Origin of the sequence: Sphingomonas sp. NBWT7 (assembly GCF_014217605.1) — a bacterium.
Taxonomy (GTDB): Bacteria; Pseudomonadota; Alphaproteobacteria; order Sphingomonadales; family Sphingomonadaceae; genus Sphingomonas.
Window position 1 is genome coordinate 1576670 of the sequence record NZ_CP043639.1, and the last position, 57671, is coordinate 1634340.

Consider the following 57671-nt stretch of genomic DNA (forward strand, 5'->3'; position numbering starts at 1 on the left):
TCGCGGCGAGCATGCGGTCGAACAACCGCCCCGCCGCGCCGCCGAGCAGCGAATCGCCCGCGTCGCGCTCGGGGCAATCGATCAGCACCATCAGGTCGGCGGTGACCGGGCCGGACGCGGCGACCAGCGCCCCGCCCCACCCCGCCTCGGGCGCCGCCTCGCCGATGCGCCAGCGCAGGAATTCCTCCGCCGTCGCGGGCAGGGCGGCGGCTGGCAGCGCGCTCGCCGACACCGCAGGCGCGCGCGCCGCCGGTGACGCTACGGCTTCCTCATGCGCCGCCTCGTCGCTCAGCCATTGGAACGGCGCGTCGCCCACCAGCGTGTCGACGCCGGCGTCGCGCCACCACTCGAGCGCGCTGTCGGCAAGTGCCTGCCAGTTGTGGTTTTGATCGGCCCCCATCCCATATCCATTAGCGCAATGGTTGACGAAGCGGTCAATTCGCTCGACAGCCGATGGGGACGGGACGTTGCCGGCGTGCGCTCGATCGCGCGCGTTTCCAGATCGACGCCGGCGGATGGAGTAGAATGATGAGCGAACGCGAGTCGATGCCGTATGACGTGGTGATCGTTGGCGCGGGCCCTGCCGGCCTGTCGGCGGCGATCAGGCTGAAACAGCTCGCGGCGGAGAAAGAGGTCGAGATCTCGGTCTGCGTGCTCGAGAAGGGCAGCGAGGTCGGCGCGCACATCCTGTCGGGCGCGGTGGTCGATCCGCGCTCGCTCGACGAGCTGCTGCCGAACTGGCGCGAGGACGGCTGCCCGATGGCCGAAGTTCCGGTGACGGAGAACCTCCACTGGGTGCTGACCAAGACCGGCAAGTTCACCCTGCCTCACCTGTGGACGCCGCCGTTCCTGCACAACAAGAACACCTATACCGGCAGCCTCGGCAACATGTGCCGCTGGCTCGCCGGCAAGGCGGAGGAGCTCGGCGTCGAGATCTTCCCCGGCTTCGCCGCGGCCGAAATCCTCTACAACGACGACGGCAGCGTGAAGGGCGTCGCGACCGGCGACATGGGCGTCGCGCGCGACGGCACGCACAAGCCCGATTATCAGCCGGGGCTCGAGCTCCACGCCAAATACACCTTCTTTTCCGAGGGGTGCCGCGGGCATCTGTCGAAGCAGATCATCCGCCAGTTCGATCTGGCGCGCGACAGCGATCCGCAGGTCTACGGCATCGGCATCAAGGAGCTGTGGGATATCGATCCCGAGCAGCACCACCCCGGCCGCGTCATTCACACGCAGGGCTGGCCGACCAGCGAAACGGAGGGCACCAACGGCGGCAGCTGGCTCTATCACCAGGCGAACGGCCAGGTCAGCCTCGGCTACGTCGTGTGGCTCAACTATTCCAACCCGCACCTCTCGCCGTTCCACGAGATGCAGCGCTGGAAGACGCACCCGGAAATCTCCAAGATCCTCAAGGGCGGCAAGCGCGTCAGCTACGGCGCGCGCGCGATCAGCGACGGCGGGCTCCAGTCGATCCCCAAGCTCGTCTTCCCGGGCGGCGCGCTGATCGGCGACAGCGCCGGCTTCCTCAACGTGCCGCGTATCAAGGGTACGCACACCGCGATGAAAAGCGGCATTATGGCGGCGGAAGCCGCGGTCGAAGCGGTCATCTCGCAGCGTCAGCACGACGAGCTTACCGCCTATCCGGCGGCGTTCGAGACGAGCTGGGTAAAGAAGGAGCTGTCGATCGTCCGCAACGTCGTGCCGCTCGTCAAGAAGTTCGGCGACTTTCTCGGCTCGGGGCTCGCCGGCATCACGATGTGGGCGGAATATCTCGGCCTCAAGATGCCCTTCACGATGAAGCACCATCCCGATCACGAGACGCTGTGGCGCAAGGATCTGGTGTCGAAGATCGACTATCCCAAGCCCGATGGCGTGCTGACGTTCGATCGCCTCTCGTCGGTGTTCCTGTCGAACACCAACCACGAGGAGGACCAGCCGGTCCACCTGACGCTCAAGGATCCGTCGATCCCGGTCGAATACGATCTGCCGATGTACGACGAGCCGGCGCAGCGCTACTGCCCGGCCGGCGTGTACGAGATCGTCGGCGAGGACACCGGCGATCCCAAGTTCGTGATCAACGCGCAGAACTGCGTCCACTGCAAGACGTGCGACATCAAGGATCCGACGCAGAACATCAACTGGGTGGTGCCGGAGGGCGGCGGCGGCCCGAACTATCCCAATATGTGATTGCTGGCCCGCTGGGTTGCCCGTCGCCGCTGCCGGTCGTTATGCGGCAGCGACGGGGCGACGGGGCGACGGGGCGGCGGGCACGCGGCGTTCATCGACGATCGGCGCGTCCTTCGCGCTGCCGCCTCCAGGTCCGATCGCAGCGCGACGCGGAACAACCGATGCCATTACCGATGAGCACGTCGATCACCCTGCCGTCCCGAGCAGCTTTACGCTCGCCCGTATTTCAGACGGCGGAAACGATCCTACAGGCGTCACGTCTGCCGTCCGCCACGAGGAGCCTTCCGCACGCCGTACCGCGCCAATCTTCGAACGCTGCGTGATAGGATGACTACGCCGCCCTCCGCCCCCGGGACGCCGATCGTCGAGCCCGCCCCGGCGAAGCTCAACCTCGCGCTTCACGTGCGCCGCCGTCGCGTGGACGGCTACCACGATCTCGAGACGCTGTTCGTCTTCTGCCGCGACGGCGACACGATCACGCTCGCCAACGCCCCCGCCGACTGCCTCACCGTCACCGGCCCCTTCGCCGCCGCGCTCGGCGCGTCGGGCGCAGCCGCCTGGCCCGCCGACAATCTCGTCACCCGCGCCGCCGACGCCTTCCGCGCGGCGTTCGGCGTCTCCGCGCGCCACGCCATCAGGCTTGAAAAGAACCTGCCGGTCGCCTCGGGCATCGGCGGCGGCTCCGCCGATGCCGCCGCGACGCTGCGCGCGCTCGCCCGCCGCCACGGCGTAGCGCTCGACGATCCGCGCCTCCTTGCGATCGCCGCCGCGCTCGGCGCGGACGTGCCCGCCTGCCTCCTCGGCCGAACGGCCTTCGGCACCGGCAAGGGCGACGCGCTGGTCGCGCTCGATGCGTTCGCCGGCACGCCCGTGCTACTCGTCAATCCCGGCGTCGCCGTCTCGACCGCGGCGGTGTTCGCCGGCTGGGACGGCGAGGATCGCGGGCCGCTCGACCCGGCCGATCCGCTCGCCGGCCGCAACGATCTCGAGCCGCCCGCCCGCGCGCTCGCCCCCGTCATCGACACGGTGATCGCCCGCCTTGCCGCACAGCCGGGTGCGACGCTCGCGCGCATGTCCGGCTCAGGCGCAACGTGCTTCGCGCTGTTCGGGACGCCCGCACAGGCGAGCGCCGCCGCCGCCACGATCGCCGTCGCGCATCCCGATTGGTGGCAGCTCGCCACCACGCTCGCATGATCCGCCTCGTGCAGGACGGTGCGATCGCGCGCCTCACGCTCGACCGCCCCGATCGCCGCAACGCGCTCGCCACCCCCGACTGGCAGGCGCTCGCCGATACGATCGCCGGCATTTCGCGCGACGCCGCGGTCGTCGTCCTAGCCTCCTCCACCCCCGGCATCTTCTGCGCCGGCGCCGATCTCGGCGATCTCGCCCGCCTCGCCGACGCGCCCGAGCGACGCGCGCCCTTCCGGCTCGCGATGCGCGCCGCGATCGACGCGCTCGCCGCGCTACCGATGCCGGTCGTCGCGCTGATCGACGGCGGGTGCTTCGGCGCTGGCGTCGCGCTCGCGCTCGCCGCGGACCTGCGCGTCGCCACCCCCGCGGCCGCGTTCGGCGTGCCCCCCGCAGCGCTCGGCATCGCCTATCCCGCGGAGGACGTCGCCCGCCTCGCGCAGCGCACCGGATCGGCGCAGGCCGCGCGCCTCCTGTTCACAGGTACGCGCATCGACGCCGCCGAGGCGCAGCGCATCAACCTCGTCGACATGCTCGCCGACGATGCTATCGCGGCCACGCAGACCGTCGACCAGATCGCCGCCAACGACGCCGCCGCGCTGCGCACGCTCAAGGCGATGCTCGCCCACCCCGCCGATCCCGCGCACGCGCAGGCGTTTGAGGACAGTTTCGCCAGCCCCCGCTTCGCCGCCGCAACGCAGCGCTATCGTACGCGTCCCAATCCGTCGGCCGGTTGAACCGCGCCGCCTGCCGCGCGATAGCGACGCGATGCCGATCGATCAGACCCGCCACTTTATTCCCGTCCGCATCGCGGTGCTCACCGTGTCCGACACGCGCAGCCTGGCCGAGGACCGCTCGGGTGACACGCTAGTGCAGCGACTGACCGACGCCGGCCACACGCTCGCCGATCGCGGCATCCTGCGCGACGATGCCGACGCGATCGTCGCCCAGCTCCACGCCTGGATCGACGACGAGGGTATCGACTGCATCGTCACCACCGGCGGCACCGGGGTCACCGGCCGCGACGTCACGCCCGAGGCGATCGAGCGCGTTGCCGACAAGATGATCCCCGGCTTCGGGGAGCTGTTCCGCTGGCTGTCCTTCCAGTCGATCGGCACGTCCACCGTCCAGTCGCGCGCCTGCGCCTGCGTCGCGCGCGGCACCTATCTGTTCGCGCTCCCCGGCTCGACCGGCGCGGTGAAGGACGGGTGGGACGGCATCCTCGCGACGCAGCTCGACAGCCGCCACACCCCCTGCAACTTCGTCGAGCTGATGCCCCGCCTGCACGAGCGCTAAGCCGCCCCCGGACCGGCTATCGCGGAACTCGTTGCGCCGCCGGATCATTTAGGACGACCGATCTCAACGACGGATACAGGGAGAATGACTATGCGTATCGCACTCAAGGCCGCCGGCATGGCGACGCTGCTCGCGCTCGGTGCGTGCGGCGGCAACGCCGACGATCGCGCTGCCGACAACATCGAATCGATGGCCGAGAACAAGGCCGACGCGCTCGAGGATCAGGCCGATCGCACCGGCAACGAGGCGGTCGAGGACGCGCTCGAGGACCGCGCCGACAACGTTCGCGAAGTGGGCGACGATGCCGCCGACAAGGCCGACGACAATGACGACCCGCGCGTCGAGAATCAGGCCGGCGCCGTCATCAACCAGATGTGATGCTATGGTGGGCCGGCGGCGTCGCCCGGCGCCCCGGCCCGCCGATCAACCTTCTCTATCGCAAACCATTGGGGGCCTTTCGCGCGTGCGTCGTTCGACGCTGCGACCAAAGCGCGCCACGATCGTTCACCGGCCTCCAGTAAGGAGTAACCGATGACCACCGACCACGACGTTTCCGTGCTGAACGGCCTGATCAAGACCACGCTCGACAGCATGAAGGGCTATGAGGACGCGGCCGAAGACGCCGAGAAGACGCAGTTCGCGACGATGTTCGCCGATTTCGCACGCGATCGCAGCAAGGTCGCCGGCGATCTCCAGGCGCAGGTCCGCAGCCTCGGCGGCGATCCCGAGACCGACTCGAGCATTCTCGCTGCCGCGCACCGCACCTTCATGGATCTGAAGCAGGCGTTCACCGGCAAGGACGACAAGGCGATCATCCAGGAGGTCGAGCGCGGCGAGGACTTCATCAAGGACAAGTTCGAGACCGCGATGAGGGACACCGATCTCTCCCCCGCCACCACCACCGCGATCGGCGACGCCTATCGCTCGGTGAAGGAAGGTCACGACAAAATGAGCGCGCTCAAGCACTCGATCGCCTGATCGCCGAACGCGCCCGGCCCGCCACGCGCGGCGCCGGGCGTCGTTGCCCGCCGTCGCGCTCGTTGATCGCCGGCCGGACCGCCGCGATACCGCCCCGACGCGAACCGCGCCTACCGCCCCGTTACAGCAGCCGCGCCTGCGCCTCCGTCGTCTCGCACGCCGCGCGCCGGAACGCTGCGGTCGGATCGACACAGGGGATGTCCGGCCGCTTGCCGTCGAACAGCTCTGCCAGCGTCACGATCTGCAACCGGGGATAGCTCTTGCCCGTCGCCTCGGCGCGAAACACCCCCACCGCCGCCGCCTCGCGCTCCATCACCTTCGTCGGCAGCGCCTTGGTAATGGACACCCCGATCGGCGCCTTCTCGCGCTCCATCGCCGAGTGCAGGTCGCGGATCATCTGCACGGCGACGTTTTGGCTGCCCTTGACCGAGATGAGCGCTGAGCGCGATGAATTGGTTCCTCGGTCGAAAACGACCAAAACAGCGTGCAAGTATCCGAATTGATCCAGATTTCCACACGCTGCGTTCGGCGAATTACTCAGCTTTGTGAGGCGTCGCCAAGTGCTTAAGGCTTCTGGTTCTGTGACATCACCGATGCGCCGAGTGATTTCCGCTCGGCTACCGTCAGCGATTTCCCGCGCATCGCCTTGCTGGCGATCGATGTGACAGTTTTGCCGCTGTCACGCGGCGTCGGCGGTTTCCCGCGACCTTTCCTTGCCATTGACATTCAATCGCAAAATTGACGGTTTCGCCACGATTGAATATGTATGGCCCCGGCGTGTCGGCCGGGGCCTGCCGGTCTTACCGGCTAGTTACCTAACAATGCCGTCACGCTGAACCACCTCCCTCCGTACTAGACTGGGAGTTAAGTTGCGGGTGCGAGGGGGTTGCCGCCCCCTCGTCCCGGTCGGTTGGTTTGGCCGGAGCCTCCCCAATCTCGTCAAGGGGCAGTTCATCCCCCATAAGTGCGTCAAAATCGGCCTCGTTCAGCTTCCACACTCGCCCTTCAAGCCGAATACGCTCGGCCTCCTTTAGGCGGGAGAGTTGAGGGCTCAGGCTAGTGCGCGCGATGTCGAGTCGCCCCCACTCCTGCCGGAAATGAACAAGCAATTCGTTTGCCGTAGCGCCGTTCGCGAAGCGTTCTGCAAGCGCACGAACGATCATCTGCTTCATCGTCATGTGTTGCGCATCTGGATGTGCAAGACGCGCGTGATATGCCGCTGATCGCTCGCTGGCATCATTGCCCGATGCCGCGATGGGATCGCTCGTCATCGCAGCGATACCAGCTTCAATCTGGCGAAGTTCCTTCTCTATACCACGCATGGTCGTGCGCACCGCCTCGAGTCGACCACTCAGGTCGGCACGGCGCTGACGCAGCATACGAAGCGAATCGGTTTCCATCGCAAGCCCAGATACGCAAAGATCCGAAAGAGTTGCAACCCATCGTTGCACACAACTTTCAGATAATTTTTTTCTGGACTCCTTTTGTTCTCGGCGGCTCGAGGGTCGCCAGCAAATCTAATTCTAAACGGCGGGCTTTTGTCGCGCAGTTCGCACAATCTTATCGTGTTTGCCCAGCCGTTGCCCGGTCGTTCCAGTGCCACGTGTCCTCGAACGGCTCCATCTGCGCGTCCGATTGCGTGCCGGTCGGTGATCGGAACAGGATGTTGTAACTGGTATTCGAATTGAACGGCGGGTCGAGATAGACGAGGTCGACGCTCTCGTCGCGCACGTGCGCGCGTAGCACGTCCAGATTGTCGCCCCCGTTTGTCGGCGCGCTAGAGCCGGTTGGTCATCGCCGCACTGTAGCGCCGCTGCGCCGCGCGGCAATCGACCCACTCGCAACCCCGCGCCCCTCTTCCTACATTGCCGGCCTATCCTCCCGACCGGAACGGAAGTAGAACCCGCCTTTATGCTGACCCATATTTCCGTCCGCGGCGCGCGCGAGCACAATCTGAAGGACGTGAGCGTCGATATCCCGCGCGATACGCTGACGGTGATCACCGGCCTGTCGGGCTCGGGCAAGTCCAGCCTCGCCTTCGACACCATCTATGCCGAGGGCCAGCGCCGCTACGTCGAATCGCTGTCGGCCTATGCGCGCCAGTTCCTCGAGTTGATGCAGAAGCCCGATGTCGATCATATCGAGGGCCTCTCGCCGGCGATCTCGATCGAGCAGAAGACCACCAGCCGCAACCCGCGCTCCACCGTTGCGACGGTGACCGAGATCTACGATTACATGCGCCTCCTCTGGGCGCGCGTCGGTATCCCCTATTCGCCCGTCACCGGCCTGCCGATCGCGGCGCAGACCGTCAGCCAGATGGTCGACCGCGTCATGGCGCTGCCCGAGGGCACGCGGCTCTACCTGCTCGCCCCCGTCGTGCGCGGCCGCAAGGGCGAGTATCGCAAGGAGCTCGCCGAGTGGCAGAAGGCGGGCTTCACCCGCGTCCGTATCGACGGTGAGATTCACGAGATCGACGAGGCCCCCGCGCTCGACAAGAAGTACAAGCATGACATCGAAGTCGTCGTCGATCGCCTCGCGGTGAACGCCGACATTTCGACGCGCCTCGCCGACAGTTTCGAGACCGCGCTGAAACTCGCCGAGGGCCTCGCCTATGTCGATCTCGCCGACGGCGTCGTGCCGGGGCGTGAGGATGAGGCGGCGTCGGGCGGCCAGATGAAGAACGCCGGCATCCCCGCCAACCGCATCGTTTTCTCCGAGAAGTTCGCCTGCCCCGTCTCCGGCTTCACCATCGCCGAGATCGAGCCGCGCTTGTTCTCCTTCAACGCGCCGCAGGGCGCCTGCCCGGCGTGCGACGGCCTCGGCGAAAAGCTGATCTTCGACGAGGATCTCGTCGTTCCCAACCACGCGCTCACTATCAAGAAGGGCGCCGTCGTCCCCTGGGCGAAATCGAACCCGCCCTCGCCCTATTACATGCAGGTGCTGGGCAGCCTCGCGCGCGAGTTCGGCTTCAGCCTCGACACCCCCTGGTCCGACCTGCCCGAGGAAGTCCACCAGACGATCCTCCACGGCACCCGCGGCAAGCCCGTCACCCTCACCTTCATCGACGGCAAGAAGAGCTACGACGTCAAGAAGCCGTTCGAAGGCGTCATCGGCAACTTGAACCGCCGCATGCTCCAAACGGAAAGCGCGTGGATGAAGGAGGAGCTCGGCAAGTACCAGTCGTCGCAGCCCTGCGAGGTGTGCCACGGCGCCCGTCTCAAGCCCGAGGCGCTGGCGGTCAAGGTCGCGATGCAGGACATCAGCCACGCCACCCACCTCTCGGTGGTCGACGCGCTCGCCTTCTTCACCGACCTGCCGAGCCACCTCAACGATCAGCAGCGCGCCATCGCCGAGCGTATCCTGAAGGAGATCGTCGAGCGCCTCGGCTTCCTCAACAACGTCGGCCTCGACTACCTCAACCTCAACCGCACGTCGGGCACGCTGTCGGGCGGCGAGAGCCAGCGCATCCGCCTCGCCAGCCAGATCGGCAGCGGCCTCTCGGGCGTCCTCTACGTCCTCGACGAACCCTCGATCGGCCTGCATCAGCGCGACAACGACATGCTGCTCGCCACGCTCCGCCGTCTGCGCGATCTCGGCAACACCGTGCTTGTCGTCGAGCATGACGAGGATGCGATCCGCACCGCCGATTACGTCATCGACATGGGGCCCGGCGCCGGCGTCCACGGCGGCAGCATCGTCGCGCAGGGCACGCTCAACCAGCTCCTCAAGTCCAAGGGCTCCGTCACCGCCGATTACCTGAACGGCACCCGCGAAGTCCCCGTGCCCGCGAAGCGCCGCAAGGGTTCGGGCAAGAAGCTGACGGTGCACAACGCCACCGCCAACAACCTGACGGGCGTCACCGCGTCGATCCCGCTCGGCACCTTCACCTGCATCACCGGCGTCTCGGGCTCGGGCAAGTCGAGCTTCACCATCGACACGCTCTACGCCGCCGCCGCCCGCGCGCTGAACGGCGCGCGCATCCTCGCCGGCAAGCACGACAAGGTCACCGGGCTCCAGCATCTCGACAAGGTGATCGACATCGATCAGTCGCCGATCGGCCGCACCCCGCGCTCGAACCCGGCGACCTACACCGGCGCCTTCACCCAGATCCGCGACTGGTTCGCCGGCCTGCCGGAGGCGCAGGCGCGCGGCTACAAGCCCGGCCGCTTCTCGTTCAACGTCAAGGGCGGCCGCTGCGAGGCGTGCCAGGGCGACGGCCTGCTCAAGATCGAGATGCACTTCCTCCCCGACGTCTACGTCACGTGCGACGTGTGCCACGGCGCGCGCTACAATCGCGAGACGCTCGAGGTGAAGTTCAAGGGGCTCAGCATCGCCGACGTGCTCGACATGACGGTCGAGGACGCCGCGGAGTTCTTCAAGGCCGTCCCCCCGATCCGCGACAAGATGGCGATGCTGGTCGAGGTCGGCCTCGGCTACGTCAAGGTCGGCCAGCAGGCGACCACCCTCTCGGGCGGCGAGGCGCAGCGCGTCAAGCTTGCCAAGGAACTCGCCCGCAGGGCCACCGGCAACACGCTCTACATCCTCGACGAGCCGACCACCGGCCTACACTTCGAGGACGTGCGCAAATTGCTCGAAGTGCTCCACGCGCTTGTCGAGCAGGGCAACACCGTGGTGGTGATCGAGCACAACCTTGACGTCATCAAGACCGCCGACTGGGTGCTCGATCTCGGGCCGGAAGGCGGCGTCAAGGGCGGCGAGATCGTCGCCGAAGGCACGCCGGAAGTTGTGGCGGCGGAACCGCGGAGCTTTACGGGGAAGTATTTAGCACCGTTGTTGGGGAAGCGGGAGGCGGTGGCGGCGGAGTAGGCTAGCGGCGGAATAGAAAGCCTACTACCGTTCACTATGCCTCTGCAACTTTACCCGAAAGCAAAGTCTGCCATGATCGAGGCACTGCGGAATGGAATTCCGCATGTCAGGGTAAAGGATGGCAAATTCCTCGAGACGATTACGGCATTCCTTGCCGCTTGGCAGGCTAATGCGGTGCTCCCATCGACAGGCAAGCTACATGAAAAATAACCAGTTACATTGGCGAACGCCCCTTCGTTGAGTTTATCGTAGAGACGTTAAGCAGAGAACTTAGTGACGGCTTTGATTACAATCCGGAGTCCGGCACGAAGCCTCTAATTGAAATGGCAGGCTACACAGATGTGCCTGCGTGTGCTGACAGGCTTGTGAGCCTTTTTGAGACTCTTCCTTGGCACTACAGTATTGCGACGCGACTGCCTGAGGGGCTCATTCCGGACGAGATATGCCAAAGTCGGACGCTATCTTTGGGAGACGGCACGTTCCTCACTGAGCCTGACATGCTATTTAAACAACAATCTCGACTATCTCATGACAACCCCCGGGTGGAGAGCAGAGCAAAAGGTTCGGGTATTCTGACGAAGCTAGCGGTGGGTTCGACAGCATGGCAAGACGGTAGCAGCTATTTCGTCAAACAAGATGACGGAATAGTCGGAATATACGGCGGCGGTACCCTGATGGAGAATACTGAGCGCAGCCTTGAAAGCTTCATTGGCTTAGGTCTCGCAACCAAGTTATTCAGATATGAATATCGTTATGAGAATCCTCAATTAACGTCTAGCTGGTTTATCCACCAGCAAGAAGTAGAGAGATGGCGTTTCTTTACTCGCATTGAAGTCAGCGAGGGTATTCGAGAGATCCTACGCCACACTTCTTCCTTTAAATTTGCAGATAGTTATCCTGAGGAGCACAGGATACCATGGCTGGAAGGCGCTTTGGAGCGGGCCAACTTGATCATATCCTCTCCCAACAGTAAAACTTTACAACTTGCAACAAAATGGTTCTTTGATAGCTTCAAAGGCACTGATGATACTTTAAAATACATAAGGTTGATGGTTACAATAGAAATTCTTCTTGGAGAACACGCGGATACATCAAAAGCAAGCCTGGGTGAACTTTTGGGCAATAGATTGGCGTATCTAATTGGCAAGAACCATCAAGACAGAGCTGAAGTACTAAACGAGTTTAAGAAAATATATGGAGTTCGCTCTAGCATACTCCATCATGGTAAGCACAAATTAAGCTCCTTAGAACATAGTTATATTTCTCGACTAAGAACATATTGTGAGCGCGCAATCACAGAGGAATCTCGTTTGATAATTGCTTGATTCGGGGCATTTGCGCAAAGCCATTTCTACTTAGCAGTTATCGAGTTGTGGCGGTTCACGCCAAGCCCGCCGCCTCCCATAGCGCCTCGTTCATCCGCACCTGCCAGTCCGGCCCGCCCTCGCGAAACTTCTCGATCACATCGGGATCGAGCCGCAGCGTCACTTGCCGCTTCGCCGTGCCGCGCAGCGGCGGACGGCCGCGCGCCACGCCGTTCGGGCCGAAATAGCTCGTCGCCGACTGCACGGCCTTCTGTATCAATCCGTATCGCTGGGCCCGCCGCGGCAAAGCCGCGTCGTCAGCCGGCGCTTGGGCGCCGCTGGCCGGGCGCGCGCGGGTTCGCTCGTGCGTAGCTGCGCTACGCCCTTGCCGCGCGCGCTGTCCTACATCCCCTGTTTCGGTATAACTCCCCCGTCCAGCAACCATCTGCGAGGACGAAACCGATGTCGCATCCGCTCCCCCTCCCCATCGCCACCGATGGCCCGATCACCGATCCGCACGTCGATGCCGTCCGCCACTGGCAGTCGCTGGTCGATCTCGGCCTGATCGGCACGCGCACCGAAACCCCGCCCGATGTCGCCGCGAACCGCGACGCGACCGAGCGGCTGTTTCGTGAGATCGCGCGCGACCGGCGGCGGCTCGAGCGCGGCTGGTAGCGCGCCGGCCGCTCGCCGCCCGCCCCCGCGCCCCTCACCCCATTTCGCGCACCGTCTCCATCACCACATAGGTCGATGTGCTCGACACGTGCGGCAGCGTCGAGATCCGCTCGCCCAGCACCGCGCGATACGCGCGCATGTCCGCCGTGCGCACCTTCAGCAGATAGTCGAAATGGCTCGCGATCATGTGGCATTCCTCCACCTCGGGGATCGCCAGCACGCCGCGGCGGAACGCGTCCAGCGCCGCCTCGCGCGTGTCGGACAGTTTCACCTCGGTGAACGCGACATGCCCCTGCCCCAGCCGCGCGGGATCGACGATCGCGCGAAACCCGCGGATCACCCCGCGCTCGGTCAGCCGCTTCAGCCGAACCTGGCACGGCGTCTTGGATAGCCCCACGCGCTGTGCCAGTTCGGTGACGGACAGCCGCCCCTCGCCCTGCAGCACCGCGATGATCCGCCGGTCGAACGCGTCGAGCTCTTGCGATGCGGCAGGAAATTCGTCCATCGATCTGCTTTCACAAAGGCGAAACGGCCGCGCCGACGCTTCGAGATAAGTCGGAAAGCCCGCGCGCCATTGCCTATATATCTGCGGTCCCTCCTTGCCGGAACCGCTCATGGCCTCGCTCCCCTCGCTGTTCGCCGATTTCGCCCCGCCGATCCGCCCCGCCACCCCGCTGCGTGCCGCGATCACCGCCGCCGCGCGCCGCCCGGAGCCCGAGGCGCTCGCCCCGCTGCTCGACGAGGCGACGCTCCCCGATGATGTGAAGGCGCAGGCGCTGTCGGTCGCCACCAGCCTCATCACCGCGCTGCGCGCCAAGCATAAGGGCACCGGGGTCGAAGGGCTGGTGCAGGAATATGCGCTGTCCAGCCAGGAGGGCGTCGCGCTGATGTGCCTCGCCGAGGCGCTGCTGCGAATCCCCGACGATGCGACGCGCGACGCGCTGATCCGCGACAAGATCGCCGGCGGCGACTGGCGCAGCCACATGGGCGACGGCCGCTCCCTATTCGTCAACGCCGCCACCTGGGGCCTGGTGGTGACGGGCAAGCTCACCAACAGCGTCAACGACCGTGGCCTCGCCGCCGCGCTCACCCGCCTCATCGCCCGCGCCGGCGAGCCGGTGATCCGCCGCGGGGTCGACATGGCGATGCGCATGATGGGCGAACAGTTCGTCACCGGCGAGACGATCGGCGAGGCGCTGAAGCGCGCCCGTCCGCTCGAAGCTCGCGGCTTCGGCTACAGCTACGACATGCTGGGTGAGGCCGCGACCACCGCCGCCGATGCCGACCGCTATTATCGCGATTACGAGACCGCGGTACACGCGATCGGCAAGGCGTCCGCCGGCCGCGGCGTCTATGCCGGCCCCGGCATCTCGATCAAACTCTCCGCCCTCCACCCGCGCTACGCCCGCGCGCAGGCGAGCCGCGTGATGGACGAGCTGCTGCCCCGCGTCCGCGCGCTCGCCCTGATCGCCAAGGGCTACGACATCGGTTTCAACATCGACGCGGAAGAAGCCGACCGCCTCGAACTGTCGCTCGACCTGCTAGAAAGCCTCGCCACCGATCCCGATCTCGCCGGCTGGAACGGCCTCGGCTTCGTCATCCAGGCCTATGGCAAGCGCTGCCCGTTCGTGATCGACTGGATCGTCGATCTCGCCCGCCGCGCCGACCGCCGCATCATGGTCCGCCTCGTCAAGGGCGCCTATTGGGATGCCGAGATCAAGCGCGCGCAGGTCGATGGCCAGGCCGATTTCCCGGTCTATACCCGCAAGATCCACACCGACGTCTCGTATCTCGCCTGCGCCCGCCGCCTGCTGGCGAACCGCGACGCGGTGTTCCCACAATTCGCCACGCACAATGCCCAGACGCTCGCAACGATCTACGCGCTCGCCGGCTCCGATTTCACGCTCGGCGATTACGAGTTCCAATGCCTCCACGGCATGGGCGAGCCGCTCTACGACGAGGTCGTCGGCGCCGACAAGCTGAACCGCCCGTGCCGCATCTACGCCCCCGTCGGCACGCACGAGACGCTGCTCGCCTATCTCGTCCGCCGCCTGCTCGAAAACGGCGCCAACAGCTCGTTCGTCAACCGCATCGCCGATCCCGAAGTGTCGGTCGCCGATCTCGTCGCCGATCCCGTCGCGATCGTCCGCGCCGCCGATACGCCGGGGCACAAGCACGCCGCGATCGCGCTCCCGGCCGATCTCTATCCCGATCGCCGCAACTCCGCCGGCCTCGATCTCGCCGACGAGTGCACGCTGGCGGCGCTGGCCGAGACGATGCAGGCCGGCGCGCACGCGAAATGGCACGCCGCCCCCGCCGATGGGCAAGGCACGCCGCGCCCAGTCCGCAACCCCGCCGACCACCGCGACACCGTCGGCACCGTGGTCGAGGCATCGCCCGCACAGGCCGCCGCCGCGGCGCGCACTGCCGCTCGTTTTGCCCCCATTTGGTCCCAAAAAGCCCCCTCTGATCGCGCACAAATGCTCGATTTGGCCGCCGATTCCATGCAGGCGCGCATGCCCGAACTGATCGGTTTGATCGTGCGCGAGGCCGGAAAATCGGTTCCCAACGCCATCGGCGAGGTGCGCGAAGCGATTGATTTCCTGCGCTATTATGCCGATCAGGCGCGCCGCACCCTCGGCCCGTCGCACCGCCCGTTAGGCGCGGTCACCTGCATCAGCCCCTGGAACTTCCCCCTCGCGATCTTCACTGGCCAGATCGCCGCCGCCCTCGTCGCCGGCAACACCGTGCTGGCGAAGCCTGCCGAGGAAACCCCGCTGATCGCCGCGCAAGCCGTTGCGATCCTTCACGAATCCGGCATTCCCGCCGACGCGCTCCAGCTGCTCCCCGGCGACGGCGCGATCGGCGCCGCGCTCGTCGCCGCACCGGAGACCGCTGCGGTGATGTTCACCGGCTCCACAGAAGTCGCCCGCCTCATCCAGCGCGAGCTCGCCACCCGCCTCTCCCCCCAAGGCACGCCGATCCCGCTGATCGCCGAGACCGGCGGCCAGAACGCGATGATCGTCGATAGCTCCGCGCTGGCCGAACAGGTGGTGGCCGACGTGATCGCGTCGGCCTTCGACAGCGCCGGCCAGCGCTGCTCGGCGCTGCGCATCCTCTGTCTGCAGGAGGAAGTCGCCGACCGCATCCTGACGATGCTGCGCGGCGCGCTCCACGAACTGCGCGTCGGTCGCACCGATCGACTGGCGGTCGACATCGGCCCGGTCATCACCGCCGAGGCGCAGGCCGGGATCGAGCATCACGTCGCCGCCTTGCGCAGTCGCGGTGCGAAGGTCGAATCACTCCCGCTCGGGGAGGAAACGTCGCACGGTACCTTCGTCGCCCCCACCATCATCGAGCTGAAGGATCTCGCCGACCTCGAGCGCGAGGTGTTCGGCCCCGTCCTCCACGTCATCCGCTTCAAGCGTAGCAACCTCGACGCACTGATCGATCGTATCAACGCCACCGGCTACGGCCTCACCTTCGGCCTCCACACCCGGCTCGACGAGACAATCGCGCACGTCACCGCGCGGGTGAAGGCAGGCAACCTCTACATCAACCGCAACGTCATCGGCGCGGTGGTCGGCGTCCAGCCGTTCGGCGGTCGCGGCCTGTCGGGCACCGGCCCCAAGGCGGGTGGGCCGCTCTACCTCGGCCGGCTGATGCACGATCCGGTGACGGCGCCCGCGATCAGCTCCACCGTCGCCGACCCCGCCGCACGCGAACTCGCGGTGTGGATCGACGCGCAGGGCGACGCCGCCGGCGCAGCACTGGTGCGTGACGTGGCGGCGACCGCGCTGCTCGGCGCCGAGGCGGAGCTCGACGGCCCGGTCGGCGAGCGCAACCTCTACGCGCTCCACCCGCGGGGCCGCATCCTGCTGCTGCCCGAAACGCCGCAGGGCTTGGTGGCGCAGCTCGCGGCGGGCCTCGCGACGGGCAACGACCTCGTCGTCGACGCTGCGGCGCGCACTGACCTCCCCGCCGCAATCGCCGCGCGCGTGCAGTGGAGCGCCGATTGGACCCGCGAGGGCCCCTATGCCGGCGCGCTGATTGAGGGCGACGCATCGCGCGTGCGCACCGCACAGCAGCAGGTGGCGGCGCTCGACGGCCCGATCGTCCTCACCCAGGCGAACGACTACCGGACCGAATGGCTCGTCGAAGAAGTCTCCACCTCGATCAACACGACCGCAGCGGGCGGCAACGCCAGTCTTATGGCGATGACCTGACCCAGTATCGGCCGTGTGCGAACGCACTAGCTTTTCGGCCGCCCTTCCGCTAAGCGCGCCGGCTTCCAGACAACTGGAACGCTTGCGGGAGGGCGCTGCCACGCGTCCGCACGAACCGCTAAACTTAAAGAGAGTGACATGGCGAAGAAGATTACAGGCTATATCAAGTTGCAGGTGCCCGCCGGCGCCGCCAACCCGTCGCCGCCGATCGGCCCGGCGCTTGGTCAGCGCGGCGTCAACATCATGGAATTCTGCAAGGCGTTCAACGCCAAGACGGCCGACATGGAGAAGGGCTCGCCCCTCCCCACCGTCATCACCGTCTATGCGGACCGTTCGTTCAGCTTCGAGACCAAGACGCCCCCGGCGACCTTCCTCATTAAGAAGGCGCTGAACCTCAAGTCGGGTTCGAAGGAGCCGGGCAAGACCTCGGCGGGCACGATCAAGCGCTCGCAGCTGTCGGAAATCGCGCAGGTCAAGATGGCGGATCTGAACGCCAACGACATCGACGCAGCAACGAAGATCATCGAAGGCTCCGCTCGCGCGATGGGCCTCCAGGTTGTGGAGGGCTAAGACCATGGCGAAGCTCACGAAGAAGCAGAAGGCGATCACGATCGACCGTGAGAAGCTGCACGGCGTCGACGAGGCGATCAGCCTCGCGCGTGCCGGCGCCACCTCGAAGTTCGACGAGACGATCGAAGTCGCGCTGAACCTCGGCGTCGATCCGCGTCACGCCGACCAGATGGTCCGCGGCGTCGTCACGCTGCCCAAGGGCACCGGCAAGACGGTGCGCGTTGGCGTGTTCGCCAAGGGCGCGAAGGCTGACGAGGCCCGCGAGGCCGGCGCCGACGTGGTCGGTGCGGAAGACCTGATGGAGACCATCCAGGGCGGCACGATTGATTTCGATCGCTGCATCGCGACCCCGGACATGATGGGCATCGTCGGCCGCCTCGGTAAGGTGCTGGGTCCGAAGGGCCTGATGCCGAACCCGAAGCTCGGCACCGTGACGATGAACGTCGCCGAAGCGGTGAAGGCCGCCAAGGGCGGTCAGGTCGAGTATCGCGTCGAGAAGGCCGGCATCATCCACTCCGGCATCGGCAAGGCGAGCTTCCCGGCCGAGGACCTGCGCGCGAACTTCGACGCGCTGGTTGACGCGGTGGTCAAGGCCAAGCCGTCGGGCGCCAAGGGCAAGTACGTCCGCAAGGTCGCGATCTCGAGCACCATGGGTGCCGGGATCAAGGTCGACGTGGCGGAAGTTGCCTCGGCCTGATCGCGCGACGATCGCCGTACAAAGGAGGCCGGGGGCAACCCCGGCCTTTTTTGTTGGTTGCGCAGGCCGGTGGGGCTAGCCGGCGCGTGAACCCAATCGTTGCCGCCGCGTTACGACGCGCATGAGCGAGGGTTCCCTCGCCGCGCCCTGGTGGCAGCGCGGCGTTATCTATCAAATCTACCCGCGCTCGTTCGCCGATTCGAACGGCGACGGTATCGGCGATCTCGCCGGCATCGAGGCGCATCTCGACCATGTCGCGAACCTCGGCGTCGATGCGATCTGGCTGTCGCCGATCTTCCCCTCGCCGATGGCCGACTTCGGCTATGACGTCGCCGACTATACCGGTGTCGAGGCGATGTTTGGCGACCTTGCCGCATTCGACCGCTTGCTCGCCGCAGTCCACGTCCGCGGGCTAAGGCTGCTGCTCGATTTCGTCCCCAACCACTCGTCGACGCAGCACCCGTGGTTCGTCGAGAGCCGCTCGTCACGCGACAGCCCGAAGCGCGACTGGTACATCTGGCGCGATCCCGCCCCCGATGGCGGCCCGCCCAACAACTGGATCAGCGATATGGGCGGCCCCGCTTGGGAGCTCGATCCCGCGACTGGCCAATATTATCTCCATACCTTCCTCAAGGAACAGGCCGACCTCAACTGGCGCAACCCTGACGTCGCGCAGGCGATGACCGATGTGATGCGTTTCTGGCTCGACCGCGGCGTCGACGGCTTCCGCATCGACGTGCTTTGGCACATCGTGAAGGCGCAAGGCCTGCCCGATAACCCTGCGAACCCCGACTGGCGCGAGGGGATGGCCGAGAAGCTTCGCGTCCTTCAGCACCATTCAACCGATCAGCCCGAGGCGCACGCCTTCACCCGCGGCATGCGGCAGCTCGCCGACAGCTACGGCGAGACGCTGCTCGTCGGCGAGATCTTTCTGCCGCGCGATCGCCTGATGCGCTGGTACGGCAGTGAGGCGGAACCCGGCGTCCACTTGCCCTTCAACTTCGAGCTGATCGAAAATTCGTGGAATCGCGACACGCTCGCGCGGCTCATCGCGGATTACGATGCGGCCATCCCCGACCACGGCTGGCCCAACTGGGTGATCGGCAGCCACGACGCCCCGCGAATCGCCGCGCGAGTCGGTGAGGCCCAAGCCCGCGTTGCCGCGATGCTGCTCCTCACCCTGCGCGGCACGCCGACGCTCTACCAGGGCGACGAGCTCGGCATCGGCACCGTCGACATCCCGCCCGACCGCATTCGCGACCCGCAGGACCTGCGCCAGCCCGGCATGGGGCTCGGCCGCGACCGCTCGCGCACCCCGATGGCATGGGACGCCTCGCCCAACGCCGGCTTCTCCACCGCGGTGCCGTGGCTGCCGCTCCATCCCGACTGGCCGATGCGCAACGTGGCCGTGCAGGAGCAGGACCCGCACTCGATGCTCGCGCTCTACCGCCGCCTGCTCGCCGCGCGCCGCGCGCACCCCGCGCTGTCGCTCGGCCGCATGACGCTGCACGACACGCCCGGTGACGTCCTCGCCTATGAGCGCGTTCACGCCGGACAACGCCTGTTCGTCGCGCTCAACTTCGGCCCGGACGCGCAGGACATCACACCCCCCGCCCGCCCCGGCCGGATCATCGCCGCCACCGGCACCCGCACCGCCTTCGACGGGCGGATCGACGGCGACGAGGGCTTTATCGTGGAACTGGAACCCTGATGCGCATTGCCATGCTCTCGTCGATCTCCTGGCCGACGCCGCCTACCGGTTACGGCCCGTGGGAGCTGGTGACCAGCCTCCTCACCGAAGCGCTGGTCGCACGCGGCGTCGACGTCACGCTCTTCGCCACGCAGAACTCGCTGACCGCCGGGAAGCTCGATGGCGTCGTGCCGCGCGGCTATTCGGAACCGCCGCACCTCGACGCCAAGGTGTGGGAAGCGATGCACATCGCGCATTGCATCGAGCGCGCCGGTGAGTTCGACCTCATCCACAATCAGGCCGATTTCATGCCGCTCGCCTGGTCGCGGCTGATCGACACGCCGATGCTGACGACGATCCATGGCTTCTCGTCCGAGCGGATCGTGCCCGTCTACCAGCGCTACGACGACAACACCCACTACGTCTCGATCAGCGACGCCGATCGTCACCCGTCGCTTAGTTACGCCGCGACGATCCACCACGGCATCCCGCTCGATGAATTCCCGTTCGATGCTGAGGGCAGCGACGACCTCCTGTTCTTCGGCCGCATCCACCCCGACAAGGGCCCGCACGACGCCATCGCCGCCGCGAAGCAAGCCGGCAAGCGCCTCGTCATGGCCGGCCTCGTCCAGGACGAAGGCTATCACGAACGCCAGGTCGCGCCGCATATCGACAACGACCGCGTGGTTTTCCGCGGCGTCGTCGGCGGCGAAGCCCGCACGCAAGCGCTCGGCCGGGCGGGCGCGCTGCTCCACCTGATCGGCTTCGACGAACCCTTTGGCCTGTCGGTGGTCGAAGCAATGGCGTGCGGCACCCCGGTAATCGCGTTCAACCGCGGTTCGATGCCCGAACTGATCGAACACGGCGTCACCGGCTTCCTCGTCGATACGGTGGACGAAGCCGTCGCGGCTATCGCGCGTGTTGGGGAGATCGACCGCGCGACCTGCCGCAGCCGCGTCGCCGAGCGGTTCAGCGTCGAACGCATGGCGGACGATTACATCAAGCTGTACGAGCGCCTGATCGGATAAGCACCCCTTTTAGCCGAGCCCTTCCCCTTTCCCCTTCCCCTCTCCCGTTCGTGCTGAGGAGGTGCTGAGCCGGAGGCGAAGTGCCGTCTCGAAGCACGCCCCGAGCGACGCCGCAGGCGGCATGCGCTTCGAGACGAGGCTTCGACTTCGCTCTGTCTCTCCTCAGCACGAACGGCGGGAGGACACGGTCGGATCGCTGGACAACGCTCACCCACCCCGCGACACTGCGCTCGAAAAGCAGGAGAGCGAACCCCATGCCGCATTACGGCGATCTGCAGACCCGCATCTACGGCGCCGGCCTCTCCGGCGTCATACCGACCTACCCCGTAGATTTCGCCACGCTCGAGAAGCGCGCGCAGGCCGCGCTTCCCCCGCACGTCCTCACCTACGTTCAGGGCGGCTGCGGTGACGAATACACCCAGGATGAGAATGCGCGCGCCTTCCGCCACTGGGGCATGGTGCCGCGAATGATGGTCGATGCGACGCATCGCGATCTGTCGACGACGATCTTCGGCCTCGATCTGCCGAGCCCCGTTTTCATGGCGCCGATCGGCGTCACGGGCATGATGACGCAGGACCAGCACGGCGACGTCGCCGCGGCGCAGGCATCCGCCACCACCGGCGTCCCGCTCACCGCCTCCACGCTCTCCAACGATCCGCTCGAGGACGTCCACGCCGCGTGTGGCGACACGCCGGCCTTCTTCCAGCTCTACACCCCGCGCGACAAGGATCTCGCCGAAAGCCTCGTCCGCCGCGCCGAGACCGCGGGCTACAAGGCGATCGTCGTCACGCTCGACACCTGGGTCACCGGCTGGCGCCCGCGCGACCTCAATGTGTCGAACTTCCCGCAGCTGCGCGGCCACGTGCTCCAGAATTATTTCAGCGATCCGCGCTTCCGCGCGATGCTGGGCGGCAAGGCGCCCGAGGACGACCTGCGCACCGCGATCGGCACCTGGGGTGCGACCTTCGGCAAGGTGCTGACGTGGGACGATCTCCCCTGGCTGAAATCGATCACCAAGCTGCCGATCGTCCTGAAGGGCATCTGCCACCCCGACGACGCACGCCGTGCGATCGACGGCGGCGCGGACGGCATCTACGTTTCCAACCACGGTGGCCGGCAGGCGAACGGCGGCATCGCCGCGATCGACATGCTGCCCGCCGTCGCACAGGCGGTGAGCGGCCGCGTGCCGGTGCTGTTCGACAGCGGCATCCGCTTGGGCACCGACGTGGTCAAGGCGATCGCGCTCGGCGCCGATCTGGTCGGCGTGGGCCGACCCTACAGCTACGGCCTCGCGCTCGGCGGCGCGCAGGGCTGCGCGCACGTGCTCAACTGCATCCTCGCGGAGGCGGACCTGCTGATGGCGGTCAACGGCTGGCCGACGCTGGCGACGGTGCGTGAGGCAGGGGCGATCCGGACGGATCGCTAAGCCGACGCCCCCCCGACACGCATCATCCGCGCGCAGGCGGGGGGCCATATGCTTCGACCCGGCCGGTGGAACCGGACGTCCGTCAGTATGGATCCCGCCGGCGCGGGGATGACGGTTGTTCACGATCGATGCCCTGTCCCCCTTCTCCACCGGAGGAAGGGGGACACGGTCAACCGTCAGATTCCGACCAGCCCGCCGTCCTCGCGCGTTATCACGATCGTCGCCGAGCGCGGGCGGCTCGACGTCGCGGGCGTGCCGCTCTGCGAGGCGGGCCAGCTCGACGTGATGTTGGTCGGCCCGCCGCCTTCACCCGGGTGCTGGATGTTGACGAACAGCGAACGGCCGTCGGGCGTCGAGGTGATGCCGGTGATCTCGCACTCCTTCGGCCCCACCAGGAAGCGCTTCAGCGTCGCGCCGGGCGCCTTGCCGACGCGGGTCGTCGCCGTGCCGCTGCCCGCCGGCGTCGTGTTAGTAATTGTCTTCGTCGCGCCGTCGCCGACGCGGCCCGGGATCGCGGCCAGCATCTGGTTGTTCGTTACGTCGGTATAGGCGCCATCGTCGGTCTGCAGCCACATCACCGGATTGATCTGCCCCGCGACGTTCGACGGCAGGCTGAACCACAGCCCGTCGGGCGACGAGAAGTCGTTGCTGTCGTCGAGCCCAGAAAGGTTGATGTTGTCCTTGTTGAGGTCGCTGCCCGAACCGAAGGCGTAGATGTCCCAGGTGAAGCCCGCCGCCTCGGTCGTGTCTCCGTTCTCGCGCAGGCGGATGACGTGCCCGTTGGCATTGCCCACCGTCTGCCCGCCCGTCGTCTTGGGATCGACATAGGCGCGCGGGTTCGCCGCATCGGCCCGTGCCGGGGTGCGCGACGAATTGTTGGTCAGCGTGCAGTACATCTCGCCGGTCGCCGGATTGACCGCGGTCCACTCCGGGCGGTCCATCGGCGTCGCGCCGACGATATCGGCGGCGAGGCGCGCGTTGATCAGCACATCGGCTTGATCGGCGAACGGATAGGTCGTGTTGCCGCTCGTCAGCGCGCCCTGCCCGAATAGGAGCGGCAGCCACTGGCCGCTGCCATCGGCGTTCATCTTCGCGACGTAGAGCGTGCCGGCATCCAGATACTTGTCGCCCACTGCCAGGCGATCGGCCGCGGAGGCGTCCGCCGCGGTCCACGGCGTGCTGGACACGAACTTGTAGATATATTCGTTCTGCGCGTCGTCGCCCATGTAGAAGGCGGGCCTGACGCCGGCGACCATCCGGCCGGGCTCCACCCCTTCGTGGTTCATGCGGCCCAGCGCGGTGCGCTTGCGCGGCGTCGAGCCGGGATTGTACGGATCGATCTCGACGATCCAGCCGTACTGGAACGCCTCGTTGCGGAAATCGGCGGTGCCGTCCGCCGCCCCGTCCGCCGTGGCGGTCACGTTCCACTTGCGGAACACCGTGCTCGATGCGTCCACCGGGGTCACCGTCGTCCAGCCGTAATTGCCGCGATTGCCCTCGCGGATGCCGTAGCGGGTCAGCGCGCCGTTCTGCGTCGCCTGCCCGGCCGCGACGCGCACCGCGGCATCGCCCGTATCGCGGCGGAAATAGCCCGCCCAATTCTCTTCCGCGGTGGCATACGTGCCCCACGGCATCGTGCCGTTGGCGCAATTGTTGATCGTGCCGCGCCCCTGCGTGCCGTCCTTCGAATAGGCCGTGCGCAGCGCCGCATTGCCGCTTGCCGGCCCGCTGAACGCCGTCGGCGTGTTCGGCGTGATGCGGCGGTTCAGCGCCGACGTCTGGACGTAGTTCCACGCCGATGCGCCGCGCGTCACCTCGATCACCGATACGCCGTGCGCCTCGATCTCCTTGATCGCCTCGCCCTCGGGGCGGACCCCGCCGGTGGTGGTCTGCCCGTTGGGATGAAGGTAGCTCTCCGTGATGTTCTCGTGATTGAGCACCAGTAGCCCGCGCGTGCTCGCGCCCGGATCGCGGGTTGCGCCGCTCGCCGCCAAGCCGAAGAAGCTCATGCCGTCATGATGGTCGCCGGCGCGCGCGGCAAAATTGGTGTCGCTGCCGTCGTTGGCATAGGCGGGCGTCGCGCCGTTGATCGGATCGCCCAGCCGATAGAGTATTGTCACGCGATAGCCGGCGGGCACGGTGACGAGATCGTTGCGGTTCTTTGCCACCGCGGTGAAATCGAGCGTCGCGGGCGACACCGTCACCGTCGTGTCGGCAGTCGCGCTGTCGCCGACGCCGGTCGTGCCGGTGAAGCGGAAGACGAGCGGCGTCGCGCTCGACACTGCGGGCGCGGTGAAGGTCGCGGTGGCGCTGTTGGTGTTGGCGAGCGTCACGCTCGGGCCGCTCACCTGCGTCCACGCCACGGTCTGCGCCGTCCCGCTTGCGGTGCCCTGCAGCGTCACCGTCTTGCCCGCGGTGGTCGCAGCGGCGCTGCCCGTCGTCACCGTCACGCTGTCGCGCGTCAGCAGATCGTCGTCGTCGCCGCATCCTGCCAGCAGGACGCCGCCGAACACCGCCGTCGTCATCGCGGTCAGCCCGCCGCGCAGCGTCTGGCGCCGCGAGTAGCGCTTGGCGATCAGATCGCCGAGATGCTGGTTGCCGCTGCGATCGGTATCGATATCGCCGTCGTCGTACAGAAAAGTCGTGTCGGTCATGGTCCCCCCCGGAGGCTTCGCTTGTCGTCTTCGGCCTGTGGCGGGGGCGGATGACGCCCGCATTGCGCGGCGGTTGCACATCGATGGCGGTTCGATGAGCGTTTGATGACGATTGACGAGGCGGCGATTTCCGCTATGTGGCCGCGCTTGCCGTGCCTTCGGGGACGGCGCCGTCCGAGACAGCGGGTGGGTGTTCGCGCCCTTAATGCCCCGCCGAGACGGGGACAGGATTTATGCCGCGAACGCCCTAGCGTTCCGGTCTGCCGCATGCTTCACGCAAGCCTGCGACGCTTCCCATTCCCCATCGCTGGACAACCGCATGCGGTATTTTCCGTGTGCGGATCGTAACCGGCCGCAGCCTTCGGGATGCGGCCAAAGTGTGGAGAATGGCATGGATCGTGCTGAAAAGGCCGCAGCCGTCGCCGAACTCAAGCAGACCTTCTCCGAGGTCGGCGTGGTGGTCGTCACCCGCAACCTCGGCCTCACCGTCGCGCAATCGACGCAGCTGAGGACGAAGATGCGCGAGGCCGGTGCCGTCTACAAGGTCTCGAAGAACAAGCTTGCCAAGATCGCGCTCGACGGCACCGACTATGACGGCCTGGGTGAATATCTCACCGGTCCGGTCGGTCTCGCGACCTCGGTCGATCCCGTCGCGGCTGCCAAGGTGGCCGTGGATTTCGCCAAGACGACCGACAAGTTCGAGATCGTCGGCGGCGGAATGGGCGCGACCAAGCTCGACGTGGAGGGCGTGAAGGCGCTCGCCACGATGCCGTCGCTCGACGAGCTCCGGGCGAAGATCGTCGGTCTCATCGTGGCGCCTGCCACGAAGCTGGCGACCATCACCCAGGCGCCCGCCGCGCAGATCGCGCGCGTGCTTGCAGCTTACTCGGAAAAGGAAGCCGCCTGATCCTTCAGGCAGCATCGTTTCATCTGAACGTTTCAAAGGAAATATATCATGGCAGACCTGAACGCGCTGGTTGACCAGCTGTCCGAACTGACCGTCCTCGAGGCGGCCGAGCTCTCGAAGCTCCTCGAAGAGAAGTGGGGCGTCTCGGCCGCAGCAGCGGTTGCAGCGGCTCCGGCAGCTGGCGGCGGCGCTGCCGCTCCGGCCGCTGAAGAGAAGACCGAGTTCGACGTGATCCTCACCGGCGACGGTGGCAAGAAGATCAACGTCATCAAGGAAGTCCGCGCGATCACGGGCCTCGGCCTGACCGAAGCGAAGACGCTCGTTGAGTCGGCTCCGAAGGCGATCAAGGAAGGCGTCTCGAAGGACGAGGCCGAGAAGGTCAAGAAGCAGCTCGAGGAAGCTGGCGCGACCGTCGAGGTCAAGTGAGCCGCTGCGGGGAAGACGGGTCATGCTGACCCGCATCCCCGCAAGGCCGGCCGGCGTGGGGCAAAGGCCCACGTCCGACGTCACGGGACTTGCTCCCGTGACGGCAAGCCACAAGAGAAAGGCGGCCCCCGCAAGAAGGCCGCCTTTTTCTTTATTAGTTCCGGGCGCGACTCACCCCGTCGGCACTGCCCTAGCCTCCCCGCCGCCCACGCGCGCCTCCACCTCGACTGCCGGTGCCAGCCGCCACGGCAAACTCACCCATTCGCGCAGCGTCCGCGGCTGATCGGCCTCCGCGATCCCCGTCGTCGGCCATTCGTCGGCTGCGGGAAAATAGGCAGTGCCGAACAGCCGATCCCACAGCGGGGTCACCGCGCCGAAATTGCGGTCGAAGTGCCGCTGCTCGGTCGAATGGTGGATGCGGTGGAAACGATTGTCGACGAACACGCATCGCAGCGGGCCGAAATGCCATCGGCTCGACGAGTGAATGTACGACGATTGCATGTGCAGCAGCAGCGCGATCACCGGCACTATTGCCCCGGTATCTGAAACGATCAGGCTCGACGGCAGCGTGATCAGCACCGCCTGAACGAACGGCTCGGTCACGTGGTGGAACGAATTGGTGCTGTTGAGCTCGCGCACCGAGTGGTGCACCGCGTGAAAGCGCCACAGCCAGCGATGCTGCGCGCGGTGACACCAGTAGAAGAAGAAGTCGGCGACGAACGCGCTCGCCAGCGGCGCGGCGACGACTGCTGCCGCGCCCGCCCAGGTGAAACTCAGCGGCAGGACGATCAGCGGCTCGACGCCGACATGCCGCCACAGCGCGTGGAAGCCGCCGTAGGCGAGCGCCGCCACGACCGACCACAGCAGCCAGAAAACGAGGCCGGGGATGCGGCTGCGCAGGCTGTGCCGCTCGCGTCCGGTGATGAGCTCGATCGCCGTCATCGTCGAAATCGCGAAGGCGAACAGGACGAGGCTGGCCCACAGCTGGCCCGGCAGTTCGCTGATCCATTCCATCGCCGCAGCGTAGCGACATCATGGTTCGCCGCCGGTTAACGCGCGCTCAAAAGCGCGCGCTGCGGCGATACTCCCAACCTACCGCCCGCTATGCGGCCGAACGCCGATCGTCTCGAACATACGTGACGGCTGGTCGAGCCAGAACGGTCCGAGCTTCGCCTGCCCCGCCCGCTCGACGCCGAGCGCGTGGACCGACGTCGTCTGCCCGCCCGCGTGCACCACGCGGATCGCCAGCACGGGCACGAACATCGGCCGGTCGCCTGCGGTCAGCACGGTGATCGCATCGCGCGGCATCGTTGCCAGCGTCCGAACGCGCTTGGCCTCCCCCGGCGCGAGATCGAACAGCGGGGTGGCGGGGCGATCGACGCCGCCGGCGAACAGCGCGGCGAGCACGGCGTCCTGCCCCGGCTGCGCGCTGAGCAGCCGCACCTCGAGCGCGATCCCGGTCGCCGCGACATCCGATATGTTGCGCACCGTGATCGTCGCATCGGCGGTTGCGGTGATGAGGTTGAGCCCGGCGCGGCTGACGACCGGCGGTTCGATCTCGAGCCATGCCGACGCCTGTGCGGGCTCAAGGAAGCGCGGTGCCGGCGCACCCGCCGCAGGCGTTGGTGGAACGGCCGAGCGAAGAGGCGCCGCCGCCGCGGCTGCGCCGACAAAGGTCTCGTCGGGCGTACCAGACGGGGGAACAGGATCCGGCAGCGGTTCGGCGGCGATCGCCTGCTCCGGGGCTTCCCCTTCGAGAGCGGCCGCGCGACGCCGGCGCAGCAGCAGCGCGGCACCGCCGCCAAGCAGCGCGACGATAAGCACGGGCAGCAGCCACGTCGGCCGCGCAGGCTCTTCCGCCGGTGGCAGTACCGCCGGCGTCGACGTTACGACGGGCGTCGGGCTGGGGGCGACGATCGGCGGCGTCACGGCGTCGCCCGCGGCGGGCGCGCTTGCCGCACCGGCCGAAGCGGTCGGCTGAGGCACCGGCGAAGGCGTCGCCTGCGGCGTCGGGGCTGCGCGCGGCGCAGCGCGGGCCGGCCCATCCGGCGTTGGGCGTGCGGTTGGTGTCGCACCCGGCGTCGACGTGGCGCGCGGCGTCGGGCTCGCCACGGGCGCGGGTGTCGGTTCTGCCGCGGGCGGTCCGACGACCGTTGGCGTCGCGTTTGGCGCCGGGGTCGGCGTCGGCTGCGGTGTCAGGCTGAAGTTGCCGAGGTCGGGGATGGCCTGCCCCGCCTCCTGCGCTGCCGCGCCCCCCGCCGCGTCGAGCGCGAGCGACACCGCCGCCCCCGTCAGCCATCGCCGCATCGTCGCCCCACTTCGCCCACCCTTCTGCATCGTCAAACCGCTAGTCCGCTCAAGATGAACCGCCGACAACCGCTCACGGCCGCGCCTGCGGCTGATCGATCGCCACCACCGGCAGCCACACCGCGCTCGCCTGCGCGCCGCCGCGCACCAGCGTCACCGTCGCCTTCTGATAGTCCGCCGGCTTGGCGAGGAAGATGTTGGGCACATAGGTCTGCGGGTTGCGGTCGTAGAGCGGGAATTGCGACGATTGCACCTGCACCATCATCCGGTGGCCCGGCTGGAACACATGGTTCACCGTCGGCAGGCGGAAGCGATAGCGCTGCACCTTGTTCGCCGGGATCGCCGAGGGCTTCTCGAAGCTGTCGCGATAGCGTCCACGGAAAATGTCCTGGCTGATCGCCAGCTGATAGCCGCCCTTCTTGGGATCGTTGGGATATTCGTCGGGATAGACGTCGATCACCTTGACGACGAAGTCGCCGTCGGTGCCGCTCGTCTTGGCGAAGAGGTCGGCGATCGGTGCCCCCGATACGCGCATCGGCTGCGTCAGCGGCGTGGTCTGATACGTCATCACGTCGGTCCGTCCGTCGACCGATCGCTGGTCCGATACCAGCCACGCGCCCCAACGCCCGTCGTCGAAGTTCACCGGGCGCGGCAGGTGCGGCACCGGCTTCGCGGGATCGGCGACGTAGCTGTCGCCGCCCGCCGTGCCCTTGTCGAAACCGAGCGCGCCGTCCGCGGCGAGGTAGATCGGCTTCATCGGCGCGGCGCACCCCGCCTCGCACGCCAGCGGCCATTGCGCCAGCTTGTCCCAGCGGTTCGCGCCGGTGTTGTAGATCAGTGCCTGCGGCGGCGTGAACGCCGGCCGCCCGTCGCGCAGATATTGGTCGAAGAAGGGGAACAGATATTCCTCGCGCCACTGCGTCGCGGTGTCACCGTTCCATTTGAAGTCACCCAGCGACGAGCCGTCGTAATTCGCCTGGCTGTGCCGCCACGGCCCCATGACGAGGAAGTTGTTTCCGGCTTTGCCCTTCGCCTTCAGCGCCTCCCAAGCGGTGATCGCGCCGTACATGTCCTCCTGGTCGAACAATCCCTGTTCCCACATCGTCGGCACGTTCGACGGGTTGGCGGCGAGCAGCTTATCCAATGCCTGCCCCTGCCAGAAGGTGTCATAGGCCGGGTGCGCCACCATCCGCTGCCAGTACGGCAGCCCGGCATAGCCCGACTTCTCCGCCCACGCCCCGGCCGATCCGATGCGGCGGAACTGCTCGTAATCGTCGTAGATGCCCGACGGCGGATCCTTGCCCGCGCCCTTGAACCCCGTCTGGCTGCCGAGCCAGCCGATGTTGGCGAGGCGGAAGGCGCCGTAGTGGAACCAGTCGTCGCCCATCCACCCGTCGATCATCGGGCTCTCGGGCGCCGTCACCTTGAGCGCGGGGTGCGGCGCGAGCAGCGCCATCGCTACCGTCAGCCCTTCGTACGACGAGCCGAGCATGCCGACGCGCCCGTTCGTCTCGGGCAGATTGGCCTTGTTCACCAGCCACTCGATCGTGTCGTACGCATCGGTGGTATGATCGACCTTGGTCGGGTTGAGCGGGCCGACGACGGGGCGCGTCACGACATAGTCGCCCTCCGATCCGTACTTGCCGCGAATGTCCTGAAACACGCGGATATAGCCGGCGCGGACGAACGGCTCGTCGCCCTGCGGCAGGATCGACGCCATGTTTGGGCTGTCTGCGACGCGGTTGACGCGGCCGCTGGCGTTGTACGGCGTGCGCGTCAGCAGGATCGGCGCGTTCGCCGCGCCCTTGGGGATGACGATAACGGTGTGCAGCTTCACGCCGTCGCGCATCGGGATCATCACCTCACGCTTGACGTAATCGCGCGCGGCGATCGGATAGGCGAAGCCCGACGGCACATCGCCGGCGGGCGGCGGGGTCTGCTGCGCGGCGAGCGGGGTGACGGCCAGCGCGGCGCCGGCGAGCAGCAGCAATTTCTTCACGTATCCATCTCCCAGGCGGCGCAGCGTACCCGCCATGCCGGGTGATGCGCAGGCACCGGGCGATAGTCGCCCTGCCCCGCCACGATCAACTGTTTCACGTTTCCTTGATTGGTGGTGTGCGATCGTCAAGCGATGCGCCCCGCCCCCGACCTTGTCCGCCAACTGAGGCCGCTACGGCTCGAACGGTTGCTCGCGGCGATGGCATTGCTCGCGCTGCTGCCGTTCCTCGCCGCGCGCCTGCCGTCAATGACCGATCTGCCCGGCCATATCGGGCGCTACGCGGTGATGCTCGATCGCGGGGCGACGCCGTCGCTTGAGACATATTACGATTTCCACTGGCGGCTCGTCGGCAATCTCGGCGCCGATCTCGGCGTGCTCTTGTTCGGCTGGCTGGGTGCGGAGCGCGCCGCCTGGCTCGTCAGCGCAGTGATCGCGCCGCTGACGATCGGCGGCATCGCCGCCGTCAGCCGCGCGCTTCACGGCCGCGTACAGCCCGGCGCGGTCGCGGCCGCGTGCTTCGCGATGGCGAACCCGCTGATGTTCGGCTTCGTCAACTACTGCCTGTCGCTGGCGCTCGCCTGGTGGTCGTTCGCGCTGTGGATAAGGCTGCGCGACCGGCGCGCGACGACCGCGCTCGCGCCGCTTACGCTCGCGGCGACGGGAACGTGGCTCGCGCATGCGATGGGCTGGGGTGTGCTCGCGCTGCTCGTCGGCGGGTTCGAGCTGGAGCGCCTCGCGCGCCGGCGGACCCGCGCCGCGCTCGTCGATGCCGTAGTGCGCGCTCTCGCCCTCGTTCCGCCGATCGCCCTGACGCTCGCGTGGCGCGGCGACGGCGGCGCGCTTTTCGCGTGGGGCGACGATCTCCTCGTGCGCAAGGCGATGAACTGGATCGTCGTGCTACGCGGCGAGGCGAAGTGGATCGACCTCGCAACCCCCGCCCTGCTCGCGCTCGCCATGCTCGTCGCATGGCGGCGCCATGCGATCGACTGGCGATTGGGCATCGGCGCGCTGCTATCCGCGCTCGCGTGTTTCGCGATGCCCACCACGCTGTTCGGCAGCTGGGGCGCCGACGAGCGGCTTGCCCCCGCCGCGGTGACCGCCGCGCTATTGTCGCTGCGCTGGCGTGGCAGCCGACGCGGTGCGCTCGCCATCATCGCGCTCGCCGCCACGCTCTTCGCGCTGCGCACCACGATGATCGCCCGCGACTGGCACCGGCTCGACCAGGCCTATGCGTCGCACCTGCGCGCACTCGATCGCGTGCCCCATAGCGCGCGCATCCACGCCGTCGTCTTGCAGGACCGCTGCCATACCGCGTGGCAATCGACCGCCTACACGCACTTCGCGAGCCTCGCGATCGGCCGGCGCGGCGCGCTGGTCAACAGCCAGTGGCTGCTACCCGGCGCCGCGCTGCTCACCGTGCGTACCACCGGCGATCCCGAACTCGGCCACGACCCCTCGCAGATGGTCGACGGGTTCGACTGCGCTGGCCCGATCCCCCAGCCGCTGGCCGCGCGGCTGGCGCAGCTCCGCACGGGCGAATGGGACTTCCTGTGGGTGCTCGCCACCCGCAACGTCGATGCGTGGCCGGGGCACACGCCGGTATTCCGTGACGCCAACTCCGCGCTGTACCGCCTGCCCGCCGGTTGACGCCAGCCGGCCGCGCGCCTATATCGCGATCCTTACCACAGCTTCGGGAAATGGCATGGCGTCGCGCACCGTGTCGAACGGATAGGAGCTGCCGGTTTCATAGACGCTTCAAGGCTGCCGTCGTTCCGCTGAGGATCGTGACGTGCGGCCTTTTCGCGTCTTGTCCTGCGCCCGGACGAATTTGACCAAGGCAGTATAGCTACATGGCGACCAAGGCGATCGAATACGGCACCGCGAAGCGCCGCATCCGCAAGGTGTTCGGCAACATCCACGAAGTGGTGCAGATGCCGAACCTCATCGAGGTGCAGCGCGAAAGCTACGAACAGTTCCTGCGGTCCGATCCTTCGATCGGCTATGTCTCGGGGCTCGAGAAGACGCTGCGCAGCGTGTTCCCGATCCGTGATTTCGCAGGCACGGCGGAGCTCGATTTCGTCAACTACGAGCTCGAGCCGCCGAAGTTCGACGTCGAGGAATGCCGCCAGCGCGGCATCACCTACGCCGCGCCGATGCGCGTCACGCTGCGCCTGATCGTGTTCGAGGTGGACCCGGAGACGGAGACCCGCTCGGTGCTCGATATCAAGGAGCAGGACGTCTACATGGGCGACATGCCGCTGATGACGGGGAACGGCACGTTCTTCATCAACGGCACCGAGCGCGTGATCGTCAGCCAGATGCACCGCTCGCCGGGCGTGCTGTTCGATCACGATCGCGGCAAGACGCATGCGTCGGGGAAGTATCTGTTCGCTGCGCGCGTGATCCCGTATCGCGGCTCGTGGCTGGATTTCGAGTTCGACGCCAAGGACATCGTCAACGTCCGTATCGACCGCAAGCGCAAGCTGCCGGTCACGGCGCTGCTCTACGCGCTCGGCCTCACCAGCGAGGAAATTCTCAACCAGTTCTACAACCGCGTCACCTATGTGCGCGGCACCGGCGGCTGGCGCATTCCGTTCGCGGCGGAGAATTGGCGCGGCGTCAAGCCGACGTTCGATCTCGTCGACGCGAACTCGGGCGAGGTCGTCTTCCCGACCGGTACCAAGGTCACCCCGCGTGCCGCCAACAAGGCGGCGAAGGACGGCCTCACCGACCTCCTCATCCCGACCGAGGAAATCTACGGCCGCTACTCGGCCTATGATCTCATCAACGAGCAAACCGGCGAGATCTACGTCGAGGCCGGCGACGAGATCGGCCCCGACAATCTCGAGAAGCTCGATAAGGCCGGCATCGACCGGATCGAGCTGCTCGACATCGATCACGTGACGACTGGTCCGTGGATCCGCAACACGCTCAAGGCTGACAAGGCCGAGGAGCGCGAGCAGGCGCTGTCCGACATCTACCGCGTGATGCGCCCCGGCGAGCCGCCGACGCTTGAGACGGCGGAATCGCTGTTCGCCGGCCTGTTCTTCGATCCCGATCGCTATGACCTGTCGGCGGTCGGCCGCGTCAAGCTCAACATGCGCCTCGACCTCGACGCCGAGGACACGGTGACGACGCTGCGCACCGAGGACATCCTTGCGGTCGTGAAGACACTTGTCGACCTCAAGGACGGCAAGGGCGAGATCGACGACATCGACAACCTCGGCAACCGCCGCGTTCGGTCGGTCGGCGAGTTGCTTGAGAACCAGTATCGCGTCGGCCTGCTGCGCATGGAGCGCGCGGTGAAGGAGCGCATGAGCTCGGTTGACGTGTCGACCGTCATGCCGAACGATCTGATCAACGCGAAGCCGGCGGTCGCCGCGGTGCGCGAGTTCTTCGGCTCGTCGCAGCTGTCGCAGTTCATGGACCAGACCAACCCGCTGTCCGAAGTGACGCACAAGCGCCGCGTCTCGGCGCTCGGGCCGGGCGGTCTGACGCGGGAGCGCGCGGGCTTCGAAGTCCGCGACGTTCACCCGACGCACTACGGCCGCATCTGCCCGATCGAGACGCCGGAAGGCCCGAACATCGGCCTGATCAACTCGCTGTCGACCTTCGCGCGCGTCAACAAGTACGGGTTCATCGAGACGCCGTACCGCCGCGTCGTCGACGGCAAGGTGACGGGCGAGGTCGTGTACCTCTCCGCGATGGAGGAGCAGAAGCACACCGTCGCGCAGGCCAACGCCGAAGTCGACGCCGACGGCCGCCTCACCGAGGAGCTGATCTCGGCGCGTCAGGCGGGCGAGTTCCTCATGGCTCTCCCCGAGACGATCACGCTGATGGACGTCAGCCCGAAGCAGCTCGTCTCGGTTGCCGCCTCGCTGATCCCGTTCCTCGAGAACGACGACGCGAACCGCGCGCTGATGGGCTCGAACATGCAGCGCCAGGCGGTGCCGCTGGTCAAGGCCGAGGCGCCGTTCGTCGGCACCGGCATGGAAGAGACGGTGGCGCGCGATTCGGGCGCGGCGATCTCGGCCAAGCGGGCGGGTATCATCGACCAGGTCGACGCCAGCCGCATCGTGATCCGCGCGACGGGTGAGATCGACGCCGGCAAGTCGGGCGTCGACATCTACACGCTGATGAAGTTCCAGCGCTCGAACCAGTCGACCTGCATCAACCAGCGTCCGCTGGTGAAGGTGGGCGACGTCGTGCGCGCGGGTGACATCATCGCCGACGGTCCGTCGACCGAGTTCGGTGAGCTCGCGCTCGGCCGCAACGCGCTCGTCGCGTTCATGCCGTGGAACGGCTACAATTATGAGGATTCGATCCTCATCAGCGAGCGTATCGTCAAGGACGACGTCTTCACCTCGATCCACATCGAGGAATTCGAAGTCATGGCGCGCGACACGAAGCTCGGGCCGGAGGACATCACGCGCGATATCCCCAACGTCGGCGAGGAAGCGCTACGCAACCTCGACGAGGCGGGCATCGTGTACGTCGGTGCCGAGGTCGAGCCGGGCGATATCCTGGTCGGCAAGATCACGCCGAAGGGCGAGAGCCCGATGACGCCGGAGGAGAAGCTGCTCCGCGCGATCTTCGGCGAGAAGGCGTCGGACGTGCGCGACACCTCGCTGCGCCTGCCGCCGGGCGTTGCCGGTACGATCGTCGACGTGCGCGTCTTCAATCGTCACGGCATCGACAAGGACGAGCGCGCGATGGCGATCGAGCGCGAGGAGATCGAGCGCCTGAAGAAGGACTCGGACGACGAGCGCACGATCCTCAACCGCGCCACCTGGTCGCGGCTGCGCGAGATGCTGATCGGCCAGACCGCCACGGCGGTGCCGAAGGGTGGCCCCAAGAAGGGCGCCGTGATCGATCAGGACATGCTGGACAGCGTCGACCGTCACGAATGGTGGAAGTTCGCCGTCGCCGACGACAAGACGCAGAGCGATCTGGAAGCGGTCAAGGTCCAGTATGACGATGCCGCCAAGCTGATCCGCGAGAAGTTCGAGGATCGCCGCGAGAAGCTCGAGCGTGGCGACGAGCTGCCGCCGGGCGTGCTCAAGATGGTCAAGGTCTTCGTCGCGGTGAAGCGCAAGCTGCAGCCGGGCGACAAGATGGCCGGCCGTCACGGCAACAAGGGCGTCATCAGCCGCATCCTGCCAGTCGAGGACATGCCGTTCCTCGCCGACGGGACGCCGGTCGATCTCGTGCTCAACCCGCTGGGCGTGCCGTCGCGCATGAACGTCGGGCAGATCTTCGAGACGCACCTCGGCTGGGCCGCGCGCGGTCTCGGCCAGCAGGTCGCACAGCAGCTCGAGGATTGGCGCGAAGCGAACCCTGACGCTGCGGCGGGCGCGATGCCCGAAGCGGTCAAGGATCGCCTCAAGACGATCTACGGTGAGCATTACGCCGACGAGATCGAGGCGCGCGACGCGGCGGGCATCATCGAACTGGCGAACAACCTGAAGCCCGGCATTCCGATGGGCACCCCGGTGTTCGACGGCGCGGTGGAGCAGGACGTCGCCGACATGCTCGCGCTCGCCGGGCTCGACTCGTCGGGCCAGTCGGACCTGTTCGACGGGCGCACCGGCGATCAGTTCGACCGCAAGGTGACGGTGGGCATCATCTACATGCTCAAGCTGCACCATCTCGTGGACGACAAGATCCACGCGCGTTCGATCGGGCCGTACAGCCTCGTCACCCAGCAGCCGCTGGGCGGTAAGGCGCAGTTCGGTGGCCAGCGCTTCGGCGAGATGGAGGTGTGGGCGCTGCAGGCGTACGGTGCGGCGTACACGCTCCAGGAAATGCTGACGGTGAAGTCGGACGACGTCGTCGGGCGCACCAAGGTCTACGAGGCGATCGTCAAGGGCGACGACACGTTCGAGGCGGGCATCCCGGAGAGCTTCAACGTGCTCGTCAAGGAAATGCGCTCGCTCGGGCTCAACGTCGAGCTCAAGAGCATCGAGGAAGGCGAGGACGGCCTGGCCGAGGCGGCCGAGTAACGCCGCTTCGTTTCGACCGACCTTCCCTCCCCTAGCCCCTCCCGTTCGCGGGAGGGGGATGAGGTAGAAAAATGAACGAACTTACCAATTTCGCGAACCCGGTCGCCAAGCCGGAAACCTTTGACCAGATCCAGATCGGCATCGCGTCCCCGGACCGGATCCGTTCCTGGTCGTTCGGCGAGATCAAGAAGCCCGAGACGATTAACTATCGCACGTTCAAGCCCGAACGTGACGGCCTGTTCTGCGCGCGGATCTTCGGTCCGATCAAGGACTACGAGTGCCTGTGCGGCAAGTACAAGCGCATGAAGTACAAGGGCATCGTCTGCGAGAAGTGCGGCGTCGAGGTCACCGTCTCGAAGGTCCGCCGCGAGCGGATGGGCCATATCGAGCTCGCCGCCCCGGTCGCGCACATCTGGTTCCTGAAGTCGCTGCCCTCGCGCATCGGTCTGCTGCTCGACATGCAGCTGAAGCAGCTCGAGCGCGTGCTGTACTTCGAGGCGTATATCGTGATCGAGCCGGGCCTGACCCCGCTCGAGAAGTTCCAGCTGCTGACCGAGGACGAGCTCCTCGAGGCACAGGACGAATATGGTGAGGATGCCTTCTCCGCCGGCATCGGCGCAGAGGCCGTGCGCATCATGCTCGAGAGCCTCGATCTCGAAGGCGAGAAGACAGCGCTGCTCGAAGAGCTCGCCGTCACCAAGTCCGAGCTGAAGCCCAAGAAGATCATCAAGCGCCTGAAGGTCGTCGAGAGCTTCCTCGAATCGGGCAATCGCCCCGAGTGGATGATTCTCGAGGTCGTCCCGGTCATCCCGCCCGAGCTGCGCCCGCTGGTGCCGCTCGACGGTGGCCGCTTCGCGACGTCGGATCTCAACGACCTCTATCGCCGCGTGATCAACCGCAACAACCGCTTGAAGCGGCTGATGGAGCTGCGCGCGCCGGACATCATCGTCCGCAACGAGAAGCGCATGTTGCAGGAAGCGGTCGACGCGCTGTTCGACAACGGCCGTCGCGGTCGCACGATCACCGGCGCCAACAAGCGTCCGCTCAAGTCGCTGTCCGACATGCTCAAGGGCAAGCAGGGCCGCTTCCGCCAGAACCTGCTCGGCAAGCGCGTCGACTATTCGGGCCGTTCGGTCATCGTGACCGGGCCGGAGCTCAAGCTGCACCAGTGCGGCCTGCCCAAGAAGATGGCGCTCGAGCTGTTCAAGCCGTTCATCTACGCCCGCCTCGACGCCAAGGGTCTGTCCATGACCCTGAAGCAGGCGAAGAAGTGGGTCGAGAAGGAGCGCAAGGAAGTCTGGGATATCCTGGACGAGGTGATCCGCGAGCATCCCGTGATGCTCAACCGTGCACCGACGCTCCACCGTCTCGGTATCCAGGCGTTCGAGCCCGTCCTGATCGAGGGCAAGGCGATCCAGCTTCACCCGCTCGTCTGCTCGGCGTTCAACGCCGACTTCGACGGTGACCAGATGGCCGTGCACGTTCCGCTGAGCCTCGAGGCGCAGCTGGAAGCGCGCGTCCTGATGATGTCGACCAACAACATCCTGTCGCCCGCCAACGGCAAGCCGATCATCGTGCCGTCGCAGGACATGGTGCTCGGGCTCTACTATCTCTCGATGGAGAAGCAGAACGAGCCGGGCGAAGGCATGCTGCTCGCCGACATGGAGGAAGTGCACCAGGCGTTGTTCAATGGCGCGGTAACGCTGCACACAAAGATCGTCAGCCGCGTTCCGCAGACCGACGAGAACGGCAAGCAGTATCTCAAGCGCTACGAGACGACGCCGGGCCGCATGCTGCTGGGCGAAACGCTGCCCAAGTCGCACCGCGTGCCGTTCGAGACGGTCAATCGCCTGCTGACCAAGAAGGACGTCACCGACGTCATCGACGAGGTCTATCGTCACACCGGCCAGAAGGAGACGGTGCTGTTCGCCGACGCGATCATGGCGCTGGGCTTCCGCCACGCGTTCCGTGCCGGCATCTCGTTCGGCAAGGATGACATGCTCGTCGCGCCGGACAAGGACAAGCTGGTCGACGAAACGCGCGATCAGGTGAAGGACTTCGAGCAGCAGTATCAGGACGGCCTGATCACGCAGCAGGAGAAGTACAACAAGGTGATCGACGCCTGGAGCCGCTGCGGCGACCAGGTGGCGAACTCGATGATGAACGAGATCAAGGCCGTTCGCCTCGACGAGGAAACCGGCCGTGAGAAGCCGATCAACTCGATCTACATGATGGCGCACTCGGGTGCGCGTGGTTCGCAGGCGCAGATCAAGCAGCTCGCTGGCATGCGCGGCTTGATGGCCAAGCCGTCGGGCGAGATCATCGAGACGCCAATCATCTCGAACTTCAAGGAGGGGCTGACCGTCCTTGAATACTTCAACTCCACCCACGGCGCGCGCAAGGGCCTCGCGGACACGGCGTTGAAGACCGCGAACTCGGGCTATCTCACCCGCCGCCTCGTCGACGTGTCGCAGGACTGCGTCATCGTCGAGGACGATTGCGGCACCGAGCGCGCGCTCGAAATGAAGGCGATCGTGCAGGGCGGCTCGACCATCGCGTCGCTCGGCGAGCGTATCCTTGGCCGCACCACGGCCGAGGACATCGTCGACGCCAAGTCGAACGAAGTGCTGATCCCGATCGGCACGCTGCTCGACGAGCCGATGGTGGCGCGGATCGAGGCGACCGGTGTTCAGGCGGTCAAGATCCGCTCGCCGCTGGTCTGCGAGAGCAAGATCGGCGTGTGCGGCAAGTGCTATGGGCGCGATCTCGCCCGCGGCACGCCGGTCAACATCGGCGAGGCGGTCGGCGTCATCGCGGCGCAGTCGATCGGTGAGCCGGGCACGCAGCTGACGATGCGCACCTTCCACATCGGCGGCGCGGCGCAGCTCAACGAGCAGTCGAACCTCGAGGCGCCGGTCGACGGCACCGTCGAGTATCGCGACCTGCGTATCATTGTCGATCAGCGCAGCCGGCGCATCGTGCTCAGCCGCTCGGGCGAGATCGCGATCGTCGACATGGACGGCCGCGAGCTCGCGGTGCACAAGATCCCGTACGGCGCGACCGTGCTGTGCGACGATGGCCACATCGTCAGCGCCGGCGATCGTCTGGCGGAGTGGGATCCGTTCACCATGCCGCTCATCACCGAGACGGGTGGTACCGCGAAGTTCCAGGACCTGATCGAGGGCAAGACGCTCACCGAGCAGGTCGACGAGGCGACGGGCATCGCCCAGCGCGTCGTGATCGAATATCGCGCCGCGGGCCGGTCGAAGGAGGATCTGCGTCCGCGCATCACCCTGCTCGACGAGGGTTCGGGTGAGGCCGCGCGCTACATGCTGGCGCCGGGTGCGGTGCTCTCGGTCGAGGACGGCGCCACCGTCTACGCCGGCGACGTCGTCGCCCGCGTGGCGCGCGAGTCGGCCAAGACGCGCGACATCACCGGCGGTCTGCCGCGCGTCGCCGAGCTGTTCGAGGCGCGCAAGCCGAAGGAAAATGCGATCATCGCAAAGGTCTCGGGCCGTGTGGTGTTCGGCAAGGACTATAAGGCGAAGCGCAAGATCGGCATCCAGCCCGAGGACGGCGGCGAGGTGGTGGAATACCTCATCCCCAAGTCCAAGGTGATCGACGTCCAGGAAGGTGACTACGTCAAGCGTGGCGACAATCTGATCGGCGGCAGCCCGGATCCGCACGACATTCTCGAGGTGCTCGGCATTGAGCCGCTCGCGGAATATCTCGTGTCGGAAATCCAGGAAGTCTATCGACTCCAGGGCGTGAAGATCAACGACAAGCACATCGAGACGATCGTTCGTCAGATGCTGCAGAAGGTCGAGATCACCGTCGCGGGCGACACCACGTTGCTTCCGGGTGAGCAGGTCGATCGTGCCGAGATGGACGAGGTGAACGCCAAGCTCGGCAAGAACGAGACGCCGGCGCAGGGCAAGCCGATCCTCCTCGGCATCACCAAGGCGTCGCTGCAGACCCGGTCGTTCATCTCGGCCGCGTCGTTCCAGGAGACCACCCGCGTCCTCACCGAGGCGGCGGTCCAGGGCAAGCAGGACACGCTGATGGGCCTGAAGGAGAACGTCATCGTCGGCCGGCTCATCCCGGCTGGTACCGGCGCGGGCATGAACCGCCTGCGCGTCGCGGCGACGTCGCGTGACGTCGCGCTGCGTGCACAGCAGAAGAAGCTGGCCGATGCGATGATCGTCGCGCCGACCAGCGCGGCCGAGCAGCGCCAGGCGGAGAACGAGCGCAGCGTGCGCGACGACGCCGGCACCGGCGACGATCCACTCGCCTCGGTCGTTCCCTCGGGCGATGGCAGCGATGCCGCCGCGGGCGAGTATCTGAACGACTGATCGCGTCGATCACAACGAACGCGAACGACCCCGCCGGAGCGATCCGGCGGGGTTTCTTGTGGATGTCTTCGATGGCTCAGTTGCCGGCGAACGTCCGCGACAGGCCGTGGTACAGTTTCTCGCGACATACAGCCCGGCTCGCGCCGTCAGCGAGAAACGCCGCAGCGAACATTGGCAGCATCAATCCACGGCTCGCGGTCGTCTCCGCGAGGATGATCACGGCGGTCAGCGGTGCGCGCACGACGCCGGTGAAATAGGCGACCATGCCCAGGATCACGACCGCCTGCGCCGATTCGCCAGGGAAGACCGCGCGCAGCAGGTTGCCGACCCCTGCACCGACCGCGAGGCTCGGCGCGAAGATGCCGCCAGGCAGCCCCGCGACCGCGGTCGCCAGCGTTGCGACGAACTTCGCCGGGCCGAACCACAAGGGCGCGTCCGCCCCGGTGATCATCGCCCGCGCCGCGCCATAGCCGGTTCCCCAGGTGAGCCCTGTCGCGACGCCGAGCACCGCGACGATCGCGCCGCACAGCCCTGCGAACAGTACCGGGCGCGCCTTGCTCCACCGCGTGAGCCGGCTGCCGCCCGTCGCCAGCGCGAGCATTCCCTTGGCGAACAAGCCGCCCGCCAGCCCGCCGCCGATCCCTGCGACGGGAACGACGATCAGCGCACTGGCCAGCGGCAGATGCGCCCCGATCGCGCCGAAATAGACGTAGTCGCCCGCCAGGCTCTGCGCGACCATGCCGGCGATGACGATCGACGACAGCACCATCAACGTCATGCGCTGCTCATAGGCCGCGGCCAGTTCCTCGATCGCGAACAGGATCCCCGCAAGCGGCGTATTGAACGCCGCCGCGACGCCCGCCGCGCCGCCCGCGATGACGACGCTGCTGCGCAACCGTACCCGCATCACGCGGTGGCTGACGTTCATCACCGCTGCGGCAAGCTGCACCGTCGGCCCCTCGCGTCCGACGCTCGCACCGCACAATACCGCACCCATCGTCAGCAGCGCCTTGCCTGCCACCGTGCGCACCGCGATCAGGCCGCGTGCTGCCGCGATCGGCGCGTCGCGCGCTGCCATCACCTGCGGTATCCCCGATCCTCGCGCCAGCGGCACCCAGCGTCGCGTGATCCAGACCAGCGCCATGAAGCCGAGCGGCGTCGTCACCAGCGGCGCCCAGCGCCACCGTCCGGCGAAGCGCGCAAATGCCTCGCCGGCCGCGTCGGACGCCTTGGCGAATAGCACCGCCACGATGCCGATGGCGATCGCGCCCGTGATTACCGCAACCCGCCGCCGGAACAGGATCGATGTCGGCCCGCGGGACCGCAGCAGCGCGCGTACGCGTCGTGGGGTCCAGCGGCGCGGCAACCGCGGTGGCATCGTATCGTTTGTCACAGGCCCTTCTAGGCCGATGCGGCCGCCGGCATCACCCCTGTCGCGCCGTTGTTGTTCGACGCCGGCCACTCATCGCGCAGCAGCCCCCAGATCACGCTGTCGCGCACGCCGATATGCGTCTCCCACTCGGCGCGCAGCAATCCCTCGCGCTGAAAGCCGAGGCCGACGAGCAGTGCGATCGATCTCGCATTGTCGGGATCGGTATCTGCGAAAATCCGCCGTGCCCCTTGCGCGAACAGCAAATCGATCAGCGCCGCCACCGCCTCGCGCGCATAGCCTTGCCCCGAGGCGTTCGCCGCGAGCAGATAGCCGATCTCCATCACGCCGCGCCGCCGCTCGCCCGCCGCCAGCGTGCCGATCGCGCGGCGGGTCCGGGCCTCAACGATCACCCACTGCCGCCACTCGTCGCCGGCGTGCGGCGTGACGTAATCTACCGTCTCCGCGACCGAGCCGTGCGGCGCGCTCGACCAGAAGCGCATGACGCGCGGATCGCGATATGCCTCGTACAGCGCGGGCGCGTCCGATGCCGTCGGCGCACGCATGATCAGCCGCGCGCTGGCGAAGGTTTCCGCGTTCAATCCGCGCCCAGTCCGGCGAGCGCCTCGACCAGCGTCTGCACCTTGCGCTGGCGCCACTGCGGCAGCGGCGCGACCAGCCAATAGCCGAGCCGCGACGGTCGCGGCTCGCCGACGGTGACGACGTGGCCGACCGCTAGATCGCGCGCCGCGAGCAGCTCGGGCACCGTTGCGCGCCCCAGCCCTTGCGCCGCCGCGTCGAGCGCAAGGCCCGCGTCGCCGACGCGTACCAGCGCACCCGCATCGTCGTCACCGCTGCCCGGCCACGCGATCGCAACCCCCGCGCCGCCGCCCGGCCGCTCCACCGTCACCATCCCCTCGCTCTCGATCGCCTCGCCCTCGTGCACGCCCGGCCCCTCGCCCCACGTCACCGCCAGGTCGAGGTTCGCTTCCGTGAAGTCCGGCGCCTGATCCGCCGCGACCAACACGAAGCGCAGCTCGCCGTCCGCCCGCGCGATCTCGGCAAGGCGCGGGAGGAGCCACTTCTCGGTCAGGTCGCGTGGCGCGGCGATCGTCAAAGACTTCGACGATTGTCCGGCCTGCATCGCGCGCACCGATTCCTCGAACTGCAGGAAGCCGTGGCGCAGCGGCCCTAACCCCGCCTCGCCCTCGGGCGTCAGCTCGAGGCCCTTTGTGGTCCGCCGGAACAGCACGACGCCCAGCGTATCCTCCAGCGCGCGGATCTGCTGCCCCACTGCCGCCGGCGTCACCGCGAGCTCGTCCGCGGCGCGCGTGAACGACAGGTGCCGCGCCGCGGCGTCGAGCACGCGCAGGCCGTTGAGCGGCAGATGCGTGCGCTTCATTCGGCCACCGCCGGCGCGACCAGCGCGAACTTCGGGATCGCGACGTCGAACAGCGCGCCGTCCTCCCCCATCATGCGATAACTGCCCTGCATCGATCCCGCCGGCGTCGCGAGCGGGCAGCCCGATACATAATCGTAGCTCGATCCCGGCGCGATCAGCGGCTGCTCGCCGACGACGCCCTCGCCCTCGACGGTGTGTCGCGCGCCTCGTCCATCGGTGATTATCCAGTGCCGCGTCAGCAGCTGCGCTGCCTGCGCGCCGTCGTTCTCGATGCGGATGTGATACGCCCAGAACCAGCGCCCGCGCGCGGGCTCGGACTGTTCGGCGAGATAGCTCACCGACACGCGCACGGTGATCCCCCGCGTCGTCTGCGACGAGGGGAAGAATGCCTTCACAGCCCGACCGTGGTCAGCGCGCGATCGAGGTCGTCGATCACGTCGGCCGGATCCTCCAGCCCGACGTTGAGCCGCAGCATGCCCTCGGTCACCCCCATCTCCGCGCGCTTCTCCGGCGCCACGGAATGGTGCGTGGTCGAGGCGGGGTGCGTCATCAGCGAGCGCGAATCGCCGATGTTGTTCGAAATATCGACCAGTTCGAGCGCATCGAGCAGGGCGTGTGCCTGTGTCCGCCCGCCGTCGAGCTCGAACGCGAAGATCGGCCCCGTCATTTCCATCTGGCTCATCGCCAGTTCGTGCTGCGGGTGGCTCGGCAAGCCCGGATGCAGCACCCGCGGCACGCGACCTTCGAGGAACGCGCCGACCTTCAACGCATTCTCCGCCTGCCGCCGGATGCGCAGGTCGAGCGTCTCCAGCCCCTTCAGCACCACCCAGGCGTTGAACGCCGACAGCGTCGGGCCGGTGTTGCGCGTGAAGGGCAGCAGCGTGTTGTCGATGAAGTCCTTCGTCCCGCACACCGCGCCTGCCAGAACGCGCCCCTGGCCGTCCATCATCTTGGTCGCCGAATAGGCGGTCACGTCGGCACCGAATTCCATCGGCCGCTGCAGGGCAGGCGTCGCAAAGGCGTTGTCGACGACGCTGGTGATACCACGCTCGCGCGCGATGCCGCACACCGCGCGCAGATCGACGACGTCCATGGTCGGGTTTGCCGGCGTCTCGAAGAAGAATACCTTTGTCTCTGGCCGAACCGCGTCGGCGAATTGCTGCGGGTCGCGCGCATCGACCACCGTCGTCGCGATGCCGAACTTGGGCAACAGCGTGTCGACCAGCCAGCGGCACGACCCGAACGCCGCGCGGCCCGCGACGACATGATCGCCCGTCTGCAACTGGCACAGCAGCACGGCGGTCATCGCCGCCATGCCCGTCGCCATCGATCGGCACGCCTCGGCCCCCTCGAGCAGAGCGATTCGATGCTCCAGCATCTCCACCGTCGGATTCTGTAGCCGCGAATAGGTCATGCCCTGCTGCTCGCCGGCGAAGCGCGCCGCGGCGTCGCCCGCACAGTCATAGGCATAGCCCGACGTCATGAAGATCGCCTCGGACGTCTCGCCGAATTCGGAGCGGACGGTGCCGCCGCGGATCGCGCGCGTCGCCGGGCGCCAGGTGTCGGTGATCGAGCGGTCTTGTCCGGTACGGCGTTTCATGGCTGCCGCTTTCGGCCAATCGCCCCGGGCTTTCAAGGGCGCCTGTCCTGCGCATCGCGGCTGTGACACAAGCGGGCGGATCATCGGGGGGAAACGCATCTTGTCCATACATCGCAACCGGCGTTGTGGCGCTACGGTGCGCTGCCGGCGCGCCTGATCGGTCTTCCGATGCTCCATCGCCCGCTGCCGCTCGCGCTGCTCGTCTTCCTCGTCGCGGAGGCGCTGTTCGTCATCCGCCTCGCGGTGCCGCACCAACTGGTGTTCGACGAGACGCACTATGTGCCCGCCGCGCGTACGCTGCTCGCACTGTCGGGGCCGGCGAACACCGAACACCCGCTGCTCGGCAAATGGCTGATCGGGCTCGGCATCCGCCTGTTCGGCGATACGCCGTTCGGCTGGCGCATCGCATCGACCCTCGCCGGCAGTGCCACCGTCGCGGCGACGTTTCTCACCGAGTGGCACATGACCGGGCGACGCCGCCCCGCGCTCGTCGCCGCTGCCCTCACCCTGCTCGGCTTCACCGTCTACGTCCAGGCGCGGATCGCGATGCTCGACGGATTCATGCTCGCCTTCCTGATGCTCGCCATCGCCGCCGTCGCGGCGACGCTGCGGCGCGGCGGCTGGTGGCGCTGGACGCTCGCGGCGGCGCTGCTCGGCGCGGCGGTCGCGTGCAAGTGGCTCGCGGCGCCCTATGTCGCCTTCGCCGGCGCTGCCTTCGTGCTGCTCAAGCGACAGGACGCACGACGCTTCCCTGGACTGCGCGCGGTGCCGGCGCTGGCGATCCTCGGCAGCGTCTCTCTCCTCACCTATTTCGCGACCTTTACGCCCGCCTTCTTCTACGCCAGCGAACCGCTGACGCTCGCGCGCCTCCTCCCCTTCCAGCACGACATGTTCGTGCGCCAGACGCAGGTGCTGCCCGCGCACACCTATCAATCGCGCTGGTGGACGTGGCCGCTGCTGATCCGCCCGATCTGGTACCTCTACGAGCCCGCCGACGGCGCGCAGCGCGGCATCCTGTTCATCGGCAACCCGGCCATCATGTGGGGCGGGCTGATGGCCGTCGCTGCCTGCTGGTGGGCGTGGGTCAAGTCCGGCGCGGCGCGCCCGTTCGCCGCCGCGATGCTGTGGACCGGCAGCCTCGCGGTCTGGGCGCTGATCCCCAAAACGCTCGGCTTCTATTACTATTACTATCCGTCGAGCGTCTTCATCGTCCTCGCGATCGTCGCCGCGCTCGATCACTGGCGCGATCGGACGCGGCACTGGGACGTGGCGCTGCTCGCCGTCGCCGCCGCGCTCGCGCTATACTTCTATCCGATCCTTGCCGCGCTGCCGCTCCCCGGCCCCACGGCTTTCCGCACCTGGACGTGGTTCGCCACCTGGGTGTGATCTCAGTAGCGGCCCCAGGTGAAGCGCGACGACAGTGCGTAATTCCATACCGCCCCTACCAGCACCCCAGCGAGTGCCGAGATCGCCCAGGCGCCGTAGCGGAAATCGTAGAGGAAGGCCGCGACGCCGACGTTCGCCACCGCGCCGACCGAGCAGACGACGCAGAACGATACCCAGCCGTCGAGCATCTGCCGCCAGCCACGCAGCCGCCGGTCGCGATAGGTCAGCGCGTTGTTGAGGAAGAAGTTGAACGTCATCGCCGCCGCCGTCGCAACGATCTGCCCAAGCAGGAACGACGCGCCGAGCACGACGTACAGCGCCGTCAGCACCCCCATGTGAATCCCGACGCCGATCACGCCGATCGCGGAGAACATTGCGAAGCGCACCGGGATGACGCGCCCGAACCGGCGGTCGTACAGCGCGATCAGATATTCCATCGCCACGACGTGATCGAGCTTCGACTCGCCCGCGCTGCGCGTCCGGAACACATAGGGCAGCTCGACGAAGCGCAGCGGGCGCCCCGCCGATGCCATGATGTCGAGCAGGATCTTGAACCCGATCCCCGCCAGCCGCGGGGCCATCTCGCGCAGCACCGCGGTGCGCACCATGAAGAACCCGCTCATCGGATCGCTCAGCCCGACGTCGAGCACGCGCTGCGACAATCGCGTTGCGAACGCCGATTTGGCTACCCGGTCGCGGTCCCACTCACCCGTCCCGCCGCCCGCGACGAAGCGCGACCCCACCGCAATGTCGAGCGCCGGATCGTCCTTGAGCGCCGCCAGCATCGCCGGCAGCACCGTCTCGTCGTGCTGCAGGTCGCCGTCGATCACCGCGACGAGCGGCGCGGCAGTCGCGCACATTCCCTCGATGCAAGCCGTCGCCAGCCCGCGCCGCCCGATCCGCTGGATCACCCGCACCCGGCGATCGAGCCGCGCGATGTCGCGCGCCGCGTCGGCGGTGCCGTCGGGGCTGTCGTCGTCGACGAAGATCGCTTCCCAGTTGACGCCGGCGAGCGCCTGGTCGAGCCGCGCGATCAGTACCGGCACGTTGCCCTTCTCGTTGAACGTCGGGATGACGATCGCGAGATCGAGCAGGTCGCTCATAGCGCCGCGCGCACCGCCTCGCCCATCGCCTGCGTCGACGCGGTACCGCCAAGGTCGGCGGTGCGGTGCCCGGCGGCGAGCGCGCTCGCCACCGCCGCTTCGATCCGGTCGGCAGGCTCGGCCAGGCCTAGCGAGTGGCGCAGCAGCATCGCGGCGGAGAGGATCGCGGCGCACGGATTGGCACGATCCTGCCCGGCGATATCGGGCGCGGAGCCGTGGATCGGCTCGTACAATCCCTTGCCCGCCGCATCGAGCGACGCGGACGGCAAGAGGCCGATCGATCCGACGCACATCGATGCCTGATCGGACAGGATGTCGCCGAACAGGTTGCCCGTCACGATGACGTCGAACTGGCCCGGATCGCGCACCAGCTGCATCGCCGCATTGTCGACGTAGAGGTGGGTGAGCGCGACGTCGGCATAATCCGCCGCGGTCTCGATCACCACGTCGCGCCATAGCTGCGAGGTTTCGAGCACATTGGCCTTGTCGACCGAGCACAGCTTGCCGCGGCGCCGCCGTGCCGCCTCGAACCCGGCGATCGCGATGCGCCGCACTTCACCCTCGTCGTAGCTCATCACGTCATAGCCCTCGCGCAGCCCCGCGGGCGTCGTGCGCATCCCCTTCTCGCCGAAATAGACGTCGCCGTTCAGCTCGCGCACGATCAGCAGGTCGATCGCCCGCGCCACTTCGGGGCGCAGCGCGGAGGCATCCTCCAGCCCCGTGAACAGCTTGGCCGGGCGCAGGTTGGCGAACAGCGTCAGCTCCTTGCGCAGCCCAAGGATCGCCTGCTCGGGGCGCAGGTGGCGGTCGAGCGCGTCACATGTCGGATCGCCCACCGCGCCGAACAGGATCGCATCGGCTCGCCGCGCCAGATCGAGCGTCGCGGGCGGCAGCGGGTGGCCGCCCGCGTGATACGCCGCGCCGCCGACCGCCGCCTCCTCGAACGCGAGCCCCAGATCGAGCGCCTCGAGCACCAGGCGCGCCTCGCACGTCACTTCGGGGCCGATGCCGTCGCCGGGCAGGATCGCGATCAGGGCCATGGGGAACTCCGTCAGGGGCGCGCGCCTCTTGCCGCCCCCCACAGCCTCACGCAACCGCTCTCTTGAGGCGATCGATCAGCCGCTCGCGCGCCGCCAGCGTCTCGGCACGGCGATCGACCAGCACGTCGCGCGCCAGGAAGCGCTCGGTGATCGCCAGCGCGGCGAACACATCGGGCCAATCGGGATCGCCGCCGGCGAGAAGGAACGGCGGCAGCGGCATCAGCCGGTTCTCGTAGCCCGCCGCCGCCGCGCGGCTCACCGCCCCGCCGCTTTTGGGGCTGACGTACGCGATGTCCTCGTGCTTCCCCGTCACGACGCAGCGATCGAGCGCGAGGCCGAAGCCAAGCTCCGCCAGCACCAGCAGCTCGTACCTTGCCAGCGCCCCCGCCCAGCCGCGCGCCGCCGGCGCCGCCTCGACCGCGTCGAGCACCGCGGAGAGCGCGGCGTAGAGCCGTGGGTACGGCTGCGCCTCGGGCAGCGCGGCCGCGGTCAGCGCCGCGACCCACGCGATCACCGCCGCGGGCAGCGGCTCGCCGTGCAGCGCCGCGCGGCTGTGCACCAGCTCCACCGTCAGCGCGGGCAGCTGATCGTCGGTCCGCGCGCGCCAGTCACCCAGCACCGCATTACCCGGCTGCAGGATCGGCCGCAGCGCGCGCGATCGCCCGCCGCGCACATAGCCTGGCCGCACCCCGTCGTCGGGCGTCAGCGCGCGCACGATCGCGCCATGTTCGCCGTGCGGCCGGATGGCGAGGACGATGGCGGGCGCGGCAAGATGCATCCCCGCCGGTCTACACGATGGCGGCGCGGCGCGTCAGGCCCGCCGCACGCGCTTGGCAATGCCCTGCAACGCCGGCGCCGCCGCGGCGCGCTTGGCGACGCGCATTGCCGCGTCGAACCCGCCGACCAGCGACACCGCCGCACGATTGGCGAGCGTCGGGCGCAGCAGCAGCAGGTCGCGGCACGCGACGCCCGCGCTCGCCATGCCGCGCTTGTGCTGCCCCTCCCCCTCGGTGAAGTCGAACCGCGCGAAGCGATCGGCGAACAGGTCGCCCAGCGCCGCTTCCATCAGCACGCTGCCGGGCGACAGCGCCGCGAGTTCCGGATCGTGCCCGACATAATCGTAGCGCAGCGTGTCGCCGTCCGCGCCGCACCATAGATACGCCGCCGGTTCGCCGCGTACGTAGAGCAGCCAGGCGCGCACCTGATCCTCGCCCGCTTGCGCGATCATCCGCTGCACCGCCCCGGCATCGCCCGGTAGCCCGGCACCCATCAGCCGCTCCTGATAGGTCGTCTCCGCCAGCGCGCGCGCGACCGGGTGGAAGTCGCCGATTTCGCCCGGGGTGCGATAACGCCGCACGTCGAGCGTGCCGCCGCTCTCCGCCGCCAGCTTGCGCGCCTTGCGTTTCAGCGTCGAGCGCGTCTGTCCCGACAATCCGGCGCGCCACGCCGCCTCGCCCGCCTCGAGATCGACATAGTAGCGCGTGTAGCGCTGCCGCTCGAACCGCACGCCCCGCCAGTCAACTCCCGCCGCCTCGGGCAGCGACGTCACCAGATATCCGTCTTCGCCCGACGCCAGCGGCGGCAGCGCAGGCGCCGAGCCTGCCAGCGCCTCGTCGAGCGACAGCCCGATGCGCCGCAGCCGCCGCGGGATCGAGGCGATCGTTCGCGCGCCGATCTGCAGCCGCAGCGCGCCCGCGCTCACGCTGCGCGTTCCGCGACGAGGTTGGACCACAATTGCGCCGCCTGCCGCTTGCCCCGCCGCCAGGCGCTCGCCGGCAGTGGACGATCGTCACGGTCGAGCGGCAGCGGCGGCCGGTCGGCGAAATGCGCGGTCGGCGCCACGTCGCGCCGTGCGGCAAGCAGCCTGCACAGCGCCTCGAAGCGCCGCACGTGGACACGGTTCGCGGCAACGCCGGCGCGCGTCGCCAGCTCGAAACTATGCCCGACGATCGTCGTCGCGACGTGGCGCTCGGCGATCGCATGATCGATTGCCGCGCGCATCTCGTCGGCCAACAGCGCGCAGATTTGGAAATTGCGCCACCTGCCCGGCCGATCCTCGATCACCGTCACCGGCACCTCGATCACGCCGTTGCGCACCACCGGCGCGATACGCGACGGTGGCAGCCCGATCGCACTCGGCCAGGGATGATGCGCGCCATTGTGGCTCGAATCGTACGTGATGCCGTTTGCCGCCAGCGCCGCCAGCGTGTCGTCGTTCGCCGAATAGCTGCCGCTGCGGAATGCAATCGGCGCGGGCGCCCCCGCCTTCACCAGCAGCGCCGCCGCCTCGGCGAGCATCTCGCGCTGCGCGTTCGCCGACAGGTCGATCAGCTCGAACGAACCGTGTGTCGCGCGATCGTCGAGCGATGCGCCGGCCCAGTTCGGGTGGCAGTGCAACTGCACTTCCTGCCCCGCCGCCAGCACCGCGGCGACGATCCGCTCGAACGGCGCAATTCCGTAGACCTGCGCCGGCATCGGATCGACGAAGAACGTCGCCTTCAGCCCGTGCCGCGCAAGGCAATCGAGCTGCCACGCCAGCCCCACCCCGCCCGGCTCGATCGATCGCGCCTCCACCGTCGCCGCGTCCAGCCCAGCGGCATGGTGCCGCCACGCGAGCTCGGTATCGATGGTGAGGAATACGTACATGCGCCCGTGCCTAGGCCGGCAGGGTGAACAAACGGCAAAGGCGCGTGCGTCCTGTGCGTTAAGCGTCAGCGCGCGTGGTAGAAGTCGTACACCTGCTGCGCCACGCCGGCGCTCACCCCCGGCGCCTTCTGCAGATCGGCGAGGCTCGCGTTGCGCACGGCGCGCGCGGTGCCGAAATGCATCAGCAGCGCCTTCTTGCGCGCCGGGCCGATGCCCGGCACCTCGTCGAGCGGGCTCGCGCCGATCGCCTTGGCGCGCTTCTCGCGGTGCGCGCCGATGACGAAACGGTGCACCTCGTCGCGCAGCCGCTGGAGGTAGAACAGCACGGGCGAATTGACCGGCAGCGTCAGCTCGCGCCCGTCCATCAGGTGGAACACCTCGCGCCCCTCGCGGCCGTGATGCGGCCCCTTGGCGACGCCGACGAGGCACACGTCCTCGATCCCCAGATCCTCCAGCACCGCCTTCGCCGCGTTGAGCTGCCCGCGCCCGCCGTCGAGCAGCACCAGATCGGGCCACGTGTCGCCGTCGCGGTCGGGATCCTCCTCGATCGCGCGCGCGAAGCGCCGCCGCAGCACCTCGCGCATCATCGCGAAATCATCGTCGGTCGCCGCCTGCTTGATGTTGAACTTGCGATACTGGCCCTTGCGGAACCCCTCCGGCCCCGCGACGACCATCGCGCCGACCGCATTGGTGCCCTGGATGTGGCTGTTGTCGTACACCTCGATCCGCTGCGGCGGCTCGGCCAGTTCGAACAGGTCGGCCACCTCGCGATTGAGCTTCGCCTGCGTCGTCGATTCCGCCAGCCGACGCTCTAACGCCTCCTTGGCGTTCCGGCACGCCTGCTCCATCAGCCGCTTGCGCGTGCCGCGCTGCGGCACCTCGATCGCCACCTTGCGCCCGGCGATGCTCCCCAGTGCCTCGGTCAACACCTCGACGTCCGGCAGCGCGCGATCGACCAGCACGGTGCGCGCCGGCGGCACCTCCTCGTAGAATTGCATCAGAAACTGCGTCATCACTTCCGCCTCGCTCACCTCGGCGGTGTGCGTCGGGAAGAAGCTGCGGTGGCCCCAATTCTGCCCGCCGCGGATGAAGAACGCCTGGATGCCGATCACCCCTTCGAGGCAGGCGAGCGCGAAGATATCGGCGTCGCCCACCCCTTCGGCGTTGATGAACTGCGTACCCTGGATGAAGGTCAGCGCGCGCAGCCGGTCGCGCACCACCGCCGCCTGCTCGAAATCCATCGCCTCGGACGCCGCCTGCATCTGCGCGCCGAGCTTCGCCTGCACGTCGGTGGTCTTGCCGGCGAGGAACTTCTTCGCGTCGCCGATCAGTTCCTCATAGCCCGGCTTGTCGATACGCCCGACGCACGGCGCGGAACAGCGCTTGATCTGGTACAGCAGGCACGGCCGGTCGCGCGTCTTGAAGAAGCCGTCGGTGCAGCTCCTGAGCAGGAAAAGCTTCTGCAGCGCGTTGAGCGTGTTGTTGACGCTGCCAGCGCTCGCGAACGGGCCGTAGTAATCGCCCTTCGCGCGCCGCGCCCCGCGATGCTTCTGGATGCGCGGAAAGTCGTGATCGGCGCGCAGCAGGATGAACGGGAAGCTTTTGTCGTCGCGCAGCAGCACGTTGTACGGCGGGCGATAGCGCTTGATCAGCTGCGCCTCGAGCAGCAGCGCCTCGGCCTCGTTGTTGGTCGTCACGATCGTCATCGATCGCGTTTGCGACACCATCCGCTGAAGCCGCTTGGTCAGGTTCTTGATCTGCGTGTAGTTGGAGACGCGGTTCTTCAGCGCGCGCGCCTTGCCGACGTACAGCACCTCGCCCTTCGCATCCTGCATGCGGTACACGCCGGGCTTCAGCGGCAGCGTCTTTACGACGTTGCGGATCGCGGCCACGCCCGCCTCCAGATCGGGCGCGTCGCTGCCACGGATCGCGTAGGTGGCTTTCTCTTCGTTGAACCGGTCGGGCGGGCCGTAGGAACCTTGCATCGTGCGCCGAATCTAGGGACTCGCTCCCGCGCTAGCCACCCCTCTCCGACGATGTTGCAGCTTCACCGCCAGCCTGAACGCAACGTCGCGGGGAACGCGCATCACCCGTAACCCGTTGGGGCGGCATGACCAGCAAACGCGATAGCCACGGCCGCTTCAAGGCCGATCGTTCCAACCGCACCCTTGCGATCGGCACCGCCACTGCAATCGGCGCGATCGCGACCGGGCTCGCCAGCGCGATCCATTTCGGGCTGTTCGACCGCTTCTTCGCCGCGCGTGACGGCCACGCCGCGCCCGATCTTGAGGGCGATCGCCATCCGGGGCCGGACAGCCGCGCGCCCGATCATTTCCGGCCCGATCCCACCGCCCCGGTATCCGCCGCCGATCGCGAGGCGCTGCGCCCCGCTACCGGCCCGGCGCCGGGCTTCGCCGCCGATCGCGGCGGCGTGCGCAGCCAGCCCGACTAATCCCGGCTCGGCGCCGCGCTATTCGTAGCGCAGCGCCTTGATCGGATTGGCGCGCGCCACGCGCCAAGCGTGTCCGGCGATCGTCGCCACCGCGATCGCCAGCGCCAGCGCCCCCGCCAGCAGGAACGGCGTCGGCCCCAGCGCCATGCGCGTGTCGAAGCCGTTCAGCCAGTCGCGCATCACCCACCAGGCGATCGGCCAGGCGATGATGTTGGCGATCAGCACCGGGCGGCTGAACTGCCATACCAGTAGCCGCACGATGTCCTGCGTGCGCGCGCCCAGCACCTTGCGGATGCCGATCTCCTTGGTCCGCCGCTCCGCGGTGAACGCCGCCAGCCCGAACAGCCCGAGGCACGCGATGATCACCGCCAGCCCTGCGAAGCCCGCGAAGATCTTCGCCCGCGCATCCTCCGCCTTGTACAGGTCCTCGATGATCGCCTCGCTGAACTCCGCCTCGAACGGTACGTCAGGCACGATCTGCTTCCACACCCGCTCCGCCGCCGCGCGCACCTGCGCTGGATCACCGTTGTAGCGGATCACCATGTTGCTGGTCCCTTCGCGCGTGCCCAGGAACATGATCGGGTCGAGCGGCTCGCGCACCGATCGGAAGCGCGCATCCTTGACGACGCCGACGACGGTCAGCGTCATCTCGCCGTTGTCGGAGCCAAGCCCGGTGCGCACCGTCTTGCCCACCGCCTCCTGCGCGCTCCGCGCGCCGAGCTTGCGGGCGGCATATTCATTGATCACGATATTGGCGCCGCGGGCGACGAGCGCGCGCACCTCCTCGGGCTTCTCGGGGAAGGACAGCGTCTGATCGTCCATCGGACGCGCCGGATCGAACCAGCGCCCCGCCACCAGCTGCAGCCCCATCGCATCCTTGAAGCCCTGGTCGACGCGGTAGCGGCCGAGCGTGATCGACTGCGGATTGCCCGGCAAAAGCACGCCCGAATTGCTCGCATTCTGCGTCGCGACGCCGATGTCGGTACGGCCGACGGCGACCACGCCCGGGATGCGCTTCATCTGCTCGACCATCTGCTCGCCGCGACCAATCAGCTGATACCGGCTCAGCCCGTCGAGCTGCAGCACGTGATCGCGCTTGTACCCCGAATCGACCGAACGGGCGTAGACCGTTTGGCCGAAGACGATCGCGGTGCAGATGATCAGCCCGATCGAGATCGCGAACTGCGCCACCACCAGTACACTGCGCAGCCGCCCCGTGCCCGGCGTCTCGGCCGACGACTTGTTCGCCTTGAGTACGCTCGCCGGCTGGAAGCGCGACAGGAAGAATGCCGGATACAGTCCGCCGAGCACGCCGACGATCAGCATCAGCGCGATGGCCGGCAGCAGCATCCCGCCCGCGCCGATGTAGTTGAAGGCGAGCCCGGCATCGAGCAACGCGCCGAACGGCCGCACCAGCAGCTCGGCGAGGGCGAGCGCAATGACGACCGCGATCGCGGCGACGAGCAGAGATTCGCCGACGAACTGGCCGATCAGCTGCCGGCGCGTCGCGCCGAGCACCTTGCGCAGCGCCACTTCGCGTGCGCGCTGCCCCGCGCGCGCCGTCGCCAGATTGGTGAAGTTCACCACCGCCATGCCCAGGATCAGCGCGGCGATGATCGCGAAGGTCGCAATCGTCGCGCGATCGTTGCCCGGCGTCATTGCGCCGCCCTGCGTCTTGCCGAGGTGGATATCGGCAAGCGGCACGAAAAGCCAATCGGTCTCGTCGCCGGCATTATAGCGCGTGCCGCCGAAATTCTCGTCGGGGATGTTGCGCTTCTCCCACGCCGGCATCTGCGCGTTGATCGTCGCGACATCGGTGCCCGGCTTCAGCTTGGCGTAGACCCAGCCCGACTGGCAGCCCCAGCAAGTGAGGAAATCGGGCTCCTGCGCGAAATAGGACGGGAAGTCGCGCCGCACCACGGCATTGAGCTTCATGTGCGAGTTCTTGGGCAGGTCGGCGAGCACCGCGTTGATGCGATAATCGTATGTCTTGCCCTTCTGGATCAGGCTGATCGTGCGGCCGACCACGTCGTCGGTACCGAACTGCCGCACCGCCTCCGACTGCGTCAGCACCGCGGTGTCGGGCGCGTCGAGCGCGGTCTTCGATCCGCGCAGCACCGGGAAATCGAACACGCCGAGCAGGTCGCCGTTGACGACGAGATAGTCCTTCGCCGTCGTCACCTGCCCGTCCTTGCTGATCGTCGGGCTGCTGCCGAGCACGTAGACGGTCTTCTCGATCTGCGGGAAATCCTTCCGCAGCCGTTCCTCGGTGACGTAGCTCGCCATCTGCATGAAGAACGGATTGCCGTCTCGCGGTTTGGGAAACCACGTCTGGAACTGATAGGTGTTCTCGCCGTCGGGCACCCAGCGGTCGAAGCTCGTCTCGTACCGGATGAACACCAGAATAAGCAGGCAGGCCGCCATGCCGATCGCGAGGCCGAGCAGGTTGATCAGCGAATAGGTGCGGTTCTTGGCCAATGCCCGGAACGCGACGGTGAAATAGTTGCGCCACATGGCGTCATCCTCCCCTGTTGCCGCGATCAGGCCGCGCGGCGGCGTTCTTGCAGGATTCGGCCGTCGAGCATGTTGACGACGCGGCTGGCATAATCGGCGTGCGCGGGCGAGTGCGTCACCATCACGATCGTCGCCCCTTCGCCGTTCAGCCCCTGCAGCATCCGCATCACCTCCTCGCCGTGATTGGTGTCGAGATTGCCGGTCGGTTCGTCGGCGAGGATCAGTTTGGGCTTGGCGACCAGCGCGCGCGCCACCGCGACGCGCTGCTGCTGCCCGCCCGACAGCTGGCTCGGCCGATGTCGCGCGCGATGCGCGATGCCGACGCGGTCCATCACCTCGTCGGTACGCTGGCGGCGCTCGGCGGCGGGCACGTCGTGGTAGAGCAGCGCGAGCTCGATGTTGTCGCGCACCGACAGCTCGTCGACCAGGTTGAAGCTCTGGAAGATGAAGCCGATGTTCTCCTTGCGGAAATCGGCAAGCTTGCCCTCGGCGAGCCCGGCGACTTCGGTGCCGTCGAACACGTACGATCCGCTCGTCGGGCTATCGAGCATGCCGACGACGTTGAGCAGGGTCGATTTACCGCAGCCCGACGGCCCCATGATCGCGACGAACTCGCCCGACGCGATGTCGAGGTCGATCCCGTCGAGCGCCACCGTCTCGACGCTGTCGGTGCGGTACAGCCGCGCCACGTCCCGCATGCGAAGCATCAATTATCCTTTCCTTGGGTGAGGTCGAGCGCGTCCTTGTCGGCGAACCCGGTATAGGGGGAGGTGATCACGCGCTCGCCGGCGGTGAGCCCGTCGAGCACCTCGATCGTGTCGGCGTTGCGGCGGCCGAGGCGTACCGGGCGCTTCACCGCGCGCGCCCCGTCGGGCGCGACGACGAACACCCACGCGCCGCCCGTGTCGTTGTAGAAGGCGCCGTTGGGCAGCAGCACCGCCGGCGTCGGATCGCCTAGCGTCAGCCGCGCCTGCACCGTCTGCCCGCGCTGCAACCCGGCGGGCTCGGCGCCCAGGAACTGCAGCTCGATCTGGAACTGCCCGTTCTGCACCTGCGGGAAGATCTTGGTGACGCGCGCCTGCTGCCGGCCCGTCCCCGCCTCGATCGTCGCGCGCTGGCACACCGCGACACGGCCAAGGTAATATTCGTCGACGCCTGCGCGCAGCTTGTTGCGGCCGGGCGAGTCGATCTGCCCGATCCGCTCGCCGCGCTGCATCGACTGGCCGACCTGGATCGAGAAGCCCGACAATTGCCCCGCCACCGGCGCGCGCAGCTTCAGCGCGTCGAGATTGGCGCGCGCCAGATGCAGCCCCGATTGCAGGATCGCGGTCGACGCGCGTTGCTGCGCCAGCTGGCTGCGCAGCAGCCGATCGTCGGTCGACTGGCCCTGCCGCAGCACGGCGACACGCCGCTGCT

General features: G+C 67.5%; 46 protein-coding genes (2 of these 46 running past the window's edge). 22 read left to right on the forward strand and 24 right to left on the reverse strand.

All coding sequences use genetic code 11. From position 1 onward, the window contains the following. Positions 1-400: the 5' portion of a uracil-DNA glycosylase family protein gene (locus tag F1C10_RS07895; RefSeq protein ID WP_185209937.1), read on the reverse strand. 344 nt of this gene lie to the left of the window's left edge; the window shows 400 of its 744 coding nt (coding positions 1-400); its start codon is at positions 398-400; its stop codon lies beyond the left edge, outside the window. Between the two features lie 128 nt (positions 401-528). Between F1C10_RS07895 and F1C10_RS07900 the strand changes: the two genes are divergently transcribed. The 6 genes from F1C10_RS07900 to F1C10_RS07925 all read left to right on the forward strand — a co-directional run bounded on the left by F1C10_RS07900 (position 529) and on the right by F1C10_RS07925 (position 5652). After that, the gene (locus F1C10_RS07900; RefSeq protein WP_185209938.1) at positions 529-2190 is read left to right on the forward strand and encodes an electron transfer flavoprotein-ubiquinone oxidoreductase; all 1662 of its coding nucleotides are present in this window, start codon (positions 529-531) and stop codon (positions 2188-2190) included. A gap of 327 nt (positions 2191-2517) precedes the next feature. Beyond that, positions 2518-3384 carry a 4-(cytidine 5'-diphospho)-2-C-methyl-D-erythritol kinase gene (locus F1C10_RS07905; protein ID WP_185209939.1) on the forward strand — a complete coding sequence of 289 codons (867 nt, stop codon included), beginning with the start codon at positions 2518-2520 and terminating at the stop codon, positions 3382-3384. After that, positions 3381-4115, forward strand: a complete 735-nt coding sequence (locus tag F1C10_RS07910) for an enoyl-CoA hydratase/isomerase family protein (protein ID WP_185209940.1) — start codon at positions 3381-3383, stop codon at positions 4113-4115. Before F1C10_RS07905 ends, F1C10_RS07910 begins: the two co-directional genes overlap by 4 nt. 31 nt (positions 4116-4146) lie before the next feature. Further along, positions 4147-4674, forward strand: coding sequence for a molybdenum cofactor biosynthesis protein B (moaB, locus tag F1C10_RS07915; protein ID WP_185209941.1), 528 nt, complete (start codon positions 4147-4149; stop codon positions 4672-4674). A 90-nt stretch (positions 4675-4764) separates the two neighbouring features. Then, a complete protein-coding gene (locus tag F1C10_RS07920; RefSeq protein ID WP_185209942.1) occupies positions 4765-5052 on the forward strand; it encodes a hypothetical protein in 288 nt (95 codons plus the stop codon). Between the two features lie 153 nt (positions 5053-5205). After that, the gene (locus tag F1C10_RS07925; RefSeq protein WP_185209943.1) at positions 5206-5652 is read left to right on the forward strand and encodes a PA2169 family four-helix-bundle protein; all 447 of its coding nucleotides are present in this window, start codon (positions 5206-5208) and stop codon (positions 5650-5652) included. A gap of 121 nt (positions 5653-5773) precedes the next feature. Here F1C10_RS07925 and F1C10_RS07930 read toward each other — a convergent pair whose 3' ends face one another. The 3 genes from F1C10_RS07930 to F1C10_RS07940 form a co-directional block, all read right to left on the reverse strand. After that, positions 5774-6055 carry a hypothetical protein gene (locus F1C10_RS07930; RefSeq protein ID WP_219729801.1) on the reverse strand — a complete coding sequence of 94 codons (282 nt, stop codon included), beginning with the start codon at positions 6053-6055 and terminating at the stop codon, positions 5774-5776. Between the two features lie 424 nt (positions 6056-6479). Continuing rightward, positions 6480-7052 carry a hypothetical protein gene (locus F1C10_RS07935; protein WP_185209945.1) on the reverse strand — a complete coding sequence of 191 codons (573 nt, stop codon included), beginning with the start codon at positions 7050-7052 and terminating at the stop codon, positions 6480-6482. A 160-nt stretch (positions 7053-7212) separates the two neighbouring features. Continuing rightward, complete coding sequence (locus F1C10_RS07940) at positions 7213-7383, reverse strand: hypothetical protein (RefSeq protein WP_258043129.1); 171 nt, start codon at positions 7381-7383, stop codon at positions 7213-7215. A 180-nt stretch (positions 7384-7563) separates the two neighbouring features. Between F1C10_RS07940 and uvrA the strand changes: the two genes are divergently transcribed. After that, positions 7564-10479 (forward strand): excinuclease ABC subunit UvrA, encoded by a 2916-nt coding sequence (gene uvrA, locus F1C10_RS07945; protein WP_185209946.1) that lies wholly within the window; start codon positions 7564-7566, stop codon positions 10477-10479. A gap of 323 nt (positions 10480-10802) precedes the next feature. After that, the gene (locus F1C10_RS07950; RefSeq protein ID WP_185209947.1) at positions 10803-11804 is read left to right on the forward strand and encodes a HEPN domain-containing protein; all 1002 of its coding nucleotides are present in this window, start codon (positions 10803-10805) and stop codon (positions 11802-11804) included. 55 nt (positions 11805-11859) lie between these two features. Here F1C10_RS07950 and F1C10_RS16685 read toward each other — a convergent pair whose 3' ends face one another. Beyond that, positions 11860-12063 carry a BrnA antitoxin family protein gene (locus F1C10_RS16685; protein ID WP_258043130.1) on the reverse strand — a complete coding sequence of 68 codons (204 nt, stop codon included), beginning with the start codon at positions 12061-12063 and terminating at the stop codon, positions 11860-11862. A 182-nt stretch (positions 12064-12245) separates the two neighbouring features. Between F1C10_RS16685 and F1C10_RS07960 the strand changes: the two genes are divergently transcribed. Further along, positions 12246-12458, forward strand: coding sequence for a hypothetical protein (locus F1C10_RS07960; protein ID WP_185209949.1), 213 nt, complete (start codon positions 12246-12248; stop codon positions 12456-12458). A gap of 34 nt (positions 12459-12492) precedes the next feature. On the opposite strand, the gene F1C10_RS07965 is transcribed toward F1C10_RS07960, so the two are convergent. Then, positions 12493-12963: an Lrp/AsnC family transcriptional regulator gene (locus tag F1C10_RS07965; protein WP_185209950.1), complete on the reverse strand. Its 471-nt coding sequence runs from the start codon at positions 12961-12963 to the stop codon at positions 12493-12495. 109 nt (positions 12964-13072) lie between these two features. Here F1C10_RS07965 and putA point away from each other — a divergent pair, with 109 nt between their 5' ends. The 6 genes from putA (at position 13073) to F1C10_RS07995 (ending at position 22096) form a co-directional block, all read left to right on the forward strand. After that, entirely contained in the window at positions 13073-16684 is a 3612-nt protein-coding gene (putA, locus tag F1C10_RS07970) for a trifunctional transcriptional regulator/proline dehydrogenase/L-glutamate gamma-semialdehyde dehydrogenase (RefSeq protein WP_185209951.1), read from the forward strand. 138 nt (positions 16685-16822) lie between these two features. Then, the gene (gene rplK / locus F1C10_RS07975) at positions 16823-17254 is read left to right on the forward strand and encodes a 50S ribosomal protein L11 (RefSeq protein WP_085808582.1); all 432 of its coding nucleotides are present in this window, start codon (positions 16823-16825) and stop codon (positions 17252-17254) included. A 4-nt stretch (positions 17255-17258) separates the two neighbouring features. Continuing rightward, positions 17259-17951 carry a 50S ribosomal protein L1 gene (gene rplA / locus F1C10_RS07980; protein WP_085808583.1) on the forward strand — a complete coding sequence of 231 codons (693 nt, stop codon included), beginning with the start codon at positions 17259-17261 and terminating at the stop codon, positions 17949-17951. Between the two features lie 121 nt (positions 17952-18072). Then, positions 18073-19662 (forward strand): alpha-amylase family glycosyl hydrolase, encoded by a 1590-nt coding sequence (locus tag F1C10_RS07985; protein ID WP_185209952.1) that lies wholly within the window; start codon positions 18073-18075, stop codon positions 19660-19662. Continuing rightward, complete coding sequence (locus tag F1C10_RS07990) at positions 19662-20669, forward strand: glycosyltransferase family 4 protein (RefSeq protein ID WP_185209953.1); 1008 nt, start codon at positions 19662-19664, stop codon at positions 20667-20669. Before F1C10_RS07985 ends, F1C10_RS07990 begins: the two co-directional genes overlap by 1 nt. Positions 20670-20923: 254 nt before the next feature. Continuing rightward, a complete protein-coding gene (locus tag F1C10_RS07995; protein WP_185209954.1) occupies positions 20924-22096 on the forward strand; it encodes an alpha-hydroxy-acid oxidizing protein in 1173 nt (390 codons plus the stop codon). Positions 22097-22272: 176 nt separating this feature from the next. On the opposite strand, the gene F1C10_RS08000 is transcribed toward F1C10_RS07995, so the two are convergent. Beyond that, positions 22273-24750, reverse strand: coding sequence for a PhoX family phosphatase (locus F1C10_RS08000; protein WP_185209955.1), 2478 nt, complete (start codon positions 24748-24750; stop codon positions 22273-22275). A 391-nt stretch (positions 24751-25141) separates the two neighbouring features. Here F1C10_RS08000 and rplJ point away from each other — a divergent pair, with 391 nt between their 5' ends. Continuing rightward, positions 25142-25657: a 50S ribosomal protein L10 gene (rplJ, locus tag F1C10_RS08005; RefSeq protein ID WP_085808587.1), complete on the forward strand. Its 516-nt coding sequence runs from the start codon at positions 25142-25144 to the stop codon at positions 25655-25657. 48 nt (positions 25658-25705) lie between these two features. After that, positions 25706-26083 carry a 50S ribosomal protein L7/L12 gene (rplL, locus tag F1C10_RS08010; RefSeq protein ID WP_076743888.1) on the forward strand — a complete coding sequence of 126 codons (378 nt, stop codon included), beginning with the start codon at positions 25706-25708 and terminating at the stop codon, positions 26081-26083. Positions 26084-26254: 171 nt separating this feature from the next. On the opposite strand, the gene F1C10_RS08015 is transcribed toward rplL, so the two are convergent. The 3 genes from F1C10_RS08015 to F1C10_RS08025 form a co-directional block, all read right to left on the reverse strand. Continuing rightward, positions 26255-27097 carry a sterol desaturase family protein gene (locus tag F1C10_RS08015; RefSeq protein WP_185209956.1) on the reverse strand — a complete coding sequence of 281 codons (843 nt, stop codon included), beginning with the start codon at positions 27095-27097 and terminating at the stop codon, positions 26255-26257. Positions 27098-27175: 78 nt separating this feature from the next. Then, positions 27176-28390 (reverse strand): hypothetical protein, encoded by a 1215-nt coding sequence (locus F1C10_RS08020; protein ID WP_185209957.1) that lies wholly within the window; start codon positions 28388-28390, stop codon positions 27176-27178. 73 nt (positions 28391-28463) lie between these two features. Beyond that, positions 28464-30380, reverse strand: coding sequence for a CocE/NonD family hydrolase (locus F1C10_RS08025; protein ID WP_374939379.1), 1917 nt, complete (start codon positions 30378-30380; stop codon positions 28464-28466). Between the two features lie 207 nt (positions 30381-30587). On the opposite strand from F1C10_RS08025, the gene F1C10_RS08030 reads away from it, so the two are divergent. The 3 genes from F1C10_RS08030 to rpoC all read left to right on the forward strand — a co-directional run bounded on the left by F1C10_RS08030 (position 30588) and on the right by rpoC (position 40743). Further along, on the forward strand, positions 30588-32036 hold the full coding sequence (locus F1C10_RS08030) for a hypothetical protein (protein ID WP_185209959.1): 1449 nt from the start codon (positions 30588-30590) through the stop codon (positions 32034-32036). Positions 32037-32239: 203 nt separating this feature from the next. Continuing rightward, positions 32240-36391, forward strand: a complete 4152-nt coding sequence (gene rpoB / locus F1C10_RS08035; protein ID WP_185209960.1) for a DNA-directed RNA polymerase subunit beta — start codon at positions 32240-32242, stop codon at positions 36389-36391. Positions 36392-36462: 71 nt separating this feature from the next. Further along, positions 36463-40743, forward strand: coding sequence for a DNA-directed RNA polymerase subunit beta' (gene rpoC, locus F1C10_RS08040; RefSeq protein WP_185209961.1), 4281 nt, complete (start codon positions 36463-36465; stop codon positions 40741-40743). A gap of 76 nt (positions 40744-40819) precedes the next feature. Here the strand turns inward: rpoC and F1C10_RS08045 are convergent, their stop codons facing one another. The 5 genes from F1C10_RS08045 to F1C10_RS08065 are packed head-to-tail and all read right to left on the reverse strand — an operon-like array spanning position 40820 to position 45114. Next, the gene (locus F1C10_RS08045) at positions 40820-42121 is read right to left on the reverse strand and encodes a chloride channel protein (protein ID WP_185210144.1); all 1302 of its coding nucleotides are present in this window, start codon (positions 42119-42121) and stop codon (positions 40820-40822) included. Positions 42122-42144: 23 nt separating this feature from the next. Further along, positions 42145-42714 (reverse strand): GNAT family N-acetyltransferase, encoded by a 570-nt coding sequence (locus F1C10_RS08050; protein ID WP_258043131.1) that lies wholly within the window; start codon positions 42712-42714, stop codon positions 42145-42147. Beyond that, on the reverse strand, positions 42711-43514 hold the full coding sequence (locus F1C10_RS08055) for a LysR family transcriptional regulator (protein ID WP_185209962.1): 804 nt from the start codon (positions 43512-43514) through the stop codon (positions 42711-42713). Before F1C10_RS08055 ends, F1C10_RS08050 begins: the two co-directional genes overlap by 4 nt. After that, on the reverse strand, positions 43511-43909 hold the full coding sequence (gene apaG / locus F1C10_RS08060) for a Co2+/Mg2+ efflux protein ApaG (protein ID WP_185209963.1): 399 nt from the start codon (positions 43907-43909) through the stop codon (positions 43511-43513). The genes F1C10_RS08055 and apaG overlap by 4 nt, the downstream gene beginning before the upstream one ends. Then, positions 43906-45114, reverse strand: a complete 1209-nt coding sequence (locus tag F1C10_RS08065) for a PLP-dependent aspartate aminotransferase family protein (RefSeq protein WP_185209964.1) — start codon at positions 45112-45114, stop codon at positions 43906-43908. The genes apaG and F1C10_RS08065 overlap by 4 nt, the downstream gene beginning before the upstream one ends. Positions 45115-45237: 123 nt before the next feature. Between F1C10_RS08065 and F1C10_RS08070 the strand changes: the two genes are divergently transcribed. Further along, entirely contained in the window at positions 45238-46500 is a 1263-nt protein-coding gene (locus tag F1C10_RS08070; protein ID WP_258043132.1) for a glycosyltransferase family 39 protein, read from the forward strand. A gap of 2 nt (positions 46501-46502) precedes the next feature. Here the strand turns inward: F1C10_RS08070 and F1C10_RS08075 are convergent, their stop codons facing one another. The 6 genes from F1C10_RS08075 to uvrC all read right to left on the reverse strand — a co-directional run bounded on the left by F1C10_RS08075 (position 46503) and on the right by uvrC (position 53274). Beyond that, on the reverse strand, positions 46503-47603 hold the full coding sequence (locus tag F1C10_RS08075) for a glycosyltransferase family 2 protein (RefSeq protein WP_185209965.1): 1101 nt from the start codon (positions 47601-47603) through the stop codon (positions 46503-46505). Beyond that, positions 47600-48643: a 3-isopropylmalate dehydrogenase gene (leuB, locus tag F1C10_RS08080; RefSeq protein ID WP_185209966.1), complete on the reverse strand. Its 1044-nt coding sequence runs from the start codon at positions 48641-48643 to the stop codon at positions 47600-47602. The genes F1C10_RS08075 and leuB overlap by 4 nt, the downstream gene beginning before the upstream one ends. A 46-nt stretch (positions 48644-48689) precedes the next feature. Beyond that, the gene (gene recO / locus F1C10_RS08085) at positions 48690-49421 is read right to left on the reverse strand and encodes a DNA repair protein RecO (protein WP_185209967.1); all 732 of its coding nucleotides are present in this window, start codon (positions 49419-49421) and stop codon (positions 48690-48692) included. A gap of 33 nt (positions 49422-49454) precedes the next feature. Beyond that, positions 49455-50345, reverse strand: coding sequence for a GNAT family N-acetyltransferase (locus tag F1C10_RS08090; protein WP_258043133.1), 891 nt, complete (start codon positions 50343-50345; stop codon positions 49455-49457). After that, positions 50342-51289, reverse strand: a complete 948-nt coding sequence (locus tag F1C10_RS08095; RefSeq protein WP_185209969.1) for a polysaccharide deacetylase family protein — start codon at positions 51287-51289, stop codon at positions 50342-50344. Before F1C10_RS08095 ends, F1C10_RS08090 begins: the two co-directional genes overlap by 4 nt. 65 nt (positions 51290-51354) lie before the next feature. After that, on the reverse strand, positions 51355-53274 hold the full coding sequence (gene uvrC, locus F1C10_RS08100; RefSeq protein ID WP_185209970.1) for an excinuclease ABC subunit UvrC: 1920 nt from the start codon (positions 53272-53274) through the stop codon (positions 51355-51357). A gap of 125 nt (positions 53275-53399) precedes the next feature. Here uvrC and F1C10_RS08105 point away from each other — a divergent pair, with 125 nt between their 5' ends. Continuing rightward, positions 53400-53741, forward strand: coding sequence for a hypothetical protein (locus tag F1C10_RS08105; RefSeq protein ID WP_185205284.1), 342 nt, complete (start codon positions 53400-53402; stop codon positions 53739-53741). An 18-nt stretch (positions 53742-53759) separates the two neighbouring features. Here the strand turns inward: F1C10_RS08105 and F1C10_RS08110 are convergent, their stop codons facing one another. The 3 genes in view from F1C10_RS08110 to F1C10_RS08120 are tightly spaced (at most 26 nt apart) and all read right to left on the reverse strand, a layout consistent with a single transcriptional unit that may run on beyond the window. Beyond that, positions 53760-56255: an ABC transporter permease gene (locus tag F1C10_RS08110; protein WP_185205286.1), complete on the reverse strand. Its 2496-nt coding sequence runs from the start codon at positions 56253-56255 to the stop codon at positions 53760-53762. Positions 56256-56281: 26 nt separating this feature from the next. Beyond that, on the reverse strand, positions 56282-56962 hold the full coding sequence (locus tag F1C10_RS08115) for an ABC transporter ATP-binding protein (RefSeq protein ID WP_085808605.1): 681 nt from the start codon (positions 56960-56962) through the stop codon (positions 56282-56284). Then, positions 56962-57671, reverse strand: partial view of an efflux RND transporter periplasmic adaptor subunit gene (locus F1C10_RS08120; RefSeq protein ID WP_258042786.1) — the 3' portion only. 613 nt of this gene lie beyond the right edge of the window; the window shows 710 of its 1323 coding nt (coding positions 614-1323); the start codon falls outside the window, past its right edge; the stop codon is at positions 56962-56964. Before F1C10_RS08120 ends, F1C10_RS08115 begins: the two co-directional genes overlap by 1 nt.

Bases quoted from the DNA above. Each gene is read 5' to 3' on its own strand.
- F1C10_RS07900 (WP_185209938.1), top strand. From the start codon at position 529: ATGAGCGAACGCGAGTCGATGCCGTATGACGTGGTGATCGTTGGCGCG.
- F1C10_RS07905 (WP_185209939.1), top strand. From the start codon at position 2,518: ATGACTACGCCGCCCTCCGCCCCCGGGACGCCGATCGTCGAGCCCGCC.
- F1C10_RS07910 (WP_185209940.1), top strand. From the start codon at position 3,381: ATGATCCGCCTCGTGCAGGACGGTGCGATCGCGCGCCTCACGCTCGAC.
- moaB (WP_185209941.1), top strand. From the start codon at position 4,147: ATGCCGATCGATCAGACCCGCCACTTTATTCCCGTCCGCATCGCGGTG.
- F1C10_RS07920 (WP_185209942.1), top strand. From the start codon at position 4,765: ATGCGTATCGCACTCAAGGCCGCCGGCATGGCGACGCTGCTCGCGCTC.
- F1C10_RS07925 (WP_185209943.1), top strand. From the start codon at position 5,206: ATGACCACCGACCACGACGTTTCCGTGCTGAACGGCCTGATCAAGACC.
- F1C10_RS07935 (WP_185209945.1), bottom strand. From the start codon at position 7,052: ATGGAAACCGATTCGCTTCGTATGCTGCGTCAGCGCCGTGCCGACCTG.
- uvrA (WP_185209946.1), top strand. From the start codon at position 7,564: ATGCTGACCCATATTTCCGTCCGCGGCGCGCGCGAGCACAATCTGAAG.
- F1C10_RS07950 (WP_185209947.1), top strand. From the start codon at position 10,803: ATGGCAGGCTACACAGATGTGCCTGCGTGTGCTGACAGGCTTGTGAGC.
- F1C10_RS07960 (WP_185209949.1), top strand. From the start codon at position 12,246: ATGTCGCATCCGCTCCCCCTCCCCATCGCCACCGATGGCCCGATCACC.
- F1C10_RS07965 (WP_185209950.1), bottom strand. From the start codon at position 12,963: ATGGACGAATTTCCTGCCGCATCGCAAGAGCTCGACGCGTTCGACCGG.
- putA (WP_185209951.1), top strand. From the start codon at position 13,073: ATGGCCTCGCTCCCCTCGCTGTTCGCCGATTTCGCCCCGCCGATCCGC.
- rplK (WP_085808582.1), top strand. From the start codon at position 16,823: ATGGCGAAGAAGATTACAGGCTATATCAAGTTGCAGGTGCCCGCCGGC.
- rplA (WP_085808583.1), top strand. From the start codon at position 17,259: ATGGCGAAGCTCACGAAGAAGCAGAAGGCGATCACGATCGACCGTGAG.
- F1C10_RS07985 (WP_185209952.1), top strand. From the start codon at position 18,073: ATGAGCGAGGGTTCCCTCGCCGCGCCCTGGTGGCAGCGCGGCGTTATC.
- F1C10_RS07990 (WP_185209953.1), top strand. From the start codon at position 19,662: ATGCGCATTGCCATGCTCTCGTCGATCTCCTGGCCGACGCCGCCTACC.
- F1C10_RS07995 (WP_185209954.1), top strand. From the start codon at position 20,924: ATGCCGCATTACGGCGATCTGCAGACCCGCATCTACGGCGCCGGCCTC.
- F1C10_RS08000 (WP_185209955.1), bottom strand. From the start codon at position 24,750: ATGACCGACACGACTTTTCTGTACGACGACGGCGATATCGATACCGAT.
- rplJ (WP_085808587.1), top strand. From the start codon at position 25,142: ATGGATCGTGCTGAAAAGGCCGCAGCCGTCGCCGAACTCAAGCAGACC.
- rplL (WP_076743888.1), top strand. From the start codon at position 25,706: ATGGCAGACCTGAACGCGCTGGTTGACCAGCTGTCCGAACTGACCGTC.
- F1C10_RS08015 (WP_185209956.1), bottom strand. From the start codon at position 27,097: ATGGAATGGATCAGCGAACTGCCGGGCCAGCTGTGGGCCAGCCTCGTC.
- F1C10_RS08020 (WP_185209957.1), bottom strand. From the start codon at position 28,390: ATGCGGCGATGGCTGACGGGGGCGGCGGTGTCGCTCGCGCTCGACGCG.
- F1C10_RS08030 (WP_185209959.1), top strand. From the start codon at position 30,588: ATGGCATTGCTCGCGCTGCTGCCGTTCCTCGCCGCGCGCCTGCCGTCA.
- rpoB (WP_185209960.1), top strand. From the start codon at position 32,240: ATGGCGACCAAGGCGATCGAATACGGCACCGCGAAGCGCCGCATCCGC.
- rpoC (WP_185209961.1), top strand. From the start codon at position 36,463: ATGAACGAACTTACCAATTTCGCGAACCCGGTCGCCAAGCCGGAAACC.
- F1C10_RS08045 (WP_185210144.1), bottom strand. From the start codon at position 42,121: ATGCCACCGCGGTTGCCGCGCCGCTGGACCCCACGACGCGTACGCGCG.
- F1C10_RS08055 (WP_185209962.1), bottom strand. From the start codon at position 43,514: ATGAAGCGCACGCATCTGCCGCTCAACGGCCTGCGCGTGCTCGACGCC.
- F1C10_RS08065 (WP_185209964.1), bottom strand. From the start codon at position 45,114: ATGAAACGCCGTACCGGACAAGACCGCTCGATCACCGACACCTGGCGC.
- F1C10_RS08075 (WP_185209965.1), bottom strand. From the start codon at position 47,603: ATGAGCGACCTGCTCGATCTCGCGATCGTCATCCCGACGTTCAACGAG.
- leuB (WP_185209966.1), bottom strand. From the start codon at position 48,643: ATGGCCCTGATCGCGATCCTGCCCGGCGACGGCATCGGCCCCGAAGTG.
- recO (WP_185209967.1), bottom strand. From the start codon at position 49,421: ATGCATCTTGCCGCGCCCGCCATCGTCCTCGCCATCCGGCCGCACGGC.
- F1C10_RS08095 (WP_185209969.1), bottom strand. From the start codon at position 51,289: ATGTACGTATTCCTCACCATCGATACCGAGCTCGCGTGGCGGCACCAT.
- uvrC (WP_185209970.1), bottom strand. From the start codon at position 53,274: ATGCAAGGTTCCTACGGCCCGCCCGACCGGTTCAACGAAGAGAAAGCC.
- F1C10_RS08105 (WP_185205284.1), top strand. From the start codon at position 53,400: ATGACCAGCAAACGCGATAGCCACGGCCGCTTCAAGGCCGATCGTTCC.
- F1C10_RS08110 (WP_185205286.1), bottom strand. From the start codon at position 56,255: ATGTGGCGCAACTATTTCACCGTCGCGTTCCGGGCATTGGCCAAGAAC.
- F1C10_RS08115 (WP_085808605.1), bottom strand. From the start codon at position 56,962: ATGCTTCGCATGCGGGACGTGGCGCGGCTGTACCGCACCGACAGCGTC.